Source organism: Paenarthrobacter sp. TAF1 (assembly GCF_052113825.1).
Classification (GTDB): Bacteria; Actinomycetota; Actinomycetes; order Actinomycetales; family Micrococcaceae; genus Arthrobacter; species Arthrobacter nicotinovorans.
Genome location: NZ_JBFRDO010000005.1, coordinates 455,601 through 513,271, shown reverse-complemented (window position 1 = coordinate 513,271; position 57,671 = coordinate 455,601). Strand labels below are relative to the sequence as shown.

General features: G+C 63.7%; 50 protein-coding genes and 1 pseudogene (2 of these 51 cut by a window edge). 30 read left to right on the top strand and 21 right to left on the bottom strand.

Translation table 11 applies throughout. The features are described 5' to 3' along the window. On the bottom strand, window positions 1-975 hold the 5' portion of the coding sequence (locus AB4Y81_RS10550; protein WP_018777076.1) for a sodium:solute symporter. Its footprint begins 561 nt before the window's first position; 975 of the gene's 1,536 nt are visible here — the first part of the coding sequence; the start codon lies at window positions 973-975; its stop codon lies off the left edge, out of view. 280 nt (window positions 976-1,255) lie between these two features. Between AB4Y81_RS10550 and AB4Y81_RS10545 the strand changes: the two genes are divergently transcribed. Further along, window positions 1,256-1,831 (top strand): helix-turn-helix domain-containing protein, encoded by a 576-nt coding sequence (locus AB4Y81_RS10545; RefSeq protein WP_018777077.1) that lies wholly within the window; start codon window positions 1,256-1,258, stop codon window positions 1,829-1,831. Window positions 1,832-1,864: 33 nt separating this feature from the next. Here AB4Y81_RS10545 and AB4Y81_RS10540 read toward each other — a convergent pair whose 3' ends face one another. Then, window positions 1,865-2,770 carry a type IV toxin-antitoxin system AbiEi family antitoxin domain-containing protein gene (locus AB4Y81_RS10540; RefSeq protein WP_035733454.1) on the bottom strand — a complete coding sequence of 302 codons (906 nt, stop codon included), beginning with the start codon at window positions 2,768-2,770 and terminating at the stop codon, window positions 1,865-1,867. A 247-nt stretch (window positions 2,771-3,017) separates the two neighbouring features. Further along, a complete protein-coding gene (locus AB4Y81_RS10535; RefSeq protein WP_441995788.1) occupies window positions 3,018-4,991 on the bottom strand; it encodes an amino acid transporter in 1,974 nt (657 codons plus the stop codon). A gap of 221 nt (window positions 4,992-5,212) precedes the next feature. Between AB4Y81_RS10535 and speB the strand changes: the two genes are divergently transcribed. Together speB and AB4Y81_RS10525 are read left to right on the top strand one after the other, a co-directional pair. Then, window positions 5,213-6,274, top strand: a complete 1,062-nt coding sequence (speB, locus tag AB4Y81_RS10530) for an agmatinase (protein ID WP_018777080.1) — start codon at window positions 5,213-5,215, stop codon at window positions 6,272-6,274. After that, window positions 6,271-7,983: a thiamine pyrophosphate-binding protein gene (locus AB4Y81_RS10525; protein WP_079581197.1), complete on the top strand. Its 1,713-nt coding sequence runs from the start codon at window positions 6,271-6,273 to the stop codon at window positions 7,981-7,983. Before speB ends, AB4Y81_RS10525 begins: the two co-directional genes overlap by 4 nt. A gap of 90 nt (window positions 7,984-8,073) precedes the next feature. Here AB4Y81_RS10525 and AB4Y81_RS10520 read toward each other — a convergent pair whose 3' ends face one another. Both AB4Y81_RS10520 and AB4Y81_RS10515 read right to left on the bottom strand, forming a co-directional pair. Continuing rightward, a complete protein-coding gene (locus AB4Y81_RS10520) occupies window positions 8,074-9,402 on the bottom strand; it encodes an MFS transporter (RefSeq protein ID WP_018777082.1) in 1,329 nt (442 codons plus the stop codon). A 28-nt stretch (window positions 9,403-9,430) separates the two neighbouring features. Continuing rightward, window positions 9,431-10,459 (bottom strand): MBL fold metallo-hydrolase, encoded by a 1,029-nt coding sequence (locus AB4Y81_RS10515; protein WP_441995787.1) that lies wholly within the window; start codon window positions 10,457-10,459, stop codon window positions 9,431-9,433. Window positions 10,460-10,555: 96 nt separating this feature from the next. Between AB4Y81_RS10515 and AB4Y81_RS10510 the strand changes: the two genes are divergently transcribed. The 13 genes and pseudogenes from AB4Y81_RS10510 to AB4Y81_RS10450 all read left to right on the top strand — a co-directional run bounded on the left by AB4Y81_RS10510 (window position 10,556) and on the right by AB4Y81_RS10450 (window position 29,287). Next, window positions 10,556-11,461: a LysR family transcriptional regulator gene (locus AB4Y81_RS10510; RefSeq protein ID WP_018777084.1), complete on the top strand. Its 906-nt coding sequence runs from the start codon at window positions 10,556-10,558 to the stop codon at window positions 11,459-11,461. A 74-nt stretch (window positions 11,462-11,535) separates the two neighbouring features. Then, window positions 11,536-12,018, top strand: coding sequence for a MarR family winged helix-turn-helix transcriptional regulator (locus tag AB4Y81_RS10505; protein WP_018777085.1), 483 nt, complete (start codon window positions 11,536-11,538; stop codon window positions 12,016-12,018). Window positions 12,019-12,028: 10 nt separating this feature from the next. Next, on the top strand, window positions 12,029-14,089 hold the full coding sequence (locus AB4Y81_RS10500; RefSeq protein WP_441995786.1) for an MFS transporter: 2,061 nt from the start codon (window positions 12,029-12,031) through the stop codon (window positions 14,087-14,089). A 359-nt stretch (window positions 14,090-14,448) separates the two neighbouring features. Then, a complete protein-coding gene (locus tag AB4Y81_RS10495) occupies window positions 14,449-16,182 on the top strand; it encodes an ABC transporter ATP-binding protein (RefSeq protein ID WP_064722054.1) in 1,734 nt (577 codons plus the stop codon). After that, window positions 16,179-18,257 carry an ABC transporter ATP-binding protein gene (locus AB4Y81_RS10490; RefSeq protein ID WP_039240107.1) on the top strand — a complete coding sequence of 693 codons (2,079 nt, stop codon included), beginning with the start codon at window positions 16,179-16,181 and terminating at the stop codon, window positions 18,255-18,257. The genes AB4Y81_RS10495 and AB4Y81_RS10490 overlap by 4 nt, the downstream gene beginning before the upstream one ends. A gap of 56 nt (window positions 18,258-18,313) precedes the next feature. Continuing rightward, entirely contained in the window at window positions 18,314-18,730 is a 417-nt protein-coding gene (locus tag AB4Y81_RS10485; protein WP_079581213.1) for an acyl-CoA thioesterase, read from the top strand. 35 nt (window positions 18,731-18,765) lie between these two features. Continuing rightward, window positions 18,766-19,530: a copper homeostasis protein CutC gene (locus tag AB4Y81_RS10480; RefSeq protein WP_039240108.1), complete on the top strand. Its 765-nt coding sequence runs from the start codon at window positions 18,766-18,768 to the stop codon at window positions 19,528-19,530. A 144-nt stretch (window positions 19,531-19,674) separates the two neighbouring features. Next, a complete protein-coding gene (locus AB4Y81_RS10475; protein WP_441995785.1) occupies window positions 19,675-22,773 on the top strand; it encodes a glycoside hydrolase domain-containing protein in 3,099 nt (1,032 codons plus the stop codon). Window positions 22,774-22,825: 52 nt separating this feature from the next. Beyond that, window positions 22,826-23,725 (top strand): annotated as a pseudogene (locus tag AB4Y81_RS10470) (DUF5107 domain-containing protein); the annotation flags it as partial. Window positions 23,726-24,802: 1,077 nt separating this feature from the next. Next, the gene (locus AB4Y81_RS10465) at window positions 24,803-25,405 is read left to right on the top strand and encodes a DUF1349 domain-containing protein (protein WP_079581190.1); all 603 of its coding nucleotides are present in this window, start codon (window positions 24,803-24,805) and stop codon (window positions 25,403-25,405) included. 78 nt (window positions 25,406-25,483) lie between these two features. Beyond that, window positions 25,484-27,715, top strand: coding sequence for an McrB family protein (locus tag AB4Y81_RS10460; protein ID WP_441995784.1), 2,232 nt, complete (start codon window positions 25,484-25,486; stop codon window positions 27,713-27,715). A gap of 73 nt (window positions 27,716-27,788) precedes the next feature. After that, on the top strand, window positions 27,789-28,997 hold the full coding sequence (locus AB4Y81_RS10455) for a 5-methylcytosine restriction system specificity protein McrC (protein ID WP_441995783.1): 1,209 nt from the start codon (window positions 27,789-27,791) through the stop codon (window positions 28,995-28,997). Window positions 28,998-29,032: 35 nt separating this feature from the next. Next, window positions 29,033-29,287: a PLDc N-terminal domain-containing protein gene (locus AB4Y81_RS10450; RefSeq protein WP_018777096.1), complete on the top strand. Its 255-nt coding sequence runs from the start codon at window positions 29,033-29,035 to the stop codon at window positions 29,285-29,287. Between the two features lie 3 nt (window positions 29,288-29,290). Here AB4Y81_RS10450 and AB4Y81_RS10445 read toward each other — a convergent pair whose 3' ends face one another. Then, window positions 29,291-30,958 (bottom strand): ATP-binding protein, encoded by a 1,668-nt coding sequence (locus tag AB4Y81_RS10445; RefSeq protein ID WP_434328139.1) that lies wholly within the window; start codon window positions 30,956-30,958, stop codon window positions 29,291-29,293. Between the two features lie 99 nt (window positions 30,959-31,057). Between AB4Y81_RS10445 and AB4Y81_RS10440 the strand changes: the two genes are divergently transcribed. Further along, a complete protein-coding gene (locus AB4Y81_RS10440; protein WP_064722050.1) occupies window positions 31,058-31,801 on the top strand; it encodes a response regulator transcription factor in 744 nt (247 codons plus the stop codon). Here the strand turns inward: AB4Y81_RS10440 and fdxA are convergent. From fdxA to bioB, 13 genes are all read right to left on the bottom strand, one after another. Next, on the bottom strand, window positions 31,798-32,082 hold the full coding sequence (fdxA, locus tag AB4Y81_RS10435) for a ferredoxin (protein ID WP_055974393.1): 285 nt from the start codon (window positions 32,080-32,082) through the stop codon (window positions 31,798-31,800). The genes AB4Y81_RS10440 and fdxA overlap by 4 nt on opposite strands. Before the next feature lie 6 nt (window positions 32,083-32,088). Next, window positions 32,089-33,588, bottom strand: coding sequence for an aldehyde dehydrogenase family protein (locus tag AB4Y81_RS10430; RefSeq protein ID WP_441995782.1), 1,500 nt, complete (start codon window positions 33,586-33,588; stop codon window positions 32,089-32,091). Window positions 33,589-33,609: 21 nt separating this feature from the next. Further along, the gene (locus tag AB4Y81_RS10425) at window positions 33,610-34,422 is read right to left on the bottom strand and encodes an SDR family oxidoreductase (RefSeq protein ID WP_422758193.1); all 813 of its coding nucleotides are present in this window, start codon (window positions 34,420-34,422) and stop codon (window positions 33,610-33,612) included. After that, entirely contained in the window at window positions 34,422-35,363 is a 942-nt protein-coding gene (locus tag AB4Y81_RS10420; protein ID WP_441995781.1) for a dihydrodipicolinate synthase family protein, read from the bottom strand. Before AB4Y81_RS10420 ends, AB4Y81_RS10425 begins: the two co-directional genes overlap by 1 nt. 63 nt (window positions 35,364-35,426) lie before the next feature. Next, window positions 35,427-36,233: an enoyl-CoA hydratase-related protein gene (locus tag AB4Y81_RS10415; RefSeq protein ID WP_275778394.1), complete on the bottom strand. Its 807-nt coding sequence runs from the start codon at window positions 36,231-36,233 to the stop codon at window positions 35,427-35,429. Beyond that, entirely contained in the window at window positions 36,230-37,480 is a 1,251-nt protein-coding gene (locus tag AB4Y81_RS10410) for a CaiB/BaiF CoA transferase family protein (RefSeq protein WP_441995780.1), read from the bottom strand. Before AB4Y81_RS10410 ends, AB4Y81_RS10415 begins: the two co-directional genes overlap by 4 nt. Continuing rightward, complete coding sequence (locus AB4Y81_RS10405; protein ID WP_055974408.1) at window positions 37,477-38,859, bottom strand: FAD-dependent oxidoreductase; 1,383 nt, start codon at window positions 38,857-38,859, stop codon at window positions 37,477-37,479. Before AB4Y81_RS10405 ends, AB4Y81_RS10410 begins: the two co-directional genes overlap by 4 nt. A gap of 10 nt (window positions 38,860-38,869) precedes the next feature. Further along, window positions 38,870-40,198, bottom strand: a complete 1,329-nt coding sequence (locus tag AB4Y81_RS10400) for an MFS transporter (RefSeq protein ID WP_441995779.1) — start codon at window positions 40,196-40,198, stop codon at window positions 38,870-38,872. A gap of 161 nt (window positions 40,199-40,359) precedes the next feature. Continuing rightward, a complete protein-coding gene (locus AB4Y81_RS10395; protein WP_018777107.1) occupies window positions 40,360-40,959 on the bottom strand; it encodes a helix-turn-helix domain-containing protein in 600 nt (199 codons plus the stop codon). 89 nt (window positions 40,960-41,048) lie between these two features. Continuing rightward, a complete protein-coding gene (locus AB4Y81_RS10390; protein ID WP_018777108.1) occupies window positions 41,049-41,429 on the bottom strand; it encodes an Hpt domain-containing protein in 381 nt (126 codons plus the stop codon). Between the two features lie 334 nt (window positions 41,430-41,763). Further along, window positions 41,764-42,243, bottom strand: coding sequence for a very short patch repair endonuclease (locus AB4Y81_RS10385; protein ID WP_079581183.1), 480 nt, complete (start codon window positions 42,241-42,243; stop codon window positions 41,764-41,766). Between the two features lie 41 nt (window positions 42,244-42,284). Continuing rightward, complete coding sequence (bsaP, locus tag AB4Y81_RS10380) at window positions 42,285-42,503, bottom strand: biotin synthase auxiliary protein BsaP (RefSeq protein WP_082499785.1); 219 nt, start codon at window positions 42,501-42,503, stop codon at window positions 42,285-42,287. Between the two features lie 8 nt (window positions 42,504-42,511). Then, the gene (gene bioB, locus AB4Y81_RS10375) at window positions 42,512-43,534 is read right to left on the bottom strand and encodes a biotin synthase BioB (protein ID WP_441995778.1); all 1,023 of its coding nucleotides are present in this window, start codon (window positions 43,532-43,534) and stop codon (window positions 42,512-42,514) included. A 196-nt stretch (window positions 43,535-43,730) separates the two neighbouring features. Between bioB and AB4Y81_RS10370 the strand changes: the two genes are divergently transcribed. Then, on the top strand, window positions 43,731-45,458 hold the full coding sequence (locus tag AB4Y81_RS10370) for a purine-cytosine permease family protein (RefSeq protein WP_189076000.1): 1,728 nt from the start codon (window positions 43,731-43,733) through the stop codon (window positions 45,456-45,458). Window positions 45,459-45,613: 155 nt separating this feature from the next. On the opposite strand, the gene AB4Y81_RS10365 is transcribed toward AB4Y81_RS10370, so the two are convergent. Next, window positions 45,614-45,799 carry a CsbD family protein gene (locus tag AB4Y81_RS10365; protein WP_018777112.1) on the bottom strand — a complete coding sequence of 62 codons (186 nt, stop codon included), beginning with the start codon at window positions 45,797-45,799 and terminating at the stop codon, window positions 45,614-45,616. A gap of 108 nt (window positions 45,800-45,907) precedes the next feature. On the opposite strand from AB4Y81_RS10365, the gene AB4Y81_RS10360 reads away from it, so the two are divergent. Beyond that, the gene (locus tag AB4Y81_RS10360) at window positions 45,908-46,918 is read left to right on the top strand and encodes an SDR family oxidoreductase (protein ID WP_441995777.1); all 1,011 of its coding nucleotides are present in this window, start codon (window positions 45,908-45,910) and stop codon (window positions 46,916-46,918) included. Between the two features lie 24 nt (window positions 46,919-46,942). On the opposite strand, the gene AB4Y81_RS10355 is transcribed toward AB4Y81_RS10360, so the two are convergent. Then, window positions 46,943-48,118 (bottom strand): alcohol dehydrogenase catalytic domain-containing protein, encoded by a 1,176-nt coding sequence (locus tag AB4Y81_RS10355; protein ID WP_018777114.1) that lies wholly within the window; start codon window positions 48,116-48,118, stop codon window positions 46,943-46,945. Window positions 48,119-48,253: 135 nt separating this feature from the next. Here AB4Y81_RS10355 and AB4Y81_RS10350 point away from each other — a divergent pair, with 135 nt between their 5' ends. The 11 genes from AB4Y81_RS10350 to AB4Y81_RS10300 all read left to right on the top strand — a co-directional run. After that, window positions 48,254-48,457, top strand: a complete 204-nt coding sequence (locus AB4Y81_RS10350) for a hypothetical protein (RefSeq protein ID WP_018777115.1) — start codon at window positions 48,254-48,256, stop codon at window positions 48,455-48,457. 154 nt (window positions 48,458-48,611) lie between these two features. Next, window positions 48,612-49,139 carry a hypothetical protein gene (locus AB4Y81_RS10345; protein WP_441995776.1) on the top strand — a complete coding sequence of 176 codons (528 nt, stop codon included), beginning with the start codon at window positions 48,612-48,614 and terminating at the stop codon, window positions 49,137-49,139. Between the two features lie 60 nt (window positions 49,140-49,199). Further along, window positions 49,200-49,784, top strand: a complete 585-nt coding sequence (locus AB4Y81_RS10340) for an SIS domain-containing protein (protein WP_039240495.1) — start codon at window positions 49,200-49,202, stop codon at window positions 49,782-49,784. Window positions 49,785-49,839: 55 nt separating this feature from the next. After that, a complete protein-coding gene (locus tag AB4Y81_RS10335) occupies window positions 49,840-50,526 on the top strand; it encodes a hypothetical protein (protein WP_441995775.1) in 687 nt (228 codons plus the stop codon). A gap of 79 nt (window positions 50,527-50,605) precedes the next feature. Beyond that, window positions 50,606-51,676 (top strand): alkene reductase, encoded by a 1,071-nt coding sequence (locus AB4Y81_RS10330; protein ID WP_064722043.1) that lies wholly within the window; start codon window positions 50,606-50,608, stop codon window positions 51,674-51,676. Between the two features lie 159 nt (window positions 51,677-51,835). Next, window positions 51,836-52,534: a GntR family transcriptional regulator gene (locus AB4Y81_RS10325; RefSeq protein WP_416429251.1), complete on the top strand. Its 699-nt coding sequence runs from the start codon at window positions 51,836-51,838 to the stop codon at window positions 52,532-52,534. 209 nt (window positions 52,535-52,743) lie between these two features. Next, the gene (locus tag AB4Y81_RS10320; RefSeq protein WP_079581211.1) at window positions 52,744-53,751 is read left to right on the top strand and encodes a sugar phosphate isomerase/epimerase family protein; all 1,008 of its coding nucleotides are present in this window, start codon (window positions 52,744-52,746) and stop codon (window positions 53,749-53,751) included. Continuing rightward, entirely contained in the window at window positions 53,748-55,502 is a 1,755-nt protein-coding gene (gene dhaL / locus AB4Y81_RS10315; RefSeq protein WP_441995774.1) for a dihydroxyacetone kinase subunit DhaL, read from the top strand. Before AB4Y81_RS10320 ends, dhaL begins: the two co-directional genes overlap by 4 nt. Further along, entirely contained in the window at window positions 55,499-55,981 is a 483-nt protein-coding gene (locus AB4Y81_RS10310; protein WP_039240134.1) for a ribose-5-phosphate isomerase, read from the top strand. The genes dhaL and AB4Y81_RS10310 overlap by 4 nt, the downstream gene beginning before the upstream one ends. Before the next feature lie 2 nt (window positions 55,982-55,983). Continuing rightward, window positions 55,984-56,982 (top strand): 3-hydroxyacyl-CoA dehydrogenase family protein, encoded by a 999-nt coding sequence (locus AB4Y81_RS10305; protein ID WP_441995773.1) that lies wholly within the window; start codon window positions 55,984-55,986, stop codon window positions 56,980-56,982. Window positions 56,983-56,997: 15 nt separating this feature from the next. Then, window positions 56,998-57,671 carry the 5' portion of an SDR family NAD(P)-dependent oxidoreductase gene (locus AB4Y81_RS10300; protein WP_441995772.1) on the top strand. Its footprint extends 91 nt past the window's final position, so the window shows 674 of its 765 coding nt (coding positions 1-674); it begins with the start codon at window positions 56,998-57,000; the stop codon falls past the right edge of the window.

Here is a 57,671-nt window from a genome sequence, read left to right as displayed (position 1 = left end):
CATCATCGCAGCCACAGCCGCGGCCATCACCAGTCCGCCGATGCCGACGGGCAGGATGTGGGTTGCCACCTCTGCGTAGACAACGTCCTTGCCGAGGTTGGCGACATCGATGTCCGGGAGGGCGACGCGGGCAGCCAGGCCGATCAGTGCGCCGGCGATGCCGTAGAGGATGCAGTAAACACCGGCGGTAGCTCCGCCCCAGCGTGCAACGGTGGCGGTCTTGGCGGTGAAGACGCGCTGCCAGATGTCCTGGCCGATCAGGAGGCCGAGGGTGTAGACCACGAAGTAAGTGATGATTGTCTGGACGCCGATGCCGTCGATCTGGAAGAAGCTGGCGTCAAGKCGCTCACGGATGCCGTCCATTCCGCCGGCTGCGTTCAGGACGAACGGCAGCATCAGGAAGAAAATGCCTACGGTCTTGATGAGGAACTGCACCTGGTCTGCCAGGGTGATGGACCACATGCCGCCGATGGTGGAGTAGACCAGCACGATGGCGCCGCCGACTGCGATTGCCAACCAGCGTTCCCAGTCGAAGAGCACCACGAAGATGGTGGCGTAGGCGCCGGTGGACGTGGCGCAGAGCATGAGGGTGTAGGCCAACATCACGATTCCGGATGTCTGGGTGGCTTTGCTGCCGTATCGCAGGCTCAGCATTTGGGAGACCGTGTAGATCTTCAACCGCTGGATGGTGCCGGCGAACAGGAGGCTAAGGAGCAGCACGCCGGAGCCGATGGCCACCACGAGCCACATGCCGGAGATGCCGAACTTGTAACCGAGGCCCACGCCGCCCACGGTGGATGCGCCACCGAGGACCACGGCGGCCATGGTGCCTGTGTAGAGGAAGGGTCCCAGGCGGCGGCCGGCCACCAGGAAGTCGCTGTTGTTCTTTGTGCGGGACTTGCCCCACCAGCCGAAGGCCAGCATGGCGAGCAGGTACACCACCACGATTGCGATATTAATAGCCGAAGATTCCATGAACGGTCCTTGGAGCTGATGCACGGAGGTTGGGGTTTTCGACGATACCCCTGCGATGCGTCGAAGTCTCTGTGCGGATGATTGGAGATTTGGGTTTGGAGCTTGGGGATGTGTTGTGTGCCTCACAGACAACACTTGTTGCCTATGAGGATATGTTGTGATCGGAGTAACAGTCAAGATCCTTTGGACTTGGTTACGCCCGCAGTGGCCCTGTTGGCGTGCCTCCCGGCTACTATTGCTCCAATGACAGGGCCACATGACAGGCCTGAAAGGTTCGTGAATGAAGGCTCTACCCGTTGAACCGAGCAATGTTCCCGTTGCCATCGGTTCCAGAATCCGCGCAGCCCGGCAAGCGCAGCGCCTCACCATCGAGCAGGTTGCGGACGCCACCGGGTTGACCAAAGGCTTCCTGAGCCGCGTGGAGCGCGACCTGACATCGCCGTCGGTGGCTTCCTTGGTGACCCTCTGCCAGGTTCTGTCCGTCTCCGTCGGCGACTTGTTCGCCGCGCCGGAGACCCATCTGACACGTCGCGACGACGGCCCCAGGATCTCGCTGGGCGGCCAAGGCATTGTGGAACGCCTGCTGACCGCACGTTCCGAGCGCCGCCTGCAGATACTCCAAGCCACCATCGAGCCCCGCGGGCGCGGCGAAAACGAGCTTTACGCGGTGGACTGCGACGTGGACGTGCTGCATGTGGTCAAGGGCCGCATCAAGCTCATCCTGACCAACGAAGAATACGACCTCGAGGAAGGGGATACCCTCTCCTTCCCGGGCCGCGAACCGCACACGTGGATCAACCCGACGGACGAAACCGTGGAAGTGCTCTGGGTACTGGTGCCCGCAGCAAGCCGGTAGTTTTCCCTCCCGGCGTTGTGCACTCCCTCCCAGTTACCTCCTGTATTGGAAGCCAGGGACCGGGCCGATCCCCGAAAGTCCGGGGCTCGGCTGGGCAAAGCCGTCCACCAACCGGGCGGGATCGTCACGACGCAGCTTGAGAACCGCCTGGATCTCCGCGATCACGCGCTCCGGCTCGAACCAGATGACTTCCGGTGGGTACCTCAGGACCAAATACCCGTTGATGGTGGAGGCGTTGTTGCGTGCCAAGTCGTTGCGGAGGGCCTTTCTATCGGAGTGAAACGCGAAGCCGTCCACTTCAATAATGAGGAACTCTTCCAGAAGGAGGTCGACGCGCCCGATGCCAGGTATTGCCACTTGGGCGTCGAATGCAATGCCGTGGGTGCGGAGCAGATGCTGTGCATCGACCTCCACAATGGACTCTGCACGCAGGTCGAGATCCTTGAGCGCGTTGAGGACGGGCCGCGACCTGTCTCCCTGCAACTGTTCCTTCAGCAGTTCCAACGGCACACCGTGCAGTCGAACCGCCGAGATTGCCATTGCCGTTGAAGCGGGCGGCGCCAGGCAAGCCATGGCATGTAGGACTACATCTTCCACCGCGGCGATTGGGAGGCTGGGATGAGGTTCGAATCTCATGGTCCTGTGCCTGACGAACCCGGTGCCGTGACCGTGATCGCATGCCAGATGGTGGAGATCAGGTGCTTTGCGTATCCACAATCCGTAGTGTTGAGCTGCGCTGGCGCAGGAGACGTAGGAGTTGTAGCGGAGGGCGGTTGCCAACTCGGGTCTGTGATCCGCAAGCATGAAGATGCCCCGCCGGGGTTGTTTCGCACCCTTGCTTGGAAGGCGCGCGATGTCCCGGCGCGAATAGCCTGCGGCCAGGAGTTGTCCGGTCCGAGCCACGCCGCCTACTTTTTCGAGGTACTGGAAGGCGTCCATCGGACCAGTCCACAGGCTTCCAACGTTCCACGAAATGACGCACTTGCCGTATGTGGGCAACTCCAGCCGACGCTCCATCCCGGTTTGAGCTCCTGGTGGCGGCGCTCCTCCCCGGTTGCCGCCGCCCTTCGTCCCACGGGCCAAGCGGAGCGCCCGAAATCCGGGGATGAGCGGAGTCCGCGGGGGGACGAACTGGGGAGGAGCGCAGCCTGCGAAGGGACTAACCGGGCAGGAGCGTGCGAGGCGGCTAGCCCACGTGGACCCAGGGGCGCCGGGTGATGTCCGGCTCGGCTTCCCGGAGCACTTCGCGGGTGACGGGCGCGATCTCCCCTTCGCCGAAGAAGAGGAAGCGGCTCAGGTTCGAAATCGGGTTGCCCTCAGTCCACCGGAAGTAGATGTGCGGCATGAAGCCGGTGACGTCGCGGATGTGGAGGAGTACTGCCGCCAGCGTGTTCGGCACATTGTTGCTGTGCACTTCCAGGATCTTGAACCCGTGCCGTTCCTTGCCCACCACCTGGAGTTCCTGCTCGAAGTCTGAACTGTCGTCCACGATGATCTCGATGAAGACGGCGTCGCAGTCCAGGGGGAGGTGGTTGGCCTGCTGGGCGTGCTGCAGCTTCTCCCGGTACCTGTCGGCACTGAAGCGTTTGGGTTCGTGCGCGATGATCCGGACCGGTCCGTGCGTGTTGTTGGCCGTGAACTCCAGGGCCTTCCGGTCCATCTTGATGTGCGTGGCCCGCAGCTCGAATGCCCGCCTCATCCTGGAGACGAAGCTGACCACCAGAATGCCAAGGATGAACAGGGCGGCAATTTTCAGGCCGTCCGGGCGCTCGATGGAGTTGACCACGGTGGTGTAAACGAAGACCAGGGAAATGAGGCCGAAGCCGATGACCTGTGCTTTTTGCTTCCTTCGGCGTGCCGACAGCGTCACGGCGATGGACGCGGAAGTGATCAGGACCAGCACGCCAGTGGCATAGGCGCCACCCTGGGCGTTGACATCAGCCTGGAAGATGATGGTGACGAAGAAGGCGATGACCGTGAAGACGAGGACCAGGGGGCGCAGTGCCCGCGCCCAGGCCGGTGCCATGCCATAGCGCGGCAGGTACCTGGGAACAAGGTTCAACAATCCGGCCATCGCGGAGGCTCCGGCGAACCACAGAATGGCGATTGTGCTGATGTCGTACACGGTTCCAAAGCCATCGCCCAGGAACTTATGCGCGAGGTAGGCAAGGGCGCGGCCATCGGCCTTTCCGCCGGGTTCGAATTCAGCGGCCGGAATCAACATGATCGTGGTGAAGCTGGAGGTGATGAGGAACGAGCTCATGATGATCGCGGCGGTGGTCAGGAGCTTGTGGGCACCCTTGATGCGGCCGGCCGGATTGGCTTCCGTGTCCGTGGCATGGCCTTTGATCTGGGGCATGACGGCGACGCCTGTTTCAAAACCCGAGAGGCCCAGCGCCAAGCGGGGGAACACCAGCAATGCCAGGGCGATCATCATGATCGGATCGCCGTGGGAGGTGGTCAAAGCAGTCCACCAGTCCGTGATGACGCGGGTCTCGGTGAAGACGTGGCCGATGGATACGGCGATGACCACAAGGTTGAGCATCAGGAAGGCGCCCACCAGGACGACGGCCACGTTGATGGCCTCCTTGAATCCGCGGAGGAAGACGATGCCCAGACCCGCGATGAGCGCCAGGGTGATGGCGACGTTCTGGCCTTCAAGGAAGTCCGGCGCGAACGGGTTCTCGATGAGGTGGGCCGTGGCGTCGGCAGCCGACAACGTAATGGTGATCATGAAGTCCGTGGCCGCGAAGCCAAGGAGTGCCAGGACGAAGAGCTTGCCGCCCCAGCGGGGGAGGAGCCGCTCCAGCATGGAAATGGAGCCCTCGCCGCGTGGACTTTCCTTTGCCACCCGGCGGTAAACCGGCAGCGCTCCGGCCAGGGTTGCTGTGACCAGCAGCAACGTCGCCAGGGGAGAAAGCAGGCCCGCTGCCAGGGCGGCGATGGCGGGCTGGTACCCCAGTGTCGAGAAGTAGTCCAAGCCCGTGAGGCACATGACCTTCCACCAGGCCTGCGGCTTGTGGGACTCCGAGGGCTGTCCGTGGGGGCCTTGCCGCTTGCCTGAAGTGTCCGGCATTCCCTCAAGCAACCAGGGTTTGAGCTTGAAGGAATTCTTGGGCCGGTTGGCCGGGTCGGCCGGAGGCCTCGACAGGGTGGTCACGGTGTCCTTTCGCGCAGCACGGTACTGCTTCCGCATGGAGCGTATGGCCCGGTTCGACGCCGGGACACCGGTTTTTATGGAATCTTTACGCCTGCTGTGAGCGGCGTCTCATCCTTTTGGAAGGTTGTAAACAAGTGATGCATATTAGACAACTTTGAGTGTATGATGGGTGTCACAGTCCGCAGAATCAATCCCCCTATTCACTCAAGGAGTGGCGTACTTTGGAAGAGCTCCGCATCGAGGCCAACGGCAACCTGGGCCCCATCGATTCATCCCGTATCCCGCGCTACGCCGGTGCCGCCACGTATGCCCGCCTGCCCCGCCTGGACCAGGTCTCCAAGGCCGACGTCACCGTGGTCGGCGTTCCCTTCGACTCCGGCGTTTCGTACCGCCCCGGAGCCCGCTTCGGCGCCAACCACGTGCGTGAGGCCAGCCGTCTGCTGCGCCCGTACAACCCGGCCTGGGACGTCAGCCCGTTCGAGAACATCCAGGTAGCCGACGCCGGCGACATGGCAGTAAACCCGTTCAACATCAACGAGGCCATCGAGACAATCCAGCAGAACGCCTTGGACCTCACTGCCAACGGCAGCAAGCTGGTCACCCTCGGCGGTGACCACACCATCGCCCTCCCGCTGCTCCGGGCAGCAGCGGAACGCGCAGGCGAACCCATCGCCATGCTGCACTTTGATGCCCACCTGGATACCTGGGACACCTACTTTGGCGCCGAATACACGCACGGTACGCCGTTCCGCCGGGCCGTCGAAGAAGGCATCCTGGACACGGAGGCCATCAGCCACGTAGGTACCCGCGGTCCGCTGTACGGCAAGAAGGACCTCGACGACGACCACCGCTTCGGGTTCGGAATCGTCACCTCCGCCGACGTCTACTACCAGGGCGTCCTGGAGACGGTGGCAAAGATCCGCGACCGCATCGGCAACCGCCCGCTGTACATCTCGGTGGACATCGATGTCCTTGATCCGGCCCACGCCCCCGGCACCGGCACCCCCGAAGCGGGCGGCATCACCAGCCGCGAACTGCTGGAGATCATCCGCGGCTTCCGCGGCATGAACCTCGTTGGCGCGGATGTGGTGGAAGTCGCCCCGGCCTACGACCACGCAGAAATCACCGGCGTCGCCGGCAGCCACGTTGCCTATGAACTGGTGACCCTCATGGCAGACAACGCCGTTGAAGGTGACCGCCACGGTGCCCCGAACGGCTACGCGCAGCAGGCCCTCGGCGCCCGCATCCAGGAAGTCGCACAGGCCATCGGAGGGCAGCGATGATCGATTTCGATCCTGGCACAGCAGCTCCCACCAAGGGGACCAACCAGCGCAACGGTGGGGACCTCGTCGTCGAGACCCTTGAAGCGCTGGGTGCCAAGACTGTTTTCGGTATCCCGGGCCAGCACGCCCTGGGTCTCTTTGATGCCATGGGCCGCGGCAACCTGCACTTCGTGTCCTCCCGGGTGGAGAACAACTCGGCGTTCGCAGCTGACGGCTACTCCCGTGCCACCGGCGAAGTCGGTGTGCTGTTCCTGTCCACCGGTCCGGGCGCGCTGACGTCCCTCGCCGGCCTCCAGGAAGCGTATGCCACGGGTGTTCCCATGGTGGTTGTTGCCAGCCAGATCCCGCTCGACGGACTGGGCGCACGCCGCAAGGGCATGCTGCACCAACTCGATGACCAGAAGGCCTCGGCGGCGAACGTCACCAAGAGCCAGCGCCTCATCCAGCACGCCTCCGGCATTCCGTCGGCCATCCAGGACGCCTGGACCGAGGCGATTTCTTCGCCGCAGGGTCCGGTTTGGATCGAAATCCCGCAGAACGTCCTGCTGGATCCGATCATGGTGCCCCCGGTGGAAGACGCCCTCGCCGAGGCATTCGATAACCCGCCGCGCGTCGAGCTGGTCCGCGAGGCCGTGAAGTGGCTTTCGACGGCGGAACGTCCGGCGATCATCGCAGGCGGCGGTACGCGCCGTGGCCGGGCCGAAAAGTCGTTGCTCTCGATTGCCGAGCAGTTGCGCGCACCGGTCATTTGTACTCCCGGCGGCAATGGCGCGTTCCCTTGGACCCACGAGCTGTCCCTGCAGTCGTGGATCGAGGATCGGTACATGACCGATGTCCTCGAAGACGCCGATGTGTTGATTGTGATCGGCTCCTCCCTGGGCGAGGTGACGTCGAACTACTTCACGTTCGAACCCCGCGGCCGCATCATCCAGATCGACGCCGAGCCCCGGGTCCTCGAGTCCAACCGGCCCGGCCTGGGCATCCGCGCCGACGCCGGCCAGGCCCTCGCGGCCCTCGACGAAGCGCTCAAAGCAGCCGGAGCCGCGAATGCAACAACGCGCTCCTGGCACGGAACTGCTCCGGAAGATGTGGTCAAGGAATCCCTGGCGAAGGTCAAGGCCCGCCTGGAATCCCAGGACCTTGCCAAGGAGCTGAAGTTCATGTCGGACATCCGCGAGGCCGTCCCGGCGGACATGCAGACGTTCTGGGACATGACCATTTCCGCCTACTGGGGCTGGAGCTGCTGGGACGCCCGGCAGGGCCAGTTCCACTCCGCCCAGGGCGCCGGCGGGCTTGGTTATGGTTTCCCCGCGGCCATCGGCGGAGCCGTGGGCCTGGAAACCACCGGCAAGACCGGTGGTTCTGCACGAGTGCTGGCTGTCTCCGGCGACGGCTCCTCCATGTACTCCATCTCGGAACTCGCCACCGCCAAGCAGCACAACGTCCCGGTCACTTGGCTGATCGTCGACGACGGCGGCTACGGCATCCTGCGCGAGTACATGGTGGGCGCTTTCGGCCAGGCCACAGCCACCGAGCTCGCCCGCCCGGACTTCGTGAAGCTCGCTGAAGCCTTCGGTGTCCCGGCCCGCCGGGTTGCCCCGGAGGATGTCGGGGACGCGCTTAAGGCGTCCTTCGCAGCGGACGGACCCAACGTCGTCGTGGTTGAGACGCTGCTGAAGATGTTCGGCCCCACCCACCTGGACGACTAAGGCGATCAAGCCCCTAAAGAGTCAGCCCCCGCACGGAATACCGTGCGGGGGCTGACTGCGTTGCGGGGATGCCGGCGGCAAGGGAAGCGGTTAGTCGAGTTCGCGTTGGGTGCCTTCGGGCGTGGCCTTCACGGCGATGGCCGATGCCAGCATGGCGGCAATCCAGAAGACCGCGATGAGCCAGATTCCACCGCCGGCGGCAAGGCTCAGTCCGGCTACGATCATGGGCGTGAAGCCCGCACCGATCATCGAGGCACCCTGATAGGCCAGCGATGCTCCCGTGTAGCGGTTGCGGGTAGGGAACTGTTCGGCGACGTAAGCGGCAATCGGGCCGTACAGGAAGCCCTGGACCAGTCCGTTGCCCAGGATGATCGCGGCCGCGAAGCCCCACAACTCACCGTTGCTCATCAGCATGAGGATCGGGTAGACCAGCACGGCGCCCAGGAGGGACGCGCCAATGAGGACACGACGCCGGCCGATCCGGTCGCTGAGGCGGGCGGAGTAGAAGCAGATCACCAGGGTCAGCAGCGCGGCAACAGCCTTGATGTTCAGGACACCGTTCTTGTCCGCCCCGCTCTCGACGGCGACGGAGACGCCCCACACCGTGGTCATGGACTGGCACACGTAGAACGAGGTGGTGGCCAGCAGGCCCAGGACTACGGCGCGGGGGTTGTTCTTCAGGACGTCGAGCAAGGGCACCCGGCGCTGTTCGCCGGCAGCTTCCAGGCGCTGGAAGGCGGGTGTTTCGGCCACCTTGAGCCGGATGACCATGCCGACGACAATGAGCAATGCGCTCAGCAGGAACGGCACGCGCCAACCCCACACGAGGAAGTCATTGCCGGAAACCGCGGCGAACAAGGACAGGGCAAGGGTGCCGAGAATGGCGCCGGCCGGTCCGCCGGCGTTGGCGAAGGCGGCCGCAAAACCGCGGTGCTTCTTGGGGGCGTGCTCGATCGCCATGAGCGCGGCTCCACCCCACTCGCCACCGACGGCAACACCCTGGACCAACCGGAGAAGGACCAAAGCCAGCGGCGCGGCCATGCCGATCTGGGCGGTGGTGGGCAGCAGGCCGATCGCCGTGGTGCCCAGTCCCATGATGAGCATGGACAGGACCAGCATCTTCTTGCGGCCAAGTCGGTCACCGAAGTGTCCGAAAATCAGGCCGCCCACCGGCCGGGCAATGTATCCCACGGCGAGCGTGACGAACGACGCGAACAAATCAAAGCCGGGGCCGAGGTTGGCGAAGAACACCTTGTTGAAGACCAGGCTTGCTGCCGTGGCGTAGAGAACGAAGTCGTAGTATTCGATGGCGCTGCCAATGAAGCTGGATGCGAGGATGCGGCGCATGTCCTTGGTGTTCATGGACGCATCCGCCGTAGTGGCCGTGCCTGTCTTCGGGGCGGTTGGTGCTGAGCTCATGTGCTTCCTCAGTGTGGGTACTGGCTCGTCAGCGCTGACGGGCGAACGGGATGGTGTCGAGATCATTGGGAACCGTGAACGTCCCGGAGAAATGCTCCCCGGCTTCCCGCCATACGGCTTCGGAAGCAGAACCGGGCACGAGGTGGTGCAGGGCCAGGTGGCCGGCACCGGCAAGCTCGGCGAGCTTCGCGGCTTCGCGGACGCTGGTGTGGGACTTGTAGTGGTGGTCGCGGGAAGCCCTGCTGGACTCATCGGTCTTGTCTGCGTACAGCGACTCCACCCAGTTGAAGTCGATCGCTTCATGCAGCAGGAGGTCCGTGTCCTGCGCCAAAGTGATCATGTTTTGCGTGTAAGCGGTATCACCGGAAATGGTCACGGAACCCTCGGCGGTGTCGAAGCGGAAGGCGAATGCCGGGGCCACGGGAGGGTGTTCCACCAGGATCGCGGTCACGGTGACGAGTTCGTCGCGGTAGACCTCAAAGGGTTCCATGTCCGGCGTCGGGTTGCTGTTGGGGTGGTAGCCCGATTCCGCCGGGATCCGGATGTCTTCGGCGTGGAAGATGTCCAAGGGGCTGGGCCGGAGGCTGTCCAGGATGCGGTCGTTGAGGTCGGTGGCGTGCGCTTTCATGAGCTGCTCGAACATCTGACGGGTACCCGGCGTCGGATTTTCAGGCGCCAGCGGCTGAGGCTCGACGACGGCGCGCGGCGACACGGCGGGCAGCTCGCCGCGGTTGCCCGGTCCAATGATCTTTACGGGCGAGTCGAGGCGGTCTGTCAGGGCGTAGAGGCCGAAGATTCCCAGCCCGGCGAGATCGTAGACGTGGTCCGAGTGCAGGTGCGTGATGAAGAGTGCCCGGAGGTCCTTGAGCTGCAAGCCGGACTGGCCGAGCCTGCGCCCGGCGCCCTGGCCGAAATCCACTAGGTAGAAAGCATCCCCCACCACCACGGCGGTGGCGATCCCGGTGCGCTCGCCGGTGTCGGCCGCTGCCCACCATCGCGGTCCGCCGGCCGTTCCGAGGGTGACGATGTGCGGCTTCAGGGATGACGTCGGTGTCATGGATGCTCCTTTGACTGAATGGGCTTTCTTCCAGTGTGGTGCGGACCACTTCACTTGTATAATCAATCAATTCAAAGAAGTTCATAAGGAGAACTGATGGGTGAGTTTACGCTTCGGCAGCTGGAATATTTCGTGGCCGTGCTGGACCACGGTTCGCTCACCAAGGCCGCCAGTGAAAGCAATATCTCCCAGGCTGCCGCATCCATGGCCATCGCCCAGTTGGAGAAAAACCTTGGCCTGGACCTGCTGATCCGGACGCGCGCCAAGCGGGTGGAACCGACGCCGGCCGGAGTTGAGCTCGGCGTCCGGGCCCGGCGGATCCTCCGTGAAGCCGCAGATCTCCAGGGGGCACTTCGTGGTTCCCATGAGGACATGCGTGGTCGGGTCGCCATCGGCTGCATGATTGCCATCTCGCCCCGCTTGATTCCCGAGCTGATCCATGTCTTTGCGGCCAAATGGCCGGAGGTGGAGCTCGACTTCGTGGAGGGAAACGCCGAAGAGCTGCAGCGTGCCGTGGGGGAAGGCGAGTTGGACGTTGCGTTCATCTATTCGCTCCAGGCGGTTCCCGGCGTCGAAATCCTGACGGTGGCTCCTTCTCGGCCGCAGTTCATGCTGGCCGCCGATCATCCTCTGGCCGGCAGTGCCTCGCTGCGCTTTGCCGATCTCGCCGATGAGGATGTGGTCCTGTTCGATGTTCCACCCAGCGCGGAGCGGGTCATCGCGATGTTCCATTCGGCGGGCATCGAGCCGAAAGTGCGGTGGCGCAGCGTGGTGGCCCAGACAATCCGCGGCATCGTGGCCAGCGGCCGGGCGTACTCGGTAACGAATGTCTGGCCGGGAATCGAGTCCCTCTACGCGGGTGCGCGCGTTGCGCTGGTCCCGATCGAGGACAAGGTGCCGGCGAACGAACTGGCAGCCGTGGTGGCGCCGGGCGTAAGCCGTCCGCGCCGCGTGGAGGAAGTCATCAACGCGGCCCGGGAGCTGACCCGCCCGGAGGCCTAGGCTCTTCTTTTAGTTTCCCAAAGCAATCAATCTGCGTTATAGTTGCTTTAGGCAAACAAAAAGGGGTGTTTTACATGTCTGTCGGTTCTGCCACAGCAACCGATCTAGTGCATCAGATCTTTGACCTGCAGCGGACTCTGCGCTGCGTGGTAACCGCGCACATGGCCCGCGTTCCCGACGTCGGAATGGCGGTCCAAGGGGTGATGCGGTTCATTGGCGAGGGGGAGACCCGTGCCACGCACCTGGCCGCGCGCCTTGGCGTGAGTGCGCCGGTACTGAGCCGCCACGTCGCGGAGCTCGAAGAACTCGGCTTCGTTACCAGGCGACCGGATCCTGCAGACGGCAGGGCGCAGCTTCTGGCCCTGACTGAACGCGGGACGGCGAAGCTGCACGAATTCGAAGAACAACGCAGCGTGAGACTGCGGGATTACCTGGCGGATTGGAGCGAGGCTGACGCCCTCGAGGCCTCCCAGGTCATCAACAAACTCACCGAATCCCTCAAGGATTCAATCCGGGCAACGGCGGCCGGCTCCATCACAACAGACCAGACAGCTTAGGAGCCCACGCATGGCTACAGCAGCACCACAACATCCGCAGGCGGTGGACGCCGCAGCCAAGGCTGCCGCGCCCATGACCCACCGTCAGATCATGGAAGCCCTGACCGGCCTCCTCGCGGCCTTCTTCACGGCGATCCTCAGCAGCACCATCGTCGCCAACGCACTTCCCACCATCATGTCCGAGCTCAAGGGCACCCAGACCGACTTCGCCTGGGTCATCACGGCCGCCCTGCTGGCGAACGCGGCCACCACGCCCATCTGGGGCAAGCTCGCGGACCTCTTCGACAAGAAGCTCCTGGTCCAGCTGAGCATCATCATCTTCGTGGCCGGCTCGGTCATGGCGGGCCTGTCCGAAACCATCCCGCTCCTGCTGACCGCGCGCGTTATCCAGGGCATCGCCATGGGTGGCCTCACGGCCCTGGCACAGGCGATCATCGGATCCATGATTCCGCCCCGCGACCGCGGCAAGTACTCCGGTTACATGGGTGCCGTCATGGCTGTCGGTACGGCCGGCGGCCCGCTGCTGGGTGGCTTCATCGTGGACAGCCCGCTCGGCTGGCGCTGGACGTTCTTCGTCTGCGTGCCACTGGCCGTCGTCGCGCTGATCCTGCTCCAGATCACCCTGAAGATCGAGCACATCAAGCGGCCCGCCAAGATCGACTGGCTCGGTTCCATCCTGCTGACCTCCGGCGTGAGCCTGCTCCTGATCTGGGTCTCCTTTGCCGGCAACCCGGAGTACTACGACTGGGTCTCGTGGCAGTCGGCACTCATGGTCGGCGGCGGCGTAGCACTCCTTGCGCTCCTGGTGCTCGTTGAAACCAAGGTTGCCCAGCCGATCATTCCGCTCAAGATCATCTCCGAGCGCACCACGGCGCTGGCCATCGTTGCTTCCGTTGCGGTTGGTATCGCCATGTTCGGCTCCTCCACGTTCCTGGGACAGTACTTCCAGGTAGCCCGTGGAGCCACACCCACCGAGGCCGGCCTGCTGACGCTGCCCATGATCGCCGGAAACCTCATCGGTTCGGTGGCATCGGGCATCCTGATCAGCCGCTTCGGCAAGTGGAAGAGGTTCCTGATTGCAGGCTCCGTTCTCCTTATCGGCGGGCTTGCCTTTGCAGGAACCATGGACCACACCACCGAACTCTGGATCGTGGCCATCTACACAGGCGTGTTCGGCCTGGGCCTGGGCATGCTGATGCAGAACCTGGTGCTGGCCGTACAGAACACCGTTCAGGCAAAGGACATCGGCACGGCGAGTGCGTCGGTGGCATTCTTCCGCTCGGTGGGTGGCGCGATCGGCGTCTCCGTTCTTGGCGCCATCATGTCCAACCACGTGAAGGACCTGGCGGTTGAAGGCATGGCTGCCGCCGGCATCCCCGTCCAGGGCGGCGCTTCAGGAGCCAGCATGGACCTGGCGGATATGCCCGCTCCCATCGCAGACATCATGCGTGCCGCCTACGGTGACGCGACTGCACAGATCTTCCTGATCTCCGCGATCATCAGCGTGGTGGCCCTCCTGGCAGTCCTCTTCATCAAGGAACGCCCGTTGCGCCGCACCGTTGACGCCGCACCGGAAAAGGAACTCGTGGCCACGGCCTCGGGAGAAGCCGGCATGTCGCTGGACACTGCGTCCATGGACGCGGTGAAGACCGGCGACAGGGTGAAGACCGACGACGCCGCGAGCCCCGTGGGTGCCCGTCGTCCCCTTCCGGGGACCGGGCGTGAGGTACGGCCGGAGGATTCCGGTTCCGACCTCGACCTGGAGTTCGCCCGCATCCTGACCCAGGAACGGCCCTCAGCGACGGCCGACGTCAAGGAAGTACAGGAGCAACTGACACGCACGCAGTACGTCCTGGCCGAACAGCAGTTGCAGCTTAGCCGTGCCAACGTGGAACTGCAGGCCCGCTTGCGGGATCAGCAGACCATCGCGGAACAGCAGACCCGCACCGCTGAGGAACTTGCCGCGATCCGTAAGGAACTCAAGCGCGAACGCAGGCAGCAGGAACGTATGGCGTTGCTTCTGCTCCAGGGTGTTGAAGCCCGCCAGGAACACGGCAAGCACGCAGGCTGAAAGGCACTGACCCCACCCGGTTCGAGATTCCGGGCCCGCAAGGCCGGCTGTAGCGAAACATGAGCAGCTGACAGGTCCAGGGAACGGGGCCCGGGACAGGTCCAGCGAACAGGGCCGAAAACGGCGGCAGGACTGAAAGCGCCGGCTGGGATTCCAGCCGGCGCTTTGCTGTGTTCCGGCAACCTTCTGCCGCTGGGGGAGCATGCACGACACGGCAGATACTCCGCTGGGATGATCTTTTCCCGAAGTTGTTTCGCCGGGGCAACGGATTTCGTAGAGTGGGGAGGCTAATACTGTCGGCCTCTGCTGCCAAACTTCTTTTCATCACATTCACGCACTCTTTCTAAGGACCCGTGGGCATGCTTGTCACCCTTATACGGCGCTACTCAAAGCCGTATTTGCCGCAGATTGTGGCCGTGCTGTTTTTTCAGCTGGCGTCCACCATCGCCACGCTCTACCTCCCCAGCCTGAACGCCAAAATCATCGATGAGGGAGTTTCCCGCGGCGACACTGATTTCATCTGGCAGACCGGTGCGCTCATGCTCGCTGTCGCCCTGGGACAGGTGCTTTCCGCCATCATCGCCGTGTACTTCGGCGCCCGCGTGGCCATGGCCATCGGCCGCGACCTGCGCCGCAGCGTGTTCCGCCAGGTCAGCAGCTTTTCCGCCCAGGACGTCAACCGCTTTGGCGCCCCTACCTTGATCACCCGCGGCACCAACGACGTCCAGCAGGTCCAGATGCTCGTCCTGATGGGCCTGAACTTCATGGTCTCCACGCCCATCATGTGCGTTGGCGGCATCATCATGGCCCTCCGTGAGGACCTCAGCCTTTCCTGGCTCGTCTGGGTTTCGGTCCCTGTCCTGGTGGCAGTGGTTGGCTATCTCGTTGTCCGGCTCATGCCGCTTTTCCGTTCCATGCAGACCAAGATCGATGCCATCAACGGCGTTCTGCGCGAGCAGATCATCGGCATCCGGGTTGTCCGCGCCTTCGTTCGCGAACCCCACGAGGCCAAGCGTTTCGGCGATGCCAACCAGGACCTCACGGCCGTATCCGTGAAGATCGGCAACCTCTTTGTCCTGATGTTCCCGGCGATCGGCATGATCCTGCACCTGTCCACTGCGGCGGTGCTCTGGTTCGGCGGGCAGCGGGTCGATTCCGGTGACATGCAAGTGGGTGCCCTCACGGCCTTCCTGCAATACCTCCTGCAGATCCTCATGGCCGTCATGATGGGAACCTTCATGGCCATGATGATTCCGCGCGCCTCCGTCTGTGCAGACCGCATCGGCGAGGTTTTGGACGTCGAGCCGTCCATCCACAACCCCTCTTCGCCGGTAGTGCCGGCTGAAAAGAAGGGACGCGTCGAATTCCGTGACGTCACCTTCAAGTACCCGGGTGCTGAAGCACCGGTCTTGAGCAACATTTCCTTCACGGCGGAGCCGGGCAAGACCCTCGCCATCATCGGATCCACCGGTGCGGGCAAGACCACCCTGGTCTCCCTGCTGCCGCGCCTTTATGACGTCGCCTCCGGTGAGGTTCTGCTCGACGGCGTTCCTGTCACCGAGATGGATGCCTCTGAAATCACCAGTCGTGTATCGGCGGTACCCCAGAAGCCGTACCTGTTCTCCGGAACCATCGAGCACAACCTGCGCTTTGGCAAGCCCGATGCCACGGATGAGGAACTGTGGGACGCGCTGGAAACCGCGCAGGCCAAGGGTTTCGTGGAGGAGAAGTCCTCCGGCCTCAACCGGCGCATCGCCCAGGGCGGTACCAACGTCTCCGGTGGACAGCGCCAGCGGCTTTCCATCGCCCGGGCTTTGGTGACCAAGCCGAACGTGTACTTGTTTGACGATTCCTTCTCGGCACTGGACGTGGCTACCGACGCCCGGCTCCGGAAGGCCCTGAAGGGGAAGACCAAGGATGCCACGGTCATCATYGTGGCCCAGCGTGTCTCCACCATTGCCGATGCTGACGAAATCCTTGTCCTGGACAACGGCCGCATCGTTGACCGGGGAACGCATGACGAACTGCTGGAGACGTCACCGACGTACCAGGAAATCGTCGAATCCCAGCTGAGTGTGGAGGAAGTGGCATGAGCGAGCAGAACCAGCAGAAGAAGCGTGGCTGGGCTGCCAAGGCCGAAGCCGCGAAGGATGCCAAGGCAACCGCTGCGGCAGAGGTTGCAACGGAAGCACTGGACGACGACGACTTCGTTGAGGAGGAGTACGTCCCCTCGGAGGCCGATGGCGGCATGTTCGGTGATGTGCCCGCAAAGAAGGCCAAGGAATTTTGGCCTTCCGCCAAGCGGCTCATGGGCTTGCTGAAGCCCGAACGCATCGGTGTGTTCATCGTGATCGGCCTCGTGATCGTTTCCGTGGTCCTCAACGTGATCGCACCCAAGGTTCTGGGCAGTGCCATGGATGTCATCTTCGGCGGTGTGATGGGCAAGCAGATTCCGCCCGGGGTATCGCAGGAGCAGTTCGTTGAGCTCATGCGGCAGCAGGGCCAGGGGAACTTTGCCGACATGGTCTCCAAGATGGAACTCACCAACGGGATCGACTTCTCCAAGCTGACGTTCCTGATCTCGATAGTGCTGCTCATGTACTTCGTGGCCAACATCTTCCTGTGGGCGCAGGGCTGGTTGCTCAACAGGATCGTCATGCGGGTCATCAAGAAACTGCGCAACGATGTCCAGGCCAAGCTCAACCGCCTGCCGCTGAACTACTTCGACACCCGCCAGCGCGGCGACATCCTGTCCCGCGTGACCAACGACGTCGACAACGTCCAGCAGGGCCTCCAGCAGGCGTTCTCCCAATTGGTCAGCTCCGTCCTCACGGTCCTGGGCATCACGGTCATGATGTTCATCGTGTCCTGGGAGCTGGCGCTTATCGCGTTGATCGCACTGCCGCTTTCCGGTGTTGTTGCCGGGGTCATCGGTGCCCGCAGCCAGAAGCTCTTCGCTGCGCAGTGGAAGAACACCGGCGCGTTGAACGGGCAGATCGAAGAGTCGTTCTCCGGCCATGACCTGGTCAAGGTGTTCGGCCGCGACGCCGACATGCTGACGCGCTTCGACGAGAAGAACGAGGAACTTTACAAGGCATCTTTCGGTGCACAGTTCGTCTCAGGCGTGATCTTCCCGGCCATGAACTTCGTCTCTTACCTGTCCTATGTCGGGATCGCCGTGGTGGGTGGCCTGCGGGTTGCTTCGGGTTCCATGAGCCTGGGCGATGCCACTGCCTTCATCCAGTACTCACGCGAGTTCACGCAGCCGCTGGGCCAGATTGCCGGCATGGCCAACATGCTGCAGTCCGGCGTCGCCTCCGCGGAGCGTGTCTTCGAATTCCTGGACGCTGATGAAGAGGTCGAAGAGAACGGTACGCGCCACCTTCCGGCAAAGACTGACGGCCATGTTGAGTTCGAGCATGTCTCGTTCAGCTACGTGGAGGACAAGCCACTCATTGAGGATCTTTCCTTCAGTGCCGAGCCGGGCCACACTGTGGCCATCGTTGGGCCCACAGGAGCCGGCAAGACCACCCTGGTGAACTTGGTGATGCGTTTCTACGAGCTCAATTCCGGCCGCATCACTCTGGACGGAGTGGACATCAAGGACCTCACTCGTTCCGAGCTCAGGTCAAAGGTGGGCATGGTGCTGCAGGACGCCTGGCTCTTTGGCGGGACCATCTACGACAACATCAAGTACGGCAAGCTGGATGCCACGGAAGAGCAGATCATGGAAGCGGCGAAGGCCACGTACGTGGACCGCTTTGTCCGTGCCCTGCCGGATGGCTACCAGACGATCATCGATGAAGAAGGCAACAATGTCAGCGCCGGTGAGAAGCAGCTCATCACCATCGCCCGCGCATTCGTGTCCGATCCTTCCTTGCTGATCCTGGACGAAGCCACCAGCTCGGTGGACACCCGTACGGAACTGCTGCTGCAGAAGGCCATGGCAGCGCTCCGGACGGACCGGACCAGCTTCGTCATCGCCCACCGCCTGTCCACCATCCGCGACGCCGATACCATCCTGGTGATGGAAAACGGCCAGATCGTGGAGCAGGGTAACCACACCCAGCTCCTCGCCCTCGAAGGCGCCTATTACCGCTTGTACATGTCCCAGTTCGCTGGCGGGGAAGAGACTGCGGTGGATGATTCGACGGCGGTGCACAGCTGAGTACGCAGCAACCGGAGGAGTCCGTGGAACCCCGGCGCATCGAGGTCCTGGTGCCCATGCGCTGGGGTGACATGGACGCTTACGGACATATCAACAATGTCCAGATTGTGCGCATCCTCGAGGAAGCCCGCATCGCAGCCTTCGGGCCGCCCAGCGGTGCGGGGCTTCCCGGCGTCGAACCACCGGCAGCCCTCTTCAACGACGTTGAGGAGGGCGTCATGACCCTGGTGGTGGAGCACAGGGTCCGCTACGTCCGGACCCTGGACTACCGCAATATTCCGGCGGTCGTGGAGATCTGGGTGGGCGCCATCAAAGGGGCCAGCTTCGATCTTCACTACGTCATCAAGGACCCCGTGACCCGGGAAGACTGCGTTAAAGCCACCACCCACCTGGCCTTTGTCGCCGAGGCGACGGGGAGGGTCCTGAGGCTCACGCCAGACCAAAAGGAAAAGCTCGAACGCTATAAGGCCTAGCCGGGACTTTGCCCGATTGCCCGTAGAGTTTCACCATGAAACTTGAAATCGCTGTGGTCAGCGCCGCCGGTGCAGGCGTGGCGGCTGCTGAGGGTGCCCATCGCATTGAGCTGTGCAGCAGCCTGGAACTGGGCGGCGTCACACCCAGCCAAGGGTTGCTGGAAGCCAGCATGGAACACGTCGACGGCCGTTTGGAAATCCATCCACTGATCCGCTCCCGGCCAGGTGATTTCCTGTACTCGGCCTCGGACGTGGACACCATGGTGCATGAAATCAGGCATCTGCTGCGCCAAGGAGCAAACGGGGTTGTCATCGGGGCACTCGAACCCAACGGGACAGTAGACGTGCACACCATCCGGCGCTTGCTGGAATCGGCAAAGGAGACCAGACCGGAGGCACAGCTGACCTTCCACCGGGCCATCGACCAATCGAAGGATCCGTTGGCTGCCCTGGACCAGCTCATGGAGCTGGGGTTCACCAGGGTCCTCACCTCGGGGCATGCAGCGACGGCGGGAGCAGGCCTCGGCACGCTCGCCACCATGGTGGAACGCGCCGGAGGTGCCATCGAGATCATGGCCGGCGGGGGACTGGCCCTGGCAGACATCCCGGCGATGCACGCTGCAGGTTTGAGCGCGGTCCACCTGTCCGCCAAGAAAACCGTCTCCACGCTCGGCCGAGGAACGATTTCCCTGGGTACCCAGGACGGCAGCGATCCCACGGCCTACACGGTCACGGACCGCGAAACCGTCCGTGCCGCCAAAGCGAAAATCAACGCCTTGAATCTGGCTAGGCTGAATTAGTCCTGCCGTCCAGCCTCTGGCAGGGCAAATCCCAGTGAGTACGCATCGCAATGACCCTTTACGATTCCGCGGAACGACCGGATGATGTAAGGATTCACCAACTCGGTGAAGAAGCCCCCGAAGCTACTTCCAGGAGTCCCAGCGATGCCGCTGCCCTCGCCGGTTTCACCGGCCGTCAATTCCCGTCCACCCAGCAGTCGAAGCAACAACGCAACCACCGGCCATCCTGAGGTGGCATGCGGCATCGGAACGTGGGACAAACTGCTGTACGGCAACCACCGCTTCGTGGTGGAAGTTGCCCCAACGGCCCAGGTTGTCCCAACGTCCCAGGTTGTCCCAACGTCCTCAGTTGCCCCGACGGCCCAGGCATACAAGCTTGTCCTGCCGTGGCGGCGCCAGGACGAGGACCCCGCGACAGTGGATGTCATCGTCGTCTCCGGGAAGACGGGCGCCAGGGTCCGCAATGTGGTCATAGAGGAGTGCACCAAGGAATCAGGAACCCTCCTTTTCGAAGCCATCGACGGCCCGGGCATCTACTACGTTTACTACCTGCCCTACGCGATGCTGGGCAAACCCCACTATCCCCAGGCCCAGTACCTCCCGCGTCGTCCGACGGCAGAGCCGGGGTGGGCTGCCGCCGTCGGGTATTCGGCATGGCGGGAACCGGCGCAGGCCGGGCTGCCCAACGCGACGGTCGTCCGTTACGAGGCCGCAAGTGAGCGGGACTCGTTCGCGCCGATGAACTTCACGGCCCGGGCGGACGAGCTGGAACAGTTCCATTCGTGCCACAAGGGCGAGGCCTTCCTGGTGTTTCCCGAGGACCGGCTGAATCCCGTCTCCATGAGCACTGACCTGCCTGCGCACTGGGTGGCCAACGGGCCGTCGGACACCTTTCGGGCGGGCGCCGTTGCGGGCGAGGACTATGTGGTGCAGCTGGGGTTGTACGCGCTGAAGGACCTTGCTGGCGTCTCCGTGGACGTCGTGTCATCAGCCGGGGGCCACTGCATCAACTCCGACGGCGTAGACCGGCTGGGCAGGCCATGGCACAAGGAGCTGGCCGTCCCGGCGGGCACGGTGCGGGCCCTGTTCGTGGTCCTTCCCGTGCCCCGTGGCGCCGCCGGAAGCACGCATTCCGCCATGGTCACCATCCATGCGGAAGGTGAGGCTGCGCAGGAAATCGAGGTCACGCTGGACGTGGCGACGGAAACGGACCCGGACATCCTGGAAGGTGGTTTCGGCGATCCACGTTTCCTTCGGCGCTTGGCATGGCTGGATTCTGCCGTGGCCCAGGACGCCGAGCTCGTGGCTCCTTTCACTGCCATCACCGTGGACGAGCGGGAACGAACCTTGGGGATCCTTGGCCGGAGCCTGCGGTTGTCGGCATCGGGGTTGCCCGCCCAAGTGACGTCCAGCTTCACGGGCGACGTGACGTCGACGGATGGTCCCGCCGTCGGGCTTTTCGACGTTCCGATGGCTGTGCACATCGAGGGGACCAGCTGGGAGTTTTCGCCGCTGACGTTTAACGCGGAAGGGCCTGCGCGGGTCTCGTGGGGCTGCAACTGGACGGGCAGCCAGGAAGGCGTTGCGGTGTTGTCGCTGGAGCTGAACGCCACCCTCGACGCCGATGGAACAGTTGAGTACTCGCTGCGGCTCGCGCCGCGGAAGACTCTGGACGTGAACGACGTCGGGCTGCAGCTTTCGTTCGACGAGGACGCCGTCCCGCTGGCCATGGGTCTGGGCGTTCCGGGCGGCCGGCGGCCGGAGACCCTGGACTGGATGTGGGACGTGGCTGCCAGGAACCAGGATGCACTGTGGGTGGGAAGGGTGAACGCCGGGCTTCAGTTGTCGTTGCGGGATGAGAAGTACCAGCGTCCCCTGAACACCAACTTCTACCGGGAAAAGCCGTTGCTGGAACCGGCATCGTGGGCCAACCGCCAGGAGGACGGGGTGAGGGGCGGCGTCCGGCTCCGGACTGCCAACGGCAAAGTGTCGGTCCGCGCGTTCAGCGGCGCCCGCACGCTGACGCCGAACGAGCCGCTCCACTTCGATTTCCGGCTTCTGCTCACACCCTTCAAGCCGATCCAACCCGGCAGGCATCTGGGCAAGCGCTACTTCCACGCCCCTGAAGACCCATCGGAGATCAGGGCGGCCGGAGCCACTGTGGTCAATATCCACCACGCGACAGCGCCTGCACCGTATATCAATGATCCGTTGCTCACGAAGGACGCGCTTCGGCAATACGTGGCGCAGTGTCATCGGGAGGGCCTGACAGCCAAGATCTACAACACTGTCCGTGAGCTCACGTTCCACAGCCCGGAGCTGCTGCCGCTGCTGCATTTGGACCACGAGATCTTCAGCGACGGTCCGGGCGCCGGCCATAGCTGGTTGCAGGAGCATGCCGGCAGTGGCTACGTCTCGGCCTGGTTTGCCCCGAACGTGGAGGACATCGCGGTGGTGACCACGGGCGGGTCGCGGTGGGAGAACTTCTACGTGCGCAGCCTGCAGGAACTGGCAGCCGGCGACGACGGAATCGACGGTATTTACCTCGATGACCTGGCCTTTGACCGGCACGCCATGGTGCGCGTCCGCAAGGTCTTGGAAAGGGCCTGCAGGGCCAGGGGAGTGGAGGGCCCGGAGATTGACCTCCACTCTGCCAACCAGTTCACCGCCAACGACGGCTACGCCTCATCAGCCAATTTGTACATGGAGCAATTGCCGTATGTGGACAGGCTGTGGCTGGGGGAGTATTTCGACTACAACGGCACAGACCCCGACTATTGGCTGGTGGAATTGTCCGGCATTCCTTTTGGCCTCATGGGCGAGATGCTCGAAGGCGGCGGCAACCCGTGGCGCGGAATGGTGTTCGGCATGACGGGCCGGGCACCCGCTGTGGACAACCGTCCGCTGTGGGAGTTCTGGACGGCGAACAACCTGGAACGTGCCCGGATGCACGGGTTCTGGGACCCCCACACGCCAGTGAGGACCAGCCACCCGGATGTCCTGGCAACCACGTGGTTGACGGACAACGGGATGGTGGTGGCGCTGGCCTCGTGGGCCGGGGAAACTGAGGACGTGACGTTGATCTTCGGCGACGCGGCCCTCACCGACGAAACCTCCACAGCCCCCGCCGCCGGTATCAAGGCGCCCGCGATCCGCGGCTTCCAGCCCGCCATGGACTACGCGCCCGGCCAGGCCATCACCCTTGAGCCGCAGCGCGGCCTCCTTCTCATGATCGGATACTGACGTGCCAGACACCGCAACTTCCAGCATCACCGTCACCACCATCTCCCTGACCATGGCTGAGCTCGGCCCGCTCAACCCGCTACCGGTGGTTGCCGCCGAACTGGACCAGCCTTACACGGTAGGCGAAGGCGTGCCGGAGGAACTGCAGGCATCGGCCCGCTACGGCGTGGTGCCCAACATCTACCCGTATCTCATGCAGGACGGCTACAGCCGGGAGGCGGCACCCAGGGAGTTTCCCGCCGTCGTGCTTGAAAACAGCAAGCTCAAGGTGACAGTCCTCCCGTCCCTGGGCGGCCGCATCTGGGAACTGTTCGACAAAGCAACAGGCAAGCAGCTCCTCCACACCCATGACGCCCCGCAGCTGGCCAACATCGCGTTGCGCAAGGCCTGGTTCGCGGGCGGGCTTGAGTGGAACATCGGGACCCGCGGTCATTCGCCCACCAGCTGCGATCCGTTGCACACGGCGATCGTCCACACCCCGGACGGCAAACACATCCTGCGGATGTGGGAGTACGAACGGCTCCGGGAAGTGGTGTTCCAGGTAGACATCTGGTTGCCCGCAGAATCGCCCGTGGTGCTGGCAGCGGTTCGGATCCGGAACCCGAACGACCACGACGTCCCCATGTACTGGTGGAGCAATGCCGCGATCCCGGAGACTGACCGCACCCGTGTGATCGCGCCCGCCCACGAGGCCTACGGCAGCGACTACACCACGGACATCACCCGCGTCAGGCCCACCACCCACGAAGGCTATGACGGCACGTGGCCGGTCAACAGCCCGCACGCGGCGGACTTCTTCTTCGACATCGACCCTTCCGAGCGGCGCTGGGTTGTGGCAGCGGACGACGACGGCGACGGGCTGGCGATGCTGTCAACGGGGCTCCTGCGGGGAAAGAAGCTCTTCGTATGGGGCCAGGGACAGGGCGGCAAACGCTGGCAGGAATGGCTGAGCCCGGGAGCCGGCCCGTACGCGGAGATCCAGGCCGGCCTGGCACAGACGCAGTTCGAACACCTGGTCATGCCCGCCGGTGCAGAGTGGGCGTGGGTGGAGGCATACGGCAACGGACACCTGAATACGGATACGGCCCACAGCACTGACTGGGATGCCGCGGTAGCCCACGCCGGTGAGCGTTTGGAAGAGCTCCTGCCACACGAATCCCTTGAAGCCATGCTGCCCGAGGCCATCACCAATGCCGACGTCCCGCCGTCGAAAATGCTGCTGCACGGCAGCGGCTGGGGCGTGGTGGAGAGGGCCCGGCGGCTGAAGGCCGGTCTGTCGTGGATTGACGAAAGCGGTACGCCGTTCGTGGACGAGAGCGTTTCCGCGGAACAGGAGCCATGGCTTGGGCTGCTCAAGGGAAAGGCGTTCGACGGCGCGACCAGTTTCGTCGCGGGGGTGGACTGGGAACAGCTGCTGGCCGGGCAGGACAGTCCTGCGGCAACGTTCCACCTGGCCACCATGCGCCATGCCCGGCAGGACCTTGACGGCGCCAAGGATCTTTACCGCGAGGTAATCTCCGACGACGGGGTAGCACCGGGTATCAAGGCGCTCGCGCACCGTGGACTGGGGCTGGCCTTGCTCGCAAACGGCCAGGACGCCGAAGGGCTGGCTGAACTCCGCAAGGGCGTCGGGGCAGACTCTTCCAACAGAGCCCTGCTCACGGAGGCCGTGACGCTTAGCATCCGCCACGGGGACCCCGCTATGGCCCTGGAACTGGTGGAGTCGGTACCCCACGATGGTGCCGCCGTCGGGCGTTTGCGTTTCCTGAAGGCGCTGGCGCTGACACGAACGGGAAACGCCAATGAAGCGGCCTCGATTCTGCGCGAAGGCGTGGAGGTTCCGGACCTCCGCGAGGGCGAGGACGCGATTGCCGCGCTGTGGCAAGAGGTGTGTCCTGACGAACCGGTGCCGGCGGCGTACCAGTTCGGCATGCATTGAGGGGTGCCCCGGTGTGGCCTCCCGCACATCCGGGGCAAGCTCTGAAAGCGTGTTCTGGACGACTAAAGCGACGATGAACGGAGCACGGACGTGATACCCGAAATTGCAGGACTCCCGCCCTTGGAGTGGACCTCGACGGTTGGCCAAGCCAGCTACGACGACGCAGAGGGAGCGCTGGTGCTCACCGCCGCACCCGGCGTCGACTGGACCAACGACTCCCTTGGCGGAGAGCCGCAACACGGAGCCACAGCGCTGGGCTTCAGGGCCCCAGCGGCTTTCTCGCTCTCCGCCAGGGTTTTGGTCGCGTCGCCCAGGACAACGTTCGACGCCGGGGTGCTGAGTCTGTGGGCGGACAGCGAACACTGGGCCAAGCTCTGCTTCGAGTTCTCTCCGCAAGGCGAGGCCATGGTGGTCAGCGTGGTGACCAACAGCTATTCGGACGACTCCAACGGGCCTGTGGTCACTGCGCCCTGGGTATATTTGCGGGTCAGCCGGGTAGGGCCGGCGTGGGCGTTCCACTCCTCTGCGGACGGGCGGGAATGGTCATTCGTCAGGCTTTTCCGGTTGGACACGGAAAAACCGGTCCACGTGGGTTTCATGTCCCAGGCGCCACTCGGACCCAGCTGCGAGGCGCGCTTTGACGCCATTGAGTTGACGGAGGAACCACCCGCCGACCTCCGGGACGGCAGCTAGCAGCGGGCGGGGCCAATAGCACGTGAAGCTTGTGGATATCCAGATGCTTGGTTAAACCAAACAAGGTAAGTTGGCAGGGTGATTCCCTCCCTGAAACCTGCCATTGACCGCGCCCCCGGAGTCTCCAAGGAGATCGAGGACGCAGCCTGGTATGTGCTCGGTCCGGCGCTTCACGGGAAACCCTCGGCGCTGGATGGCCGGACGCTCACCTGGACTGCGGATGCTGCCGCCGAGCTCCTCGAGAGGCTCGAGCGCGGGGTGGAAGACTCCAAGGCGCCCATGATGACCAACCTTCGGAACAATCTGGAGGGCGCTTCCCGGGAAGCCAAGCTGCTGGCCGTCGAATTGCTCTTCCTGCAGTCGTTGCCGCTGGCGCACGAAGTCAAGTCCCTGAGGGTCAAGCGCGCCCGGGTAGCCGAGGCTGCGTCGTGGGTTGAGCCGCCCATCGAACTTCCGGAAGAACTGTACGAGGGCATGACGGACCACGGGGTGATCCGCGACCGTACCGCCGAATTCAACTGGACCATCTGGGACCACCTGAAGTGGCTGTGCCGTTTCGTTGCCCACGTGGACAGCCAAAGCACGGCAACCATTAACAGGGCCCTCGCGGACCCTTTGATGTTCCACGAACTGGCAGCAGCAACGCCCGATGACCAGCCTGCCCTGCGCCGGAGCATCGAGTACTTGGTGTGGCCAAGTTATTTCGAGCCCGTCGTGGCTGACGTAGAACGCCAGGAAATCCGGGACGCCTTCGCCTCGCTGGTGGGCGGTGCCAAGGGTGACACGGATGAGGACATCACAGCGGACATCCACCGCATCCGGCTGCACCTGGACGAGCAAGCCGGGCAGCGCATCGATTGGTACGCCCGGCAACTGGTGAGCCAATGGCGCAAAGTGGGAGACCCGGGACGCCGGTCCTGGCTCCTGCGGACCCACCATGACAACGCGGATTTGCTCGCTTCCTGGGTCGCCGAAGAGAAGGCAACCCTGGACGTGCAGCACCTCCGCACCCTGACCGCGGGCGTCACGGCCGGTGTCGTCCAGCACGCCGTGGACGAGGATTACAAACACTTGGGCTACGTGGAACGCGAAGACACCAAGACGGCTGTTTTCGCTTTCCTCACCGTCATGAAGCCCGGCGATCTTACGCTGTACCAGCATGCCGGCCGTGTGCGCGTCGGCGTGGTCCTTGGCGAGCCGGAGCACGACGAGGACAACCGCCGCATCCGCCGCAAAGTCCGGTGGTTCGACGACAGCTATGCCATCCCCGAACTTCCCCGCCACGCCCAGCGGCAGCTGTCCACCCCCGGCATCCTCGTCGATGTCACCAGGGTCATCCAGGCGCTGCAGGAACTGCTCCCCGTGGAAGCCGAAACCGACGGCGAGGACGAAGCGCCGCCCACTGTCGCCGTCGAGGTTGTGCAGCAGGGCTTCCGGCCTTTGACCGAACAGTTCGCAGCGTCCCTGCACATGGACCTTGAGCCGCTGCAGGAGATCGCGGAACTGCTCGAAGAGAACCGCCAGCTGGTCCTCTACGGCCCTCCGGGGACCGGCAAGACCTACCTCGCCAAGCACCTGGCCGCTGAGCTCGCCGGTGACCACACCGATGAACGGGTGAAACTGGTCCAGTTCCACCCGTCGTACGCCTACGAAGACTTTTTTGAGGGGTACCGGCCGGACAAGACCGACGACGGGCAGGTGTCCTTCAAGCTGGTCGCCGGACCGTTGCGGCGACTCGCCGAGGAAGCGGCAAAGCCGGAAAACGCCCACAAGCCGTACTTCCTGATCATCGACGAGATGAACCGCGCCAACCTGGCCAAGGTCTTCGGTGAGCTGTACTTCCTGCTGGAGTACCGGGACGACCGCATCTACTTGCAGTACAGCCCCAACGAGCCCTTCAGCCTGCCGGACAACCTCTACATCATTGGCACCATGAACACCGCGGACCGCTCCATCGCCATGATGGATGCGGCCATCCGCCGCCGCTTCGCGTTCATCGAACTGCACCCCAAGGTGGAACCGGTCCGTGGTTCGCTGCGCCGCTTCCTGGAGGCCCGCGGGCTGGACACCCTCAACGCGGACCTGCTGGATGCCCTTAATGATTCGATCGACGATTGGGACCGGGACCTCATGATCGGACCCTCGTATTTCATGAAGAACGCCGCCCAGAACCCCACTGGGTTGCGCCGGATCTGGAAGTACGAGCTCATGCCGTTGCTGGAGGAGCACTACCACGGGCAGCTGAACCGGGCCCAGTTGGAAGAGCGCTTCGGCCTGGACCAGTTGCTGGGACGTCTTGGGGACCGCTAACGCCATCCCCCCAAGGCCGGCGAGGGCACCATCCAGTGCCCGGGGCGCCAACAAGGGGCCCCGGCACATCGTCATGGACGAGCTCTCGGGCGGGGTGGTGGAAAAACTCGATCCCGAATCCGCGGCTTTCATCAACACCAGCGGGCTGGCCAAGGCATCCCCCATGGGCATGGGCCTTTACCGTATTGAGCCCGCGGGCAAGGTGGGCTCCGTTCGGACGGCCACAGTGCAACTGGAAGTCCGGCCCAAGGACCGTTTGGGCCTTAGCCGCTTGCTGTTCCTGCTCAGCTACGCCGGGGACCAAGGTTTTCGCGACCATTCCGTGGAAGCCGTGGAGCACCCGGACCTGTGGAGTGCGCTGGCGGAGTCCCTGGCGCAGCTGGCCGATAAAGCGCTCAGCCGTGGGGTTCTGCAGGGCTACTTCACCGTCGAAGAGTCGTTGCGCACCGTCAAGGGCCGTATCCGGATCTCGGACCAGATCTCACGGCGTCCCGGAATGATGGTGCCGCTGGAGGTCTCCTATGACGAGTTCACCGAGGACATCGCCGAGAACAGGATCCTCCGGGCCGCACTGGAACGCATGGGCCAGGTTCCCGGGGTCCGTCCCGACGTCCTGAGCCGCTTGCGGCAGCTCAAGGGAAAGCTCGACGCCGTGACCCGCCTTCAGCCCGGCGCGCCGCTGCCGCCGTGGCGGGCCAGCCGGATGAACCTGAGATTCCACGCGGTGCTGCGCCTGGCTGAAGTCATCCTGCGCAATGCCTCAGCGGAGGCAGGCCACGGTAAACAGCGGACGGCGTCCTTCGTGGTGGACATGGGGCAGGTGTTCGAGGAATTCGTGGGGACGGCCCTGCGAAGCGCCATGGCCGCACACCCGGGTGAGATGCGCCTGCAATACGGCGCGCTCCTGAACGAGGCCGTCCGGGATTCAGACCGTCTGACCGTCCGTCCGGATGCCGTGCACTTCCTGGGCGGCCGCCCGGTGGTGGTGTACGACTCCAAATACAAGGCAGCTTCCGACGCCGGGGCTTCCCTCAGCGCTGACCACTACCAGTTGCTGGCCTACTGCACCGCCCTGCGGGTCCCCACGGCCTGGCTGGTTTATGCCGGGGCGGGGGAAGTGAAGCTGCGGCGCATCCTGAACACGGACATCGATATCGTGGAGTACCCGCTGGACCTGTCCCGGCCGCCGTCGGAAATCCTTGCTGCAGTGGCAGACCTCGCTGAACAGTCGTGGGGCGAAGTAGTACGCCAGGCTGTGGCGGGACGATCGGCGTCGGACTAGCCTGTGAAGTAGACCTTTCGCCCTGAGGAGGCACCATGGCCGGCAAGAAAACGTGGCGTGATATGAGCAAAGGGCAGCGCATCTCTGTGCTGGTCAGTGGTGCTGTGAACCTGGCGTTGCTGGTGGCAGCGCAGCGAAGCATCGCCAAAACCCCGGACTCGAACATCAGGGGGAAGAAAGTGATGTGGCGTGCGCTTTCGTTCATCAATTTCTTCGGGCCGGTCAGTTATTTCCTGTTCGGCAGGCGACGCGAATCCGGCTTGGTGGGCGGCACCCCGGCAAAGCGCTGAGAGCTAGGCGGGCATCTTCACTGTGAAGGTGGTTCCGCGCCCGGGCTCGCTCTCCAAGGTGATGGTTCCGCCATGCGCTTCAACAATGGCCTTGCTGATGGGCAATCCCAGCCCAACCCCGGGGATGGCGCTCTTGCGGACCCCGCCGGCGCGGAAGAATTTGGTGAAGGCCTCGGCCTGTTCTTCCTCGTTCATGCCCATGCCCGTATCGGTGACACGGCAGAAGACAAAGTCCTCATCTTCCCAGGCCGCAACTTCCACATCGCCGCCGTCGGGGGAGTACTTGATGGCATTCGACACCAGGTTGTCCAGGACCTGGGCCAGGCGTGACGAGTCCACGCGTGCTTCCAGGGCATCGGGCAGGTCCATCGAGAGCCGGATGCCGGCCTTGGCTGCGCGGGGCTCGGCGGAGGTGACGCTTCCCCGCACCAATTCCGCAACGTCTGCCGTGTGTCGTTGAATGACGATCTGTCCGGATCGCACCGCCAACAGGTCCGAAACCAAGGTCAGCAGCCGCTCCGCGTTCCGTCTGACGACGTCGAGTTGTTTGCGGGAATGGGCATCGAGGGAGGCGTCGTCGAGGATCAGCTCGACGTAACCCAGGATGGACGTCAACGGGGTGCGGAACTCGTGGGAGACGTTGGCCACGAAGTCATCCCTGGCTGCCAGCGCATTCACCAGATCCGTGACGTCGCTGAAGACCACCACAGAGCCCGCGAACTTCCCGGCGTCGTCCAGCATGGGACGGGCGCTGGTGGTGAAGGCCCGCTGTTCCTCTCCTGTACCCAGCCAGACCAGCTGGTCTGTGAAGCGTTCGCCCAGGACGGCGCGCCGCACCGGCCGGCGGTCGGGCGGCAGGGGAGTGCTCCTGTCAATGTCGAACACCAGCAGCTGGGATTCGTTGGGATCGTCGTTGTCCGGCGGTGTGGCCAATGCGTGGGTCTGGCGCTGGCGCCTGTTCATGAGGATGTCGTGCCCGTCGCCGTCAACAGCCACCACGCCCAGCGGCAGGGCTTCCATGACGGTGTTCAGCAGCCGTTCCTGTTTGGTGCTGATACCCAGCGCTTCTTTCAGGGCCTCGTCCTTTTGCTCCAGGACGCGCTGCTGGCGCACCATGCTCAGGGTGAGCACACTTACCGAGACGCCGATGCCGAGGATAAGGATGGGGAACAGGAGGGGTTTGGTGAGGGCCTGTTCGCTGACCTGGTTATGAAGGAAGACCGGTACCCAGACAATTCCGAGCGGGCCCAGGAAGGACATGACGATGGCCAGCCGCGGGTAGAGGCCGGAAGCGCACAACCAGATGACAGGCAACACCACCAGGACACTGAGGCCGGTGAGCGCCTCCTGTCCGCCTTCCCTGCCGAAGGCTATGGAAACCATGTCCAGGATGGGGATGATGAGGAAACTGGCGAATGGCAGGCGGTGCCAAGGAACCACAATGCACAGTGCCAACAGGAATGCCTGGCTCAGCAGGAAGATGAGGAACAACGGGTTTTCGAGTGTGGCGGGGAAAAACAGCCACACCAGAATTGCCGAAAGACAGACACACACCGATAACGGCAATTGACTGAGGACAACCCGCATCCGCAGGGTATGTTCGTGGAACGAGCGCTGAAAAATCAACAATTTCTTCTTTTCACCAATATCCCAAGCTGAGGGTTGGGTCATGGCACAACCACCACGGGTGCGGAAGAAATTCGGTTCATGAGATCAGCCTAACCATAACGGATATACTTCTGAGGTTATCGAAGGGGCTGAGGGGCAGCGATGAGTGAAGTACGTGTGGGGCTGGTCATTGAAGACGACCAGGATATTCGCGAGTTGGTGCGGGTAGTTCTTTCCCAAGCAGGATTTGATGTTCACACGGCGTCGACGGGTTCTGCCGGTGTGACGTCGGCACGCGAACTCAACCCGGACGTCATCACCCTGGATCTCGGCCTTCCTGACATCGACGGCTTCGAGGTCGCACGGCAGATCCGTAAGTCCTCCGACGCCTACATCATCATGCTCACGGCCCGCGCCGAGGAACTCGATACTCTCATGGGCCTGGAGGCCGGTGGCGACGACTACCTCACCAAGCCTTTCCGGCCGCGCGAATTGCGTGCCCGGGTGGAGGCCATGATGCGCAGGCCGCGTGCGTCGTCGGACATCAAGAGCGCGCCGGAAGAAGCGGATCCGGAGATGATCCACAATGGACTGGCCGTTTCGGCCGGTTCCCGCACGGCAATCCTGAACGGCACCGAGTTGAAGCTCACCCGCACGGAGTTCGATCTGTTGCTGGCGCTCCTGGAAACCGGCCGGATCGTGCGGACCAAGGCCGATCTCGCCCGTCGCCTTCGCAACGAACCCTACGACGTCGGCAGTTACGTCAGCGACGCGGACGAACGTGCCGTTGAGGTGCACATGGGCAACCTGCGCAAGAAGCTGGGCGACAGCATCCAGGGCCCGCGGTGGCTCGAGACGGTCCGCGGCGTCGGGTACCGGCTCGCCCCGGCCGTCAACAACAACTAGGCAATCCGCAAGGGCTCGGCCGCGACCACAGGATGGTCGCGGGCCGGATCCTCGAAGAACTCGGCGTTCGCCCGGACATAGTCTGCCCACTCGTCCGGGACGTCGTCCGCGTAGTAGATCGCTTCCACCGGGCACACCGGATCACAGGCCCCGCAGTCCACGCACTCCGAGGGGTGGATATACAGTGAACGGTCGCCTTCGTAGATGCAGTCGACCGGACACTCGTCGATGCAGGCTTTGTCCTTCACATCCACGCACGGCTGGGCGATCACGTAGCTCATGGCGGGCTACACCCCTGTGTAAACGGTCTTGCCCCAAGTGAAGAAGTCCAGCGCGGAGCGGCCTTGTTCGCGGAACGTGTTGGTGGAGGAATCTTTGACTCCGCCGAAGGGAACGTTCAGGTCCAGACCCGCTGTTGGACGGTTCACTTTCACCACTCCGGCCTGTGCCCGTGCAGCAAAGTCGGTGGCCAACGCCAGCGAGTCCGTGCAGATTCCTGCCGTGAGGCCGTACCGGGAATCGTTGATGGCGGCCAGTCCCGCTTCGTAGTCGGCAACCTCGAGCACGGCCACTACCGGACCGAAAATCTCCTCCGTGACTGCGGCGTCGTCGAACGGCAGGTCCGTGAGGACGGCCGGTGCGAGGAACAGCGGACCGGTGGGGTCGCCGTCGTACTGTCCGTGCAGGAGCGTCGCACCGCGTTCGACGGCGGTCCGGACCGCGTCCTGGTCCTGCTCGAACTGCTGCCTGCTCACCACAGCGCCCATCCGGGCTTCGCCCGAATCAACACCGCCAAGGCCGTCTCCGGGGTTGTAGGTGGCCGCTTCGGCTACGAGGGCTTCCAGGAAGGCAGGGCGGATGGCGGGTGTCACGTAGACGCGCGACGTGGCCGTGCACGCCTGGCCCGTCAGCCCGAATGCCCCGGCGGCCACCACCTGCGCGGCTTTGCGGGCATCGGCGTCGTCCAGGACCAGCACCCCGTTCTTGCCGCCCATTTCCAACTGGACGCGGGCCCGGCGTGCGTTGAGGATTTCCTGCAGCCCGAGGCCTACCTTGGTTGAGCCGGTGAAGGACAGTCCGGCGATCCGTGGATCCCGGGCCAGGGCGTCGCCCACGACGCGGCCCTTGCCGTGGACCACATTGAAGACTCCTGCCGGGAGTCCCGCATCCTGGAGGGCGCGGGCAAGGTGCGTGGCCGAGAGGGGAGTGAGCTCGGCGGGTTTGATCACCACGGTGTTGCCGCTGATGAGGGCCGGCGCGGTCTTCCAGGCGGGGATGGCGATAGGGAAGTTCCAAGGCGTAATGAGCCCGACAACGCCCAATGCTTCGCGGCGGGTGGTAATGGTGGTGTCCGGAAGCCCACTGGGCAGGACTTCACCCGTGGCGGCCCAGCCCAGGGAGCCGAAGAAGCGGAGCACGTCGGAAGCCCGTTTCACTTCGCCCTTGGCTTCGGCCAGGGTCTTGCCCTCTTCACGGACCAGATCCTCGGCAATGGCGGCCTGGCGGTCGAGGAGGAGGTTTCCGGCTGCGATCAGTATGGCACCGCGAGCCGGTGCGGGCAGGGCGGCCCACGCAGGCTGCGCGGCAGCAGCGGCCGTGATGGCGGCGTCCACGTCCTGGGCGGAGCCGCTGGGGGAGAGCGCGGCGAGCTCATCCGGACGGGCCGGGTTCATCCGCCTGGTTCCGGCCTCGCCGAGCCATTGGCCGTTGATGAGGTGCTGGGCGGTGAGGTGTGGTCCGGGGGTGCCGCCGGTTGTGAGGCTGGTATCAAAAGTCGTGGAGGTCATGTCGGTCCTTTGGTAGATGGGTTACAGGCTGCGGATCAGGCCGCCGTCGCACCTGAGCGCGACTCCGGTGATGTACGACGCCGGCGCGCTGCACAGGAAGGCTGCGGCGGCACCGAACTCGGCAGGTTCTCCATACCGTCGGGCGGGTATGGTCTTGCGGGATTCGAGCTGGATGTCCTCCAGCGTGGTACCCCGGCGTTTGGCGGCGGCCTGGTCCAATTGGGCAACGCGGTCCGTGGCGATCCTGCCGGGAAGGAGCAGGTTCACCGTGACATCGTCCAAGGCGACTTCGGCCGCGAGGGTCTTGAGGTAGCCGGCAAGCGCGGCACGACCGGTGTTGGAGACCGCCAGGTTGGGGAGCGGGGCAGTGACCCCGCTGGAACCGATGGCCAGGATGCGTCCCCAGCGGCGTTCACGCATTCCCGGCAAGACCCTGGAGACCAGGGCGTGATGGGGTTTGACCAGGAGGTCGAAAGCCGCTGCCATGTCCGCCGAACTCAGGGTCGCGGCGGCGCCTGGCTTGGGCCCGGGACCGTTGAGGACCAGGATGTCGACCGGGCCGAGGTTCGCCACGGTCTGGTCCACGGCGGATTCGATGCCTTCCTCAGTGCCCAGGTCAGCTTCGATCGCGACCGCGTCGAAGCCGGCGCTGCCAAGAGTTCCCGTGCCGTAGGCGGCCTGCAGTTCGGCAACGATTTCCTTGGCTCGCTCACGCCGTCTGCCCACCACTGCCACCCGGACGCCTTCGGCGGCCAGTGCCCGTGCAGCGGCCAAGCCAAGCCCGCCTGTCGAGGCCGCTACGAGCGCTGTCTTTCCTGCGATGCCCAGATCCATCAGATGCTCCCTGCTGTGGTGTGTGCTGCCAGTGCGGCAGCGGCTTCTGCCAGGTGCACGTTCATGGCCTCGCGCAGCACGTCCGGGAATCCGGCCGCCGGTGCACGGACGCCGGAGTCATTGATAAGGCCGCGCTCGCGAAGGCATTCCTTGCGGATGGCGAGGGCAACTTTCGCCTGTTGCTCAAAGTTGATAAGCGGCAGGTACGGCTGCAGTTCGCGTTCGGCGGCTGCATATCCGGCGTCCTGCCAGGCCCGCACACAGGAAATGAGGGCTTCCGGATAGGAGAAACCGGTCATGGCACCGGCTGCGCCTGCCAGGAGTTCATCCAGGAGGCCCTGGCCGCCCAGGCCGCCGAAGATGGAAACCCCGACGGCGGTCCGCAGCTGCGCGATGGCCACGCTGGTGGGCGGGGCTTCGGCTTTGACTGCGATGACCGAGGCGCAGGCGTTGACCGCAGTGATCAATGCCGGTGTTGGGATGCTGACGCCGCTGGCGAGGGGATAGTCCTGCAGGACAACCTTCGCCCCTGTTGCCCGGTGGATGGCATCAAGGTGGGCGATGACTGCTTCGGCGCGGGGCGAGTTCGCTTGCACCATGACCGCGGCAAGGCGCGGGCCGGCGATCTGCTGTGCGGCCAGGACCTCTTCGATGGCCGGCCGGGTGGCCAGAGCGGTGATGCCCACCACCAGCGGAAGGGTGGTGCTGTCGATAACCGTTTCCAGGACATCGCGGCGTTCCTGCGGTGTCAGGGAGGCCGCTTCGCCGAAGACGCCCAGGACAGTGAGGCCGGTTGTCCCTATGGCCTCGTAGTGCTCCACGAGTCCGGCGAGGCTGTCCAGGTCCACGTCCAGGGTGCTGCCTTGGAACGGCGTGGCGACAACGCCCCATACGCCGGGCGGGAGGGATTCACGGTTTTTGGGCGCAGAAGAGAGAGGCATGTGGTTCCTTTCAGTGCAAATGCGGTGCTGTGGTGCCGGAAGTGGCTGGTGGTGGGCGCTTACTCAGCGGCCGGGCCACACAGGCGGACGCTTCTCCTGGAAGGCCCGTACGCCTTCCGCGGAGTCCTCGCTGTCCAGCGCGGCCATCAGGGCGGGAAGACGCATGCCCCGGGCTTCCTTGGCCGTGAGGTGGCCGGTCCGGCTGACCATTTGTTTGACGGCTTTGACCGAAGTGGGCGCGCAGGCAAGGATCTGGTCCACCCAGCGCTGGACTGCGGCGTCGAGTTCCTCGGCGGGTACCACCTCGTTGACGAGCCCCATGGAACGCATTTCGGCAGCATCGGCCTTGCGTCCGGTCAGCAGCATTCCCATGGCCTGCGTGTAGGGGACGCGTCGCACCAGTTGGTGGATACCGCCGTCGAGCGCCAAGCGCCCGACCCGTGGTTCGGTCAAACCGAACTTCGCGGTATCGGCCGCCACCACGATGTCTGCGCCGAGCACGATTTCCATGCCGCCGCCCAAGGCATACCCGTTGACCCGGGCGATGACGGGGATATCCAGGCTGGTGCGGAGGCTGAGGCCGCCGAAGCCGTTGGGGTCAAGTCCTGCCCAGTATTCCAGCCCGGTCTTGTCCACCGCCTCTGCCGACATGTCGGCGCCGACGCAGAACGCGCGGGGCCCGGCGCCGGTGACCACCACGGCCCGCACGGATGGATCTGCCTCCAGCCGGGCCCAGATTTCGTTGAGCCGTGCGTGCGTGGCGCCGTCCACGGCGTTGAGCACGCCCTGCCGGTCGATGACCACGGTGGCGACTCCACCGGTGATCGTCAGCGTGACCTCGTCCACGGTTTCTTCCACCACGACGCTCATCGCAGGACTCCCAACTGCTGCAGGCGTTCGATGGTTTCCTCATCGAAGCCGTTTTCCAGCAGGACCTCGACATTGTGCTCACCCAGCCGTGGTGCTGTCCTGCGGATGGTGGGCGGGGTTGCGGAGAGCCGGATGGGAGCATTCAGCATTTTCACGGTGCCCACCGTCGGATGTTCAGCTTCGACGATCATCCCGTTGGCTTCGGTCTGTGCGTCGGCGAGCGCTTGCTCCAAGGTGTGCACGGGGGCGTTCAGCAGGCCCTGTTCCTCAAGCTTCGCGGTCCAGTATTCGGTGGTGTTCGTGGCGAAGTGCTCCCGGAAGATTGCCTGGAGGGCGGGTTTGTTCTTGAACTGTTGTTCCAAGGTGGCGAACCCGGGCCGTTCGGTGAGGTCCTCGTCGAGGTCCAGCGCATCGGAGATCCGGGCCAACGGGTCCGGGGTGAAGCCACCCACCATGCACACGGCGCCGTTGGTGGTTTCGAAGACTCCGCTCAAAGGCATGGCTCCCCAGTTGACCTCGTAGCCGCGGTTGAGCTGCATGCACGCTTCCTGCATTTGGAGGTGCAGCATGGAGTCGTACATGGTCACTTCCACCTTTTGGCCGGTGCCCGAGGTCTCCCGGGTACGCAGCGCCAGCAGGATGCCCTGCATGAGGTGCATGCCGGTGATGTAGTCGCACAGGGTGGTGGGGTAGATGGCCGGCTTGGCGTCCTCGGACTCGCGGCGCCACATCACACCGGAATAGGCCTGGGCGATCGCATCCTGGCCGCCTTTGTGCGAGTAGGGTCCAACGGGGCCGAAGCCTGTGCCGGAGGCCCAGATGATGCCAGGGTTCTTTGCGTTCAGGTCCTCGTAGCCGAAGCCCATGCGTTCCATGACGCCGGAGCGGAAGTTGCTGACCACGACGTCTGCGTCGGCCATGAGCCGGTGCAGTACCTCGCGTCCCTCATCAGTGCGGGTGTCTACGGAGACGCTGCGCTTGTTCCGGTTGATGGACAGGAAGATCGGGTTGTCCTGCCCGTCCTGGTCCGGGAAGGAGTTACGGGAAATGTCGCCGGCGCCGGGCCGTTCCACTTTGATGATGTCGGCACCGTAGTCGCCCAGCAGCTGGGTGCAGGACGGGCCCATGAACACTTGGGTGAAGTCCACGATCTTGATGCCGTCCAGGGGGAGCCGCATGGGTGCCCGGGACTCTGCGGCGTGTGCCGCCGTCGTGTGTTCTGCTTGTTCCAGGGTCACGGTGCTCATGCCGGCACCGCTGCTTCGGAGTCGACGGTGGCGTTCGACGACGGGACGTCGCCCGGGTCTGCACCGTGGCGGCGCATGCCCTGCTGGATGTCCGCTGCCGCGACATCGCGGACCAGGACGTTGTTCTCGACGGCGAGAGCCGCCGCGACGCCAACGGCTTGGCCCATGGCCATGCAGGGCGGGATCTCGCGGGACATCTTCTGGGCCTCGGGCGTTGCCGAGTAGTGCCGTCCGGCTACCAGGAGCTGGTCCACTTCCTTGGGCAGCAAAGAACGGTAGGGGTAGTAGTAGTCCCGGCCGCGTGCCACGGTGTCTGCGAAGTGGCGGCGCTGGGTGACGTCGTCCTTGGTCATGACGTATTCGCCTTGCAGGAGCCGGGTCTGGCGGACGCCCATCTGGGAGGCGACGTCCAGCATGTAGCAGTTTTCGAAGCCCGGGAGGTTGGCGCGGACGTAATCCACGGCCTCGGAGATCCGGTCGCGGGCAGCGAACTCTGCTGCGGTCATGTCGGCGGGGTCGACACCGTCGAAACCGGTCATGTGCGGGGCGTTGCACCAGACGACGCCGTCGATAGGGGTCTTGAGCCACCACAGTTCCCAGGCGCCGCCGAGGAGGCGCTTGATCTTGCGGTTGATGGCGCGGGCTTCCTTCGGATTGGCCTGCTCGAAGGCTTCGGCCGCGTTGGTGTCGACGTTCCCGAGGCGGAAGACCAAAGTGGTGAGGTAGTTGTCCTTGGCGTAGCTGGCACCGGCACGGGATGCGACGTCGATGTCACCGGTGGTGTCAATGACGACGTCGGCCATGAAGGCCTGCGGGCCAAGTTTCGTTTCGCAGATGACGCCCTTGATCACGCCGTTGTCCACGATGGGACGGGAGAACCAGGAGTGCAGGCGGAGGTCCACTCCGGCTTCGCGGACGAGGTCGTTGGATACCCGCTTCCAGCCGTCGGGGTCGAAGGCGGCGGCGTAGCAAATGGGCTTGGGGTTGGTGTGGGAGTGGAAGTCGAAGGTGCCGAAGCGCCCCCATTTGTTCCAGAGTTCCTCGGAGGTCTTGCGGTCATCGGCCGGCGGGACGATGGCCAGGCCCAGCTTCTGCAGGCGTTCGACGTACTCGGAGACGATGCCGGTGACGGTGATTTCCTGGCCGTTGATCATGTCGTCGAGGACAAGGACCATGCCGCCGGAGGCGAGGCCACCCAGGGATGAGTAGCGTTCGAGCAGGGTGACCTTCGCGCCGGAGCGCGCTGCGGTTACGGCGGCGGCTACACCGGCGGGCCCGCCACCTACGACGAGGACATCGGAGCGGGAGATGACCGGGGCGGTGAGGTCCGCCGTCGAAGTGCTGAGTTCGAGGGACGTGTGGTGTTCGAGCGGGTTCATGGTGAAGTCCTTACTTGCCGACGAAGATGCCGTTGCTGCGGCGGGCGGCGATGTAGAAAAYGATGCTGAGGATGGACAGGACGGCCACGTAGACCGGGAAGATCCAGCTGAGGTTCAGTGATTGGAACCAGACCAGGAGGTAGGAGGCGGTTCCGCCGAAGAGGGCCACACCGATGCCGTAGCCGAGGGCTACGCCGGTGCCGCGGATGTTCTTGGGCATCAGGGAGGAGCTGACCACGTTGTAGAGGGTCATGTTGAGCACCAGAACGATCGAGCCGCCCAGGAGGACTGCCGCGAAGCCTCCGATGCCCGGCTGTACGTAGAGCAGCATCAGGAAGACCGCGGGGATGGCAAGGATGCGGGTGACCAGGAACCAGGTGGACATCGCTTTGCCGTCGGCGAGTTTTCCGATGACCCAGCTGCCAATGACCAGGATGACGCCCAGGATGGTGGTCAGGGCGAATACAGCGGTGGGATCTTCCTTGAATCCGCTGCGGGCGGCGCTGGGGAGGCCTACGTTCCAGGCGTAGTTGTAGGCCTGTGCCGCGCCCACCACGAAGATGATGGCCAGGACGGACAACCAGTGCTTGCCGACGCCCTTCCAGACTGCGCGGGGGGTGTTGGTTGCCATTTCCTCCTGCTTGAGGGTTTCCGGGAGGGAACGGCGAAGGTAGAGGACCACGAAGCCGAAGAGGGCGCCGATGATGAACGGGACCCGCCAACCCCACTCGCCCATGGCGGTCCCGCCGATGACCAGGCTGCAGAGGAAGCTGACCAGGGAGGCCATGAGGATGCCGATGTTCACATAGAAGGACATGATGCCTGCGACGTACCCTTCGCGGCCTTCCGGTGCCAGTTCCACGGCGTGGGACGTGGAGAGCGGAGCTTCGATGCCGGTCGAGATTCCCTGCAGGACGCGGCACACCAGGAGGATGATGCCGGCGGCAGGGCCGATGGTTGCGTAGCTCGGGGTGATAGCGATGATTAGGGTGGTGCCTGCCATCAGCATGATGGACAGGAGCATGACGCGTCGTCGGCCGATCCGGTCCGCCAGCGTGCCCAGGAGGATGCCGCCCAAGGGGCGGAAAGCGAACCCGACGGCGAACACAGCCAAGGCGTTCAGCGTTGCCGAGAGGGGATCGGTATTGGGGAAGAAGTTGGGGCCGATGAAGGCTGACAGGAGGCCGAAGACCATCCAGTCGTACCATTCAAGGGCGTTGCCCAGGCCAAGTCCGAGGAGGCCCTTACGGACTTCCGGGGTGAACCTGGCGTTCTTCACGGCAGTGGATTCATGGGTTTTGGGTGAGGGGACTACGTTGTCCGTTTGGATGTCGAGCATGGAAGTGTCCTTACGCTGACGCCCGGGAGGGCGTGGGAGGGTATGACGCAGGAACGCCCGTTGGAGGCGTTTGATGCGAAAGTGGCAAGGAGTGTCAGCGGCCACGTGTTCGTGCCCGGACGGTTAAGGGAAAACGCCGGCGCCGTTGTACGGCGGCAGGGTTACCACGCGTGTGGTGCGTTGACCCAGATGGCTACGCATACCTCTTCGTAGCTGTTCTTGTACCAGTGGGGGATCTCTGAGGAGTAGGTGATGGAGTCGCCCTCTTCGAGGCTGTAGCAGACGCCGTTCAAATAGACGTCTTTACGGCCGGAGATGATGTAGCAGAACTCTTCACCGCTGTGGGTAAAAGGGGTGTCGCTGGTGTCGTGCCCTGGGGGCGTGCTGATCCACTGTGCTTCGATGCTTCCATCGCGGTTCGGGGTGAGCAGTTCATGTACTGCTTCACCGACGGATTCGCGCGTGACGTTCTTCAGGTTGCGTCGATCGGACCTGCGGACCACGGGGGACTTTGATTCGTCCTGGCCTATGAAGAATCTCCCTACGGGGATGTCCAGGCCGTGGGCCAGCTGGGCCAACGTGGTGAAGGAAGGGTTGGCCATGCCGCGTTCGATCTGGCTGACGATTGCCTGGCTGAGGCCTGTAATGTCCGAGAGTTGGGCGAGGGTCATGCCCTTTGCCTTGCGCATGGTGCGCACCTTGTTTCCTACAGTCGCCAGCAGTTCGCTGGTGGCTGGTGGGGCAGGAGTCTCGGTGGTCATTGCCGCATCCTTCGTTGGTGAGCTAACTCACACAACTATAGTGAAGATTTTTAGCGAGTCAATGGTTTTCTTCATTAAGGTGAAGAATTTTACGGAATCGGGGTTTCCAGCTCCCGGATGGTCCCGAAGACGAAGTTCTCGATCGCACGGACTTGATCCGTCAGTTCGTGCAGGTGATCGGCAGTGGGCAGCAGCCGGATGCTCATCTCCAGTTCCGTCGCCAGGCGCTCCATGCAGATCGCCCCCACCATATGGCTGGACGTCTTCAAGCTCAAGACCGCGTCCATGGCGTCTTCGATGTCGAGATTGTCCAGGGCGCGATGCAGCCGGGAAACCCGCCAGGGCAGCAGGGCCACGTAATTGCGAACGAACGCGTGGATGATGGTGGGGTCGCCGCCGAGCTCGGCTTGGAGTCCAGTGAGAACGGTGTGATCCACCAAGGCGTCTGTGCACTCGTCATACTCAGACACCAAACCCCTCCCGCCTCCGAACAATCGATTCACGCTTCAACAGTAGAACCCGTGGAACAGCGGAAGTGCCATAAAAGCAAAGCTTGATCCAATCTTGAGCGGACTCAGAGGGAGTCTTGATTCCCGGGCCGCAGAGTAGGTCGAACAGAAGAAATCCCTGATCCGGGGGACCTTCCAGCGTCTACCAAGGAGAGGGGAAAAGCGTGGACAGCAGTGCTCGCCCATCGCCTGGGCTGATGGTCACTATTGCCTTTTGCCTGGCGATCCTCCTCGGCATCGGCGGGACCGCGGCCTATGCTCTCTGGGAGCAGGGATCACACAGTGTTGGCTCCGATCACCCCGTCGAGTCTGCCCCCTCAACGTCCTCCAGGCCGTAGCCGGCGCGCCTGCCCAGGAAATCCGTCAAGCGGTTTTCGAGAACCGGAAGATCCTTCAGCTCGCATTCCCAGACCGTCAGCACCTGCCAGCCGGACGCACCGAGTTGCTCCCGCTGCCGGGCATCCCGCTCCCGGGTCCGGGAACGCTTGGCCGCCCAGAAGTCCGCATTCGCGGCAGGAGCATGCAGGCCGGCCTTGCAGTCGTGGAAATGCCAGAAGCAGCCGTTGACGAAGATGACCTTGCGGCGGCCGGCGAACACCAGATCGGGCCGGCCGGGGAGCTTTGATCCGCCGGATTGGCCGTGCAGGCGATACCTGTAGCCCTTGGCATGCAGGAGCCTGCGGACCAGCAACTCCGGTTTGGTGTCCTTTCCCCGGATTTTGGACATGTTGCGGCTGCGCTGCTCCGGTGTCAACAGGTCCCGGCTTTCGCCCATAAGACCACTCTACCCAGGGAGTTTTTGTACAGATAATGGCCTTATGGAGCGCTTTTAGGAGCATTATCTGTACAAAAACTCGTGAGGGGGTGGCGTGAACACTCGGCCGTCCACCCCAACGGCGTGACCTGGACCTTCATGCGCCTCCGACACGCCGGGCAATAGCGCGGCGGCTCCATCACCAACTGCTGTCGGCAGCTTTGGTGAGCGTCCGACGTCGGGCCCTCACCTCCGCAGTGCCCGCAGTAGGCGGGCGGCACCGCGGCCCTCACAGCGACTTCTGGAGCTCCTTGATGGGCATGTTCAGCTCCACCAGGAGATTGAGGTCGGCGTTGGCCGGACGGCCCAAGGTGGTGAGGTAGTTGCCGACAATGACGGCGTTGATCCCGCCGAGGAGACCCTCCCGGGTGCCGAGGTCGCCGAGTGTCAGTTCGCGTCCTCCTGCGTAGCGGAGCACGGTGCGTGGCATGGCGAGGCGGAAGGCGGCGATGGCGCGGAGGGCGTCCTTGCCGTCCATGATCCCCTGGTTCTCCAAAGGCGTTCCGGGGCGGGGATTGAGGAAGTTCAGGGGGACTTCGTGCGGTTCAAGGGCGGCGAGCTGGGTGGCCAGTTCGGCGCGTTGCTCCACGGATTCGCCCATGCCGATCAGGGCGCCGCAGCAGAGTTCCATGCCGGCAGCCTTGACCATGGCGCAGGTTTCGAGGCGTTCTTCGTAGCTGTGCGTGGTGACGACCTCGGGAAAGTAGCTGCGGGCCGTTTCGAGGTTGTGGTTGTACCGGTGCACGCCCCACCCGGCCAGCTGGTCCACCTGGCGCTGGGTGAGCATGCCCAGGGAGCACGCGATGTTGATGTCCACTTCTTCGTTGATGCGGTCGATCGCGAACTTGATCTGGTTCATGAGCTTGATGTCGGGGCCACGCACGGCGGCGACGATACAGAACTCCGTGGCACCTGTCGCGGCGGTTTCCTTGGCTGCCTTGACGAGTTCCGGGATGTCCAGCCACACACCGCGGACGGGGGAGTCGAACAGCCCGGATTGGCTGCAGAAATGGCAGTCTTCAGGGCAGCCGCCGGTCTTGATGGAGATGATGCCTTCCACCTCCACGTCCTCGCCGCAGTGTTTCAGCCGAACTTCGTGCGCGAGTTGCAGGGCCGCCGGGATGGCGTCGTCAGGCAGCCGCAGAATCTCGACAAGCTGGTCTTCGTTCAGGCCCTCGCCGCGTTTCAGGACCTGCCGACGGGCGGTGTCAAGAATGGCGTGGACGGTCTTTTCCTGGGGTGCGTGGGTCATGTCCTCGACGGTATCCGTGCAGGTGGAAGGACATTTTGTGGGGTGCGCACAAAGGGTGATCCGGGATTTTGGTGATGGAAGCTTTGGTAGCCCTGATGCAGAAGTTACAACTGCGAAACACGCCCGTGACTGAATTGACGCGCTGCGTGACTAGCGTCGTGGACGAGCCCAGGACCCACGAAGAAAGCGAGCCCGCATGAGCGACGACACGACGAGTACCGCAACGCTGGAGCCGACGACGGCGGCAGGCCCCGCCGTCGTCAACGGCACCTCAACCGTTCCAGCGTCAGGCAACGCCGACGCAATGAGCGCAGCGAAAGAAAGCCTGGAGGACTACACGCTCCGGTTCGCACCGCGTTCCTACCGGAAGTGGAGCGCCGGCGTGGTGGCAACCAGCGCCCTGGGTGGAATTGCGTACCTGGCCGACTTCTCCATTGGAGCGAACATCGGGATTGCCTATGGGACGGTGAATGCCATCTTCGGCATCATCGTGGCCGCAGTGATCATCTTCGCCACAGGTTTTCCGCTTGCCTACTACGCGGCCCGGTACAACATCGATCTTGACCTCATCACCCGTGGCTCCGGTTTTGGCTACTACGGCTCGGTGGTCACCAACATCATCTTTGCCACGTTCACGTTCATCTTCTTCGCCCTGGAAGGCTCCATCATGGCCCAGGGCCTCCAGCTGGGCCTGGGCATTCCGCAGTGGATCGGCTATGCCGTGTCCACCATCATCATCATTCCGCTGGTGATCTACGGGATGAAGACCCTGGCCACGCTGCAGGTATGGACCACGCCCCTATGGCTCCTTCTGATGGTGGTTCCGGTGGGCTACCTTCTTCTTTCACACCCTGAGAGCATCGACGCCTTCTTCGCGTTCACCGGTGCTTCGGGCGACGGCGGACCAAACCTGGCGTCGGTGATGCTGGCCGCAGGCGTCTGTCTGTCCCTGATGGCCCAGATCGCCGAGCAGATCGACTACATGCGCTTCATGCCGCCCAAGACCGCCGAAAACAAGGGCGCCTGGTGGCGTGCAGTGATCCTCGCCGGGCCGGGCTGGGTGATCTTCGGCGCCATCAAGCAGATCATCGGCCTGTTCATCGCCATCTACCTCATCGCCAAGCTCGACCCCGCAGCCGCAGTCCACGCCAATGAGCCGGTCCACCAGTTCCTGGGCGTCTACGAAGAGATGATGCCGGCCTGGCTCGCCATGACCCTGGCCGTGGTGCTGGTGGTCATTTCGCAGATCAAGATCAACGTGACCAACGCCTACTCCGGATCACTTGCCTGGACCAACTCCTTTACCCGCATCACCAAGACCTACCCGGGCCGCATGGTGTTCGTGGTGGTGAATCTGGTGATCGCATTGATCCTCATGGAGTCGAACATGTTCGAGTTCCTCAACACCATTCTGGGCTTCTACGCCAACTGCGCCATGGCGTGGGTGGTCACGGTAGCCTCGGACATCGCCATCAACAAGTACCTGCTGAAGATCTCGCCCAAGGTTCCGGAATTCCGGCGCGGCATGCTGTACGCCGTGAACCCGGTGGGCTTCGTGTCCATGCTGGTTTCCGCCGGAGTTTCCATCGCGGTGTTCTTCGGTGCTTTCGGCTCCGCCGTCCAGCCGTTCTCGCCGATCTTCGCTGTGGGCCTGGCGTTGGTGCTGCCGCCGGTGCTGGCTCTGGCGACCAAGGGCCGCTACTACTTGCGCCGCACCGACGACGGCATCGAGCTGCCGATGTTCGACGCCGACGGCAACCCAAGCGACGCCAAGCTCCTCTGCCACGTCACAGGCCTGGAGTTCGAACGCCCCGACATGCTCCGCTCCGGCCAGGACGGTCCCGACGGCGAACCGCAGTACATCTCGTCCCTCGCCTTGTCCACGGACAAGTCGGGCGGCCTGGTCCTTCCCGCTCAAAAGTAGCCGGACCCACCCCACGGGGAGCGGCCGACGCGGTTATCAGAACCCGGACGGCATTGATTGCTACCTGCTTGGCCGACGCAGAACGCCCCGGCTTCCTTTGGGGGAGCCGGGGCGTTCTGCTGTGTGTTCTGCGTTTGTTGGTCGAGCTGTGGGGCTTACTTGTCGAAGGCGTCCTTCGCGGCGTCCTTGACGTTCTCGCCTGCCTGCTTGGTCTTGGCTGCTGCCTGGTCGGCAACACCTTCGGCCTGCAGTTTCTCGTTGTTCGTGGCGTCACCCAAGGCTTCCTTGGCCTTGCCGGTGACTTCCTGTGCCTTGTTGCTGATCTTGTCTCCGAGTCCCATGGGATCTCCTTCGATGTAGTCCAACGCTGACAATTGCTAGGCTAACGAGCAATTCTGGGTACTTCCTGAACGTACTCCGCCAGCGGCCAGGATGCTTACACTGAAGCCATGGTTCAGGACACCCCGAATGGGGAATCGGGACAAACGGACTTGGACGAGGACATTGCGATGGCCTTGGTGAACCAGGTAATCCGCCCTTCCGAGGATCCTCCCAAAGACGACGCCCGGGAATCCGAAGCTCCTGTCGGTGCAAACCCGGCCGCAGCCAGCGGGCCTCAGCTCCAGGACCCGGGGTGGGCTGAGGCCGCGATTGCCCGCCCGGACTACGGCGAGCGCAACTATGTTGGCCACCACCGGATGATGGGCATGCGCACGTTGATCACCGGCGGTGAACGCGGTATCGGCAGGGCCGTGGCGCTCGCCTACGCCCGTGAAGGCGCCGACGTCGCCTTTACGTATCTTCCGGAGGATGAGCAGGAGGCCGAGCAAACCGTCAAACTCATCGAAGACGCCGGAAGTCGGGCGCTCGCCCTTCCCGGTGACCTGCAGGACGAGGAGTTCTGCCAGGAAGCCGTAGCGCAGACCGTTGCCGAATTCGGCGCACTCAATGTCCTGGTGAACAATGCCGGCTATCAGCTCTTTACCAGCCATGGTCTTGAAGACCTGGGCAACGAACAGTTCGACCGGACCTTCAAAACCAACGTCTACGCCCTGTTTTGGCTCTGCAAGGCTGCACTGCCGCATCTGCAGCCCGGGGCTGCCATCATCAACACTTCCTCATACCAGGCCTACCAACCCGGCCGGTGGCTGATCGACTTTGCCGCCAGCAAAGCAGCCGTCAACAGCATGACTTTTTCCTTGGCCGAAGCCTTGGGACCCCGGGGGATCCGCGTCAACGCCGTTGCTCCCGGGGATATAGGAACAACGGCGCAACCGTCCGCCCGGCCCGCGCAGAATCCAGCCCACGAAGAACGGGGGGAGTCCCCTTTGGGCATTCCGCTGGGCCGGGCCGGACAGCCCGCCGAACTCGCGGCTGCGTATGTGCTGCTGGCCACCGAGGATTCCAGCTACATTTCGGGCTCGGTCATCGGTGTCACGGGCGGAAAGCATCTGGCGTAGGCGTCCGGGAAACCCGTCCCGCCGTCAGGGCTTCAGCACCACCTTGATGCAGCCGTCCTGCTTCTTCTGGAACTTCTCGTAGAGTGCAGGCGCCTCCTCCAGGCCACCGGTGTGCGTGACCAGGTTCATCACTCCCAGGGGATCGGCGTCGTCCTCTACCAACGGGAGCAGGTCGTCCATCCAGCTGCGTACATTGCATTGACCCATGCGGAGCTGGATCTGCTTATCGAACATGGTCATGAGGGGCATGGGGTCGGCTTGGCCGCCGTAGACGCCGCTCAAGGAAATGGTGCCACCGCGGCGGACCATATCCACGGCCGTGTGGAGCGCGGCAAGCCGGTCCACACTCATGGTCTCCATGGCGACCTGTGCGGGCTTGTCCGGAAGGAGGGATACTGCCCGGTGAAGGAAGGAAGCCACCGGGGAGCCATGCGCTTCCATGCCCACGGCGTCAACCACGGCGTCGGGCCCCCGGCCAAGCGTTTCCTCGCGGACTTTTCCGGAAACGTCCGAACTGTAGTCCAGTGTTTCCACACCACGCGACTCTGCCATGGCACGCCGTTCCGGAACGGGATCGACGCCAATGACCCGGAAGCCCTTGTGCAGGCCGATTCTGGTGACAAACTGGCCTACCGGTCCCAGGCCCAGGACCGCCAGGGTTCCACCTTCGGGAACATTGGCGTACTCCACTGCCTGCCACGCGGTGGGCAAAATATCGGAGAGGAAAAGATAGCGCTCGTCCGGCGCGTCCGAGTCCACTTTCACGGGACCGTAATCCGCGAAGGGCACCCGCAGGTACTGGGCCTGTCCGCCCGGAACGGAGCCGTACAGCTCGGAATAGCCAAACAGAGCCGCTCCTGAACCCTTTGCTTTGACCTGAGTGGTTTCGCACTGGGACTGCAGGCCGAGGTTGCACATGTAGCAGTGCCCGCACGAAATGTTGAAGGGGACAACCACGCGGTCGCCCTTCTTGAGGCGATGGACCCCGGATCCCACTTCTTCCACGATGCCCATGGGCTCGTGGCCAATGACGTCGCCTTTATGCATGTACGGTCCCAGGACTTCATACAGGTGAAGGTCCGAGCCGCAGATGGCTGTGGAGGTGATGCGGACAATCGCGTCCGTGGGCTCCTGGATGGAGGGGTCCGGAACGTCTTCGACGCTGAGTGAGCGCCGGCCTTGCCATGTCACTGCTTTCACTTTTGGATCTCCCTGCTGTGCTGCTGGGGGTGGGTCCCGCTCTTCTGGAGACCTTCCCAGCGAAACAGAGATCATGCCGAGGCACAAGGTCGCCCGCTCTCGACACGCTTCCCCGGCGAAGCCTACATTGAGGCCATGAGCGAGGAAGCAAACAAGGCTGGAGAGACGCCAGCGGAACAGTCCGGGCAAGCGGCGCCTGCCGCCGTCGAACATGACAAAGGCACCGCCGGATCGGGCGACTTCACAACTGAACTGGACCCTACTTTTGTCCCGGATGACTCCGGGGAGACGCCGGACGCGAAGCGCGCCAGGGAAGATCCGGAGGAGACCGGCAGCTGAAACTAGTAAGTAACCTGATAACTAGCTACCATAAAGGAGAGCCGGACCCGGAAACGTTTAGGAATAACCCGATCTGGGTACGACTCGGATATTAAGCACAGCGAGGGCCGCGAGCGGCGCCCACAGAAGCCCGCTCACCAGGGAGGTAATCCTTATGGATACAGGACAACTGGTACTGATCATCGTGCTGGCCGTGGTGGTCATCGCCGCTGTGATCTTCGCGGTCGTCGTCGGACGCCGCAAGAAGGCCGAAGTCAACCATCGCAGGGCCGAGGAATTGCGCGAAAAGGCGCAGGAAGAAGCCATTGGCGCCCATCAAGCCAAAGCGGATGCTGCCCAAGCCGAGGCCAATGCTTTGCAAGCTGAAGCCGAAGCGAACCGGCTTCGTATGGACGCCGAAAAGCACGCGGAAAAGGCCGACGAAGCGCACGGACGCGTCGAGGAACATCTTCGGCATGCCGAAAAGCTTGATCCGAATGCCGCTTCGGCCCGACCCGCCGATGTCAGCCGCGCAAACGACCGCGGCACTGCCGGCGCGGACCGTGCCGAGGACGTAAACGGTTCCCATGACGGGGACCGTGCCGACGCATCTGACCGCTCCAATCTGGCTGAGGGTGAGCGACTCACACGCGACCGGAGCAGGCGCGACGGCTCGACGCGTGAGGATGAAAGGAACCTGTAGTTTCAACGACGAAGCGGAGGTAGGAAAGTGAGCATTGTGGTGAGACGGACAGGTCAGGCGATCCGCGGTACGGAGTCGAAGGCGAACCGGCATGCGGTCGACGTCGTCCTTGGCCACCTTGGTGAGATCGGCCCGGCCGTGGCGGCATTGCGCCGGGAGTCGTCCAGGCTCGCCGAGTGGGGCGAAGAGCTGGCCCGTGTCCGCCTGCGGGGAGGCAGTGTGTTCGCTGCCGGAAGCGACGGCTCAGCCCACGAAGCCGACCGGTTTACCTCCGAGCTGACCGCCCATGGCGCTGCGCATCCTCACGACGGCAGCCCCGGCTCGTTCACGGCCATCGTCGCCAGCAAGGAAACCGGGGAAACCATCAGTGACCAAATTCCCTCAGTGGTCAGGCAGGGAGACATCGTGGTGCTCCTGGCTGCCAAGGGGATTACGGACGATCTCCGCAACGCCGCGACCGCTGCCAAAGCCGCCGGCGCCAAGGTGTGGGCTCTGACAGGCAGGGACTCCAAGGACCTGGCCCAATCCGTCAGTGAAGCCATCAACATCAACACGGACCCCCCACATGCCGAGGAAGCGCACCTGGTGGCCGTCCTTGCCCTCTGTGAGTGCTTCGACGAGTCCATGCGGGAGCTGACCAAGTAACAGCGGCGGCGTGTGTCAGCCCGGGCTGGGCGCGTGGCCGTGACACTCTATCCCTGTGAAAAGTACTGTTATTGGCTATTTTGCGGTGCTGGCGCTCTCAGGGCTGGTGTCCCTTAGTGTCCTTGGTGCATCCATGCTGCAGCGCAACGACAACCGAGGCATCCCTGTTCTTGCCTTGGTGGTCGGTGGCCTGTTGCTGACCTTCGTTCAGGGGGTGTTGCTTGGGCGGAAAAGCAAGGCCGGGTGCGCTGTTGGGTATCCCGGGGCCATCGCGCGGGAGTCGACGACGACCACCGTCGTTGCCTCCGAGGATTTTGCACACTCACCGTCCGCCGTGTGGGCCGTCATTCGCCCTGCTGAATCGTCCCTCTCCTTGGAGGACGGCGTGTACCACGCCCTGTCCGTGCCGGCTATTCCGGATGGGCCGGGCGAACTTCAGTGTTTCTTCTACCGCAACGGCTACGTTGGTGTACTGGAAGTCGTCGAAGAGGTTCCGGAGCAGCTGGCCGTCACCCGCCCGCGGGTGCCGGTCGGCCCTGACATGCTGACGAGGTACAGGCTGGAGGGCACCGGAGGCGGATCCCGGCTGACCATTGAGAGCGACCTTGAAGTTTCTGGTGACTTCTCCTTGGAAGGAGAAGAATACCGCCGCTACTGGGGCTCCTACCTCCGCAGAGTGAATGCGTTGCTGGATCAGCAAGCGGGGGGACCTGGCGAAGCAGGAGCGGCAACGAGGATGTGATCTGCCACTCAGTCGGAATAGTTGCAGACGCCATGCAGTTGTGCGCAATGAACCTGTTTCATTCTGAAAGGAACTGCGCATGCTGTTTTCCCCCTTGGCCCTCGGCGAGCTTGAACTTTCCAACCGACTGGTAATGGCCCCGCTGACCCGACTCCGCGCCGGTGAACAGGGTGTGCCTGGTTCCTTGATCGCCGAGCACTACCGTCAACGCGCCTCCTTGGGCTTGATCGTGAGCGAAGGAACCTACCCGACGCCGGCAGGCCAGTCCTACCCGGGGCAGCCTGGCCTCGTGACCGAGGACCAGATTGCCGGATGGAAAAAGGTGACTGATGCCGTTCACGCAGAGGGTGGCCGGATGTTCGCCCAGATCATGCACGGCGGCCGGGTTTCGCATGCCGACATCACTGGTGGCCACGAGATCGTGGCTCCCAGCGCGGTAGCCATTGACGGTGAGGTACGGACCCCGCAGGGCAAGCAGGCCTACCCCGTGCCGCGTGAACTCCGCACTGACGAGCTCCCGGGAGTGATCCAGGAGATCGTCACCGCGTCCAAGAATGCCATTGCGGCCGGCTTCGACGGCGTTGAGCTCCACTCCGCCAACGGTTACCTCCTGCACGAGTTCCTTGCCCCGAATTCCAACGTCCGTACCGACAGCTACGGTGGTTCTCCCGAGAACCGCGCACGCTTCGTGATCGAGACCGTCAACGCTGTGGTGGAAGCCTTGGGTGCCAACCGCGTTGGCATCCGGATCTCCCCGGAGCACAACGTGCAGGGGATCGCCGAGACGGATGCCACCGATGTCCGGGCCACCTACGAAGTGCTGGTGGACACCATCGCCCCGCTCAACCTCGCGTACCTGAGCATCCTGCACCACGAGCCCAAGGGTGCGCTGGTCCAGGATCTTCGCGAGCGTTTCAACGGCACTTTCCTGGTCAACACCGGTTTTAGCGAGATCACTACCCGCGATGAAGCGTTCGCCATCATCGAAGAAGGCCTCGCCGACGCCGTAGTGGTTGGTCGTCCCGCCATCGCGAATCCGGACCTTGCCCGCCGCTGGCGTGAAAGCCTGCCGTTGAACGAACCGGACGCTTCGACGTTCTACGCGGACGGCGCCGAGGGTTACACGGACTACCCGTTCTACGCGAACTAACCCACAGCACGCCGCGACGCCGGCACTCACCACTCGTTTCCAGTGGTGCGTGCCGGCGTCTTGCCTTAGGTACCGGTCACCTGTAACTACCGGCATCCAGCGCAATGTGACGACGTCTCCCTATCGGCCATGGGTCCGCGTTCCTATAGGATTTGTGGCATGTCTCAACCTTCGCCGGCAGTCGCCCGCCCCGGCTTTCCTGTCAGTCGCCAAGTCCTGGCCGACCACGTGTATGAAGCCTTGCTCGAATGGCTCATGGACGGCCGGTTGGAGCCCGGAGCTGCCGTCAGCATCGACGGGATGGCGCGGGAACTGGACGTTTCGCCGACGCCGGTGCGTGAGGCGCTGGCCCGCTTGGAGCATACGGGGATGGTGCGTCGTGTCGCGCTGAAGGGTTACCGGGTGGCGCCGGTGTTCACCCGCGAAGACTTCGCCGAATTGATGGAAGCCCGGCTCTCAATCGAGCCCGTCAACGCCCGCCTGGCGTGTGCCCGCATGACCCCGGAGGGCTTGGGAGCGCTGAAGCAGGCTGTGGAGGACTTGAAGACAGCTCCCAGGGGCGGGACGTTCGCTGAATACCGCAACTATCTCGAAGCAGACGAGCGATTCCACCAGCTCATCGCGGCCCAGGCCAGCAACCAGTTCCTCTTGGCGGCCTATAACACCCTGGGTGGACAGATTCAGCGCTTCAGGCTGTTCGGGGGAGTGGGCATCACTGATGCTGAGCAGGCAATCTCCGAGCACCAGGCCGTGCTGGATGCGATGATGAGCGGCGATCCGGAGAAAGCCGCGCGGAAAATGACCGAGCACGTGGAAAAGGTGCGCGGCCGGGCGATCGCGGACGCGCCGGCAGAGTAACCAGCCCGCGTCTGGTTTGGGCATGGACTTGCCCGCTGACCGCACGTCCATGCCCGCAGAGACCCGTGCGCCCCGTCACCAGCTCCAGTGACCCCCTTCACAGACATATGTAAGACATATAGGATCTAGGAAGTTTCCGAAAAAGCTTGACAGTTCTTCTCTGTTCGTAAATCCTATAGGAAACAGGATTCCACGAAGGAGTGATCATCATGGCGTATACCGCCGAGAATTGGCCCATTACAGCGGCCCTCCTGCAGTTCCCGGGCACCGACAGCACGGGCCTGGACATCAACGACGCCGATGCTTCCGTCTGGGCCGAAGTCCTTCAGGAAGTGAAGGAAGCAGGGTTCGCGAACGCCGACCTGACCGACAGCTGGGTCCGTCCGGGAGACCTCAGCAAGGACCGCCTCGCCGAGTTCAAGCAGACCGCGGACCATGTGGGCATCGGGATGCCGGTGATCTCAGCAATTCGTCGCAGCGTCATCCACAGCACGGACTGGGCCGACAACCTCGCCTACAGCCACCGCACCATCGACGCCGCCGCAGAGCTCGGTTGCGAAGTTGTCTCCATCGGACTCCACCAGGCCATCACTGCCGAGCAGCAGAAACAACTCTGGTTCTGGACCGTGGAGGGCTACAAGGATCCGGTCGGGGACAAGGAAGCATGGGGCAACGCGGTCTCCCGTATCCGGGAACTCGGCAAGCACGCCGCAGAGGCCGGCATCCTGCTTTCCTTGGAAATGTATGAGGACACCTACCTTGGCACCTCCGACTCCTCCGTTCAGCTGGTCCAGGACATCGGCCTGGACAACGTTGGCCTGAATCCGGACCTTGGCAACCTGATCCGCCTGCACAGGCCCATTGAGGACTGGCGGGAAATGGTGGCCAAGACCCTCCCGTACTCCAACTACTGGCACATGAAGAACTACATCCGCGACGAAGACGTAGCCCGCGACAGCTACATCACCATGCCCGCCCCGATGGAAAGCGGTCTTATCAACTACCGCGAGGCCTTCAAAGTGGCGCTTTCGGTGGGCTTCCAGGGCATCCTCTGCACTGAGCACTACGGCGGAGACGGCCTCAGCGTGACCGCCAGCAACCAGGACTACCTCCGCCGGCACGTCCTCCCGAAGTCCGATGGCTATGCGCTGGGCACGAGCCAGGTCGCCCAGGGACGGCAGCAGCCCGCGGCAGCGTTGGCAGGAGCCGCGAAATGACACAGATCTTCGACAACCCGGCAGACTTCGCCGACGAAGCCCTCGACGGTTTCGTCGCTGCCAACCGCGGCTACGTAGCCAGGGTGGACGGCGGAGTGGTGCGCTCCACCGAAGTACCCGCCGGCCAGGTGGCGCTGGTGGTTGGTGGAGGTTCCGGGCATTACCCGGCCTTCGCAGGACTCGTCGGAACCGGCCTTGCGGCTGGTTCGGCGTGCGGCAACATGTTCGCCTCCCCGGCGGCCGGCCAGGTCTACCGCGTGGCCAAGGCAGCCAATGCGGGCGGGGGAGTCCTCCTCAGCTACGGAAACTACGCCGGCGACGTCCTCCACTTCGGCCAGGCCCAGCTGCGGCTTAACGCCGAGGGCATCGAAACCCGCACGGTCACCGTCACCGACGACATCGCCAGTGCGCCTATTGAGCAGATCGAAAAGCGCCGCGGCATTGCAGGGGACCTCACGGTCTTCAAAATCGCCGGCGCCGCCGCAGAAGCAGGACTGAACCTCGACGACGTCGAGCGTTTGGCCATCAAGACCAACTACCGCACACGTTCCCTCGGTGTGGCGTTCGACGGTTGCACGCTCCCGGGAGCCACGGATCCGCTGTTCCATGTCCCTGCCGGCCAGATGTCCCTCGGCCTGGGGATCCACGGCGAACCCGGCATCTCCGAGCACCCCATGCCCACGGCCTCCGAGCTCGCCGATCTCCTGGTGTCCAAGCTGCTGGCCGACAAGCCGGAGGACGCAGGGGACCGCGTCGTAGCGATCGTCAACGGACTGGGCACCGTCAAATACGACGAACTTTTCCTGCTGTTCGGGAAGATCGAAAAACTGCTCAGTGCCGCAGGACTGACGGTCGTTGAACCTGAATGCGGCGAGCTGGTGACCAGCCTGGACATGTCCGGACTCTCGCTGACGCTGCTGTGGCTGGACGAAGAACTCGAACAGTATTGGGCAGCACCCGCTGACACTCCCGCCTTCCGAAAGGGCAGCATGGCACCGCGCGCAGCCCGTGCGGCTGCGGCCATCGACGACGCCGAAACCGCCGACATCGAACAGCCCACCCCGGCTGCCGCCGAACTCGGGCGGCAGGCCGTAGCGGTCCTCGCCCAGGTGCGGGACGTCGTCGTCGAGCATGAAGAGGAGCTCGGCAAGCTGGACGCAGTCGCCGGCGACGGCGACCACGGTATCGGCATGCGCCGCGGCGTGGATGCCGCCGCGCAGGCCGGAGAAGCTGCGAGCGGTTCTTCCGTTGCGCGGATTCTTGCCAGCGCCGGTGAGGCGTGGAGTGAGCGGGCCGGTGGCACTTCGGGGGCGCTGTGGGGTTCGGCAGTCATCGCAGCCGGGTTGTCGCTCGGAAACCGGGAGTCCTACAGTTCCAAGGATGCCGCTGCTGCGGTGGAAGCCTTCACCAGCGCCATCACCGAACTCGGCAAGGCCGACCCCGGTGACAAGACCATGGTGGATGCCCTCCTGCCGTTCCGGGACGCCTTCCTTGCAGAGCTCGACGGCGGAGCTCCCGTTGACCGCGCACTGGCAGTCGCCGCTGCAGCGGCCGAGTCCGCTGCCGCCAATACCGCTGACCTCCGGCCGCTCAAGGGCCGCGCACGTCCCCTCGCCGAGAAGAGCATCGGCCACCCTGATCCCGGTGCAGTGTCCTTCGGCCTGATCGCCGCAAGGATCTCCCACCACATCGATTCACAACTGGCCGTCGCGGCTCCCTCCACAGCGGCCGGAAACGGAGCTTCAGAATGAGCAACACACCAGGCTGGCGCATCATCGTCGGCAACGATGAAGCCGGAGTGGAATACAAGAACGCCCTCCTGGCCCTGTTGGAAGCTGACCCGCGTGTTGCGTCAGTGACCGACGTCGGCGTGGGTCCCAACGATTCCACGGCCTACCCGCACGTGGCCGTCGACGCCGCCCGCAAGGTGGCAGAAGGCGAAGCGGACCGGGCACTGCTGATCTGCGGAACGGGACTGGGTGTGGCCATCGCGGCCAACAAGGTGCCCGGCATCCGTGCAGTCACCGCGCACGACAGCTACTCCGTGGAACGTTCGGTCCTGAGCAACAACGCACAGGTCCTCACCCTCGGCCAACGGGTGATTGGCCTTGAACTGGCCAAGAAACTGGTCGGAGAGTGGCTCAGCCACCGTTTTGACGAAAACTCATCCTCCGCCGCCAAGGTGGACGCCATTTGCTCGTACGAGCCCGACTACACAAAGGCAGTCTGATCATGACCGTTTCCGAAGGCACTCAAACCACTGAAGCCGCTGTGAACAACGCAGCCCGGAAGATCGCCGTCGTTGGCTCCGGCTACATGGGCGGCGGAATCGCGCAGGTCCTGGCACTCGGTGGAGCACGCGTTGCGCTGGCTGACGTGTCCGCCGAAGTTGCGCAGAAGAACTATGACCGTCTCCTGGTGGAGTCCGAGCAGTTCATCGCGGACGGCCTTTTCCCTGATGGCTCCACGGAGATCCTCAAGCAGAACTTGTGGGCTGCCAAGGACATCGAGGAAGCTGTTGCCGACGCCGACTTCATTGAGGAATGCGTTCCCGAGGTGCTGGAGATCAAGCACCAGACGCTCGCACGGATCAGCGCCGCAGCCCGTCCGGATGCAGTGATCGGCTCCAACACCTCAACGATTTCCATTGCGGCGCTGGCCGAGGCCGTGACAAACCCGGAGCGTTTCCTGGGCGTCCACTTCTCCAACCCGTCACCGTTCATTCCCGGCGTGGAGGTCATTCCCCACGCAGGTACTTCCGCGGCAACGGTGTCCGCTTCGCGTGACCTCGTCCACTCGGCCGGCAAGCAGACCGCCGTCGTGAAGGACGTCACTGGCTTTGTCCTCAACCGCCTGCAGTACGCGCTGTTCCACGAGGCGGCACAGCTGGTGGAGCAGGGAATCGCAACAGCCGACGACGTCGACACGCTGGTGCGCACGACGTTCGGCTTCCGTTTGCCCTTCTTCGGTCCGTTCGCCATTGCGGACATGGCCGGGTTGGATGTCTACAACTTCTGCTACAAGTCGCTGCAGACCGGATTCCCGGAGCGCTTCGCGACGCCGAAGATCCTCTCCGACTTGGTGGAGGCCGGCAAGCTCGGCACCAAGACCGGTGCGGGCTTCCTCAATGTTCCGGCAGAACGCACCCCGGAACTGATCGCCTACCGCAACAAGGCCTACGTCGCCATGCAGAAGCTCATTGAAGAGCTTGGCCCGGCCCCGATCAACTAATCCAGGAGAAACCACATGACTTTCCCCGCAGAACGCACCGCAATCGTCACGGGTGCTGTTTCCGAGCGCGGCATCGGCCGCGCCACCGTCAACTACCTCGCCGCGCAGGGCTGGAACATCGGCATCATCGACCTCGACGACGCTGCTTGCAAGGCTGCCGCGAAGGAGATCGCCGCCGAATACGGTGTCCTAGCCCACGGCGTAGGCGCCAACGTTGCCAGCGAATCCGAAGTACGTGCAGCCATTGACGAGCTTGAAGCAGAACTGCCCCAGATCGTGGCACTGGCCAACGTTGCCGGCGTCAGCTCGCCCATCGGCTACCTCGAACTCGAGCCGGCCGAGTGGGACCGCGTGCTGAACATCAACCTCAACGGCGTCCACTACGCCACCCGGCGCGTTGCCGAATCCATGGTGAAGAACCGCATCGGACGAATCGTCAACATTTCATCGGTTTCCGCCCAGCGTGGCGGCGGCACGTTCTCCAAGACCCCGTACTCCGTGGCCAAGGCGGGCGTCATCGGACTGACCCGTGCTACGGCGCGCGAGCTGGGGGAATACGACATTACCGTCAACGCCATCTCACCGGGGCCCATCGACACCGACATCATGGGTGGCACGCTGAGCCAGGAACGCAAGGATGAACTCACCAAGGACCTGGTAGTGAACCGCGTGGGCTCCACGCGTGACAT

Coding starts and splice junctions, on each gene's coding strand:
- AB4Y81_RS10545 (WP_018777077.1), top strand. CDS start 1,256: ATGAAGGCTCTACCCGTTGAACCGAGCAATGTTCCCGTTGCCATCGGT.
- AB4Y81_RS10540 (WP_035733454.1), bottom strand. CDS start 2,770: ATGGACGCCTTCCAGTACCTCGAAAAAGTAGGCGGCGTGGCTCGGACC.
- AB4Y81_RS10525 (WP_079581197.1), top strand. CDS start 6,271: ATGATCGATTTCGATCCTGGCACAGCAGCTCCCACCAAGGGGACCAAC.
- AB4Y81_RS10520 (WP_018777082.1), bottom strand. CDS start 9,402: ATGAGCTCAGCACCAACCGCCCCGAAGACAGGCACGGCCACTACGGCG.
- AB4Y81_RS10515 (WP_441995787.1), bottom strand. CDS start 10,459: ATGACACCGACGTCATCCCTGAAGCCGCACATCGTCACCCTCGGAACG.
- AB4Y81_RS10510 (WP_018777084.1), top strand. CDS start 10,556: ATGGGTGAGTTTACGCTTCGGCAGCTGGAATATTTCGTGGCCGTGCTG.
- AB4Y81_RS10505 (WP_018777085.1), top strand. CDS start 11,536: ATGTCTGTCGGTTCTGCCACAGCAACCGATCTAGTGCATCAGATCTTT.
- AB4Y81_RS10500 (WP_441995786.1), top strand. CDS start 12,029: ATGGCTACAGCAGCACCACAACATCCGCAGGCGGTGGACGCCGCAGCC.
- AB4Y81_RS10490 (WP_039240107.1), top strand. CDS start 16,179: ATGAGCGAGCAGAACCAGCAGAAGAAGCGTGGCTGGGCTGCCAAGGCC.
- AB4Y81_RS10485 (WP_079581213.1), top strand. CDS start 18,314: ATGCGCTGGGGTGACATGGACGCTTACGGACATATCAACAATGTCCAG.
- AB4Y81_RS10480 (WP_039240108.1), top strand. CDS start 18,766: ATGAAACTTGAAATCGCTGTGGTCAGCGCCGCCGGTGCAGGCGTGGCG.
- AB4Y81_RS10475 (WP_441995785.1), top strand. CDS start 19,675: ATGCCGCTGCCCTCGCCGGTTTCACCGGCCGTCAATTCCCGTCCACCC.
- AB4Y81_RS10455 (WP_441995783.1), top strand. CDS start 27,789: ATGGACGAGCTCTCGGGCGGGGTGGTGGAAAAACTCGATCCCGAATCC.
- AB4Y81_RS10450 (WP_018777096.1), top strand. CDS start 29,033: ATGGCCGGCAAGAAAACGTGGCGTGATATGAGCAAAGGGCAGCGCATC.
- AB4Y81_RS10445 (WP_434328139.1), bottom strand. CDS start 30,958: ATGACCCAACCCTCAGCTTGGGATATTGGTGAAAAGAAGAAATTGTTG.
- AB4Y81_RS10440 (WP_064722050.1), top strand. CDS start 31,058: ATGAGTGAAGTACGTGTGGGGCTGGTCATTGAAGACGACCAGGATATT.
- fdxA (WP_055974393.1), bottom strand. CDS start 32,082: ATGAGCTACGTGATCGCCCAGCCGTGCGTGGATGTGAAGGACAAAGCC.
- AB4Y81_RS10430 (WP_441995782.1), bottom strand. CDS start 33,588: ATGACCTCCACGACTTTTGATACCAGCCTCACAACCGGCGGCACCCCC.
- AB4Y81_RS10425 (WP_422758193.1), bottom strand. CDS start 34,422: ATGGATCTGGGCATCGCAGGAAAGACAGCGCTCGTAGCGGCCTCGACA.
- AB4Y81_RS10420 (WP_441995781.1), bottom strand. CDS start 35,363: ATGCCTCTCTCTTCTGCGCCCAAAAACCGTGAATCCCTCCCGCCCGGC.
- AB4Y81_RS10415 (WP_275778394.1), bottom strand. CDS start 36,233: ATGAGCGTCGTGGTGGAAGAAACCGTGGACGAGGTCACGCTGACGATC.
- AB4Y81_RS10410 (WP_441995780.1), bottom strand. CDS start 37,480: ATGAGCACCGTGACCCTGGAACAAGCAGAACACACGACGGCGGCACAC.
- AB4Y81_RS10405 (WP_055974408.1), bottom strand. CDS start 38,859: ATGAACCCGCTCGAACACCACACGTCCCTCGAACTCAGCACTTCGACG.
- AB4Y81_RS10395 (WP_018777107.1), bottom strand. CDS start 40,959: ATGACCACCGAGACTCCTGCCCCACCAGCCACCAGCGAACTGCTGGCG.
- AB4Y81_RS10385 (WP_079581183.1), bottom strand. CDS start 42,243: ATGGGCGAAAGCCGGGACCTGTTGACACCGGAGCAGCGCAGCCGCAAC.
- bioB (WP_441995778.1), bottom strand. CDS start 43,534: ATGACCCACGCACCCCAGGAAAAGACCGTCCACGCCATTCTTGACACC.
- AB4Y81_RS10370 (WP_189076000.1), top strand. CDS start 43,731: ATGAGCGACGACACGACGAGTACCGCAACGCTGGAGCCGACGACGGCG.
- AB4Y81_RS10365 (WP_018777112.1), bottom strand. CDS start 45,799: ATGGGACTCGGAGACAAGATCAGCAACAAGGCACAGGAAGTCACCGGC.
- AB4Y81_RS10360 (WP_441995777.1), top strand. CDS start 45,908: ATGGTTCAGGACACCCCGAATGGGGAATCGGGACAAACGGACTTGGAC.
- AB4Y81_RS10350 (WP_018777115.1), top strand. CDS start 48,254: ATGAGCGAGGAAGCAAACAAGGCTGGAGAGACGCCAGCGGAACAGTCC.
- AB4Y81_RS10345 (WP_441995776.1), top strand. CDS start 48,612: ATGGATACAGGACAACTGGTACTGATCATCGTGCTGGCCGTGGTGGTC.
- AB4Y81_RS10330 (WP_064722043.1), top strand. CDS start 50,606: ATGCTGTTTTCCCCCTTGGCCCTCGGCGAGCTTGAACTTTCCAACCGA.
- AB4Y81_RS10325 (WP_416429251.1), top strand. CDS start 51,836: ATGTCTCAACCTTCGCCGGCAGTCGCCCGCCCCGGCTTTCCTGTCAGT.
- AB4Y81_RS10320 (WP_079581211.1), top strand. CDS start 52,744: ATGGCGTATACCGCCGAGAATTGGCCCATTACAGCGGCCCTCCTGCAG.
- dhaL (WP_441995774.1), top strand. CDS start 53,748: ATGACACAGATCTTCGACAACCCGGCAGACTTCGCCGACGAAGCCCTC.
- AB4Y81_RS10310 (WP_039240134.1), top strand. CDS start 55,499: ATGAGCAACACACCAGGCTGGCGCATCATCGTCGGCAACGATGAAGCC.
- AB4Y81_RS10305 (WP_441995773.1), top strand. CDS start 55,984: ATGACCGTTTCCGAAGGCACTCAAACCACTGAAGCCGCTGTGAACAAC.